The sequence below is a fragment of the Coprobacillus sp. genome (assembly GCF_984815275.1).
This window is the reverse complement of the sequence record NZ_CFJNYH010000009.1, coordinates 1-57671: the sequence shown is the minus strand read 5'-3', so window position 1 is coordinate 57671 and position 57671 is coordinate 1. Positions and strand designations below refer to the sequence as shown.

At 31.3% G+C, this 57671-nt stretch carries 59 protein-coding genes (1 of these 59 running past the window's edge); 17 read left to right on the top strand and 42 right to left on the bottom strand.

The window, feature by feature from the left end; translation table 11 throughout:
- Nucleotides 1–61, bottom strand: partial view of a DUF1934 family protein gene (locus AC5M21_RS05055; protein WP_017143888.1) — the start only. Its footprint begins 335 nt before the window's first position; 61 of the gene's 396 nt are visible here — the first part of the coding sequence; it begins with the start codon at nt 59–61; its stop codon lies beyond the left edge, outside the window.
- Nucleotides 62–113: 52 nt separating this feature from the next.
- On the opposite strand from AC5M21_RS05055, the gene AC5M21_RS05050 reads away from it, so the two are divergent.
- The gene (locus AC5M21_RS05050; protein WP_237713641.1) at nt 114–1991 is read left to right on the top strand and encodes a transglycosylase domain-containing protein; all 1878 of its coding nucleotides are present in this window, start codon (nt 114–116) and stop codon (nt 1989–1991) included.
- Between the two features lie 210 nt (nt 1992–2201).
- Here the strand turns inward: AC5M21_RS05050 and AC5M21_RS05045 are convergent, their stop codons facing one another.
- A complete protein-coding gene (locus tag AC5M21_RS05045) occupies nt 2202–2372 on the bottom strand; it encodes a hypothetical protein (RefSeq protein ID WP_008787589.1) in 171 nt (56 codons plus the stop codon).
- A 641-nt stretch (nt 2373–3013) separates the two neighbouring features.
- Between AC5M21_RS05045 and AC5M21_RS05040 the strand changes: the two genes are divergently transcribed.
- From AC5M21_RS05040 to AC5M21_RS05025, 4 genes are all read left to right on the top strand, one after another.
- Nucleotides 3014–3463 carry a hypothetical protein gene (locus AC5M21_RS05040; RefSeq protein ID WP_008787588.1) on the top strand — a complete coding sequence of 150 codons (450 nt, stop codon included), beginning with the start codon at nt 3014–3016 and terminating at the stop codon, nt 3461–3463.
- Nucleotides 3464–3669: 206 nt separating this feature from the next.
- On the top strand, nt 3670–3972 hold the full coding sequence (locus AC5M21_RS05035) for a transposase (RefSeq protein ID WP_029158194.1): 303 nt from the start codon (nt 3670–3672) through the stop codon (nt 3970–3972).
- 255 nt (nt 3973–4227) lie between these two features.
- Complete coding sequence (locus AC5M21_RS05030) at nt 4228–4452, top strand: hypothetical protein (RefSeq protein WP_008787586.1); 225 nt, start codon at nt 4228–4230, stop codon at nt 4450–4452.
- 112 nt (nt 4453–4564) lie between these two features.
- Complete coding sequence (locus tag AC5M21_RS05025; RefSeq protein ID WP_017143890.1) at nt 4565–4759, top strand: transposase; 195 nt, start codon at nt 4565–4567, stop codon at nt 4757–4759.
- A gap of 414 nt (nt 4760–5173) precedes the next feature.
- Here the strand turns inward: AC5M21_RS05025 and AC5M21_RS05020 are convergent, their stop codons facing one another.
- The 5 genes from AC5M21_RS05020 to AC5M21_RS05000 all read right to left on the bottom strand — a co-directional run bounded on the left by AC5M21_RS05020 (nt 5174) and on the right by AC5M21_RS05000 (nt 8090).
- Complete coding sequence (locus tag AC5M21_RS05020; RefSeq protein ID WP_008787584.1) at nt 5174–5701, bottom strand: cysteine hydrolase family protein; 528 nt, start codon at nt 5699–5701, stop codon at nt 5174–5176.
- A complete protein-coding gene (locus AC5M21_RS05015; RefSeq protein ID WP_008787583.1) occupies nt 5698–6414 on the bottom strand; it encodes an aspartate/glutamate racemase family protein in 717 nt (238 codons plus the stop codon). The genes AC5M21_RS05020 and AC5M21_RS05015 overlap by 4 nt, the downstream gene beginning before the upstream one ends.
- Nucleotides 6411–6944 (bottom strand): GNAT family N-acetyltransferase, encoded by a 534-nt coding sequence (locus AC5M21_RS05010; protein WP_008787582.1) that lies wholly within the window; start codon nt 6942–6944, stop codon nt 6411–6413. The genes AC5M21_RS05015 and AC5M21_RS05010 overlap by 4 nt, the downstream gene beginning before the upstream one ends.
- An 80-nt stretch (nt 6945–7024) precedes the next feature.
- On the bottom strand, nt 7025–7411 hold the full coding sequence (locus AC5M21_RS05005; protein WP_008787581.1) for a hypothetical protein: 387 nt from the start codon (nt 7409–7411) through the stop codon (nt 7025–7027).
- 79 nt (nt 7412–7490) lie between these two features.
- Entirely contained in the window at nt 7491–8090 is a 600-nt protein-coding gene (locus AC5M21_RS05000; RefSeq protein WP_008787580.1) for a DedA family protein, read from the bottom strand.
- Nucleotides 8091–8381: 291 nt separating this feature from the next.
- Here AC5M21_RS05000 and AC5M21_RS04995 point away from each other — a divergent pair, with 291 nt between their 5' ends.
- Nucleotides 8382–10955 (top strand): cation-translocating P-type ATPase, encoded by a 2574-nt coding sequence (locus AC5M21_RS04995; protein ID WP_008787579.1) that lies wholly within the window; start codon nt 8382–8384, stop codon nt 10953–10955.
- Between the two features lie 46 nt (nt 10956–11001).
- On the opposite strand, the gene AC5M21_RS04990 is transcribed toward AC5M21_RS04995, so the two are convergent.
- The 3 genes from AC5M21_RS04990 to AC5M21_RS04980 form a co-directional block, all read right to left on the bottom strand.
- Nucleotides 11002–12096 (bottom strand): putative glycoside hydrolase, encoded by a 1095-nt coding sequence (locus AC5M21_RS04990; protein ID WP_008787578.1) that lies wholly within the window; start codon nt 12094–12096, stop codon nt 11002–11004.
- 118 nt (nt 12097–12214) lie between these two features.
- A complete protein-coding gene (locus AC5M21_RS04985; protein ID WP_008787577.1) occupies nt 12215–12901 on the bottom strand; it encodes a DUF2461 domain-containing protein in 687 nt (228 codons plus the stop codon).
- 9 nt (nt 12902–12910) lie between these two features.
- A complete protein-coding gene (locus tag AC5M21_RS04980) occupies nt 12911–13753 on the bottom strand; it encodes an RNA polymerase sigma factor (RefSeq protein ID WP_008787576.1) in 843 nt (280 codons plus the stop codon).
- 780 nt (nt 13754–14533) lie between these two features.
- On the opposite strand from AC5M21_RS04980, the gene AC5M21_RS04975 reads away from it, so the two are divergent.
- On the top strand, nt 14534–15166 hold the full coding sequence (locus AC5M21_RS04975) for a C39 family peptidase (RefSeq protein WP_278559930.1): 633 nt from the start codon (nt 14534–14536) through the stop codon (nt 15164–15166).
- A 1-nt stretch (nt 15167) separates the two neighbouring features.
- Nucleotides 15168–16223, top strand: a complete 1056-nt coding sequence (locus AC5M21_RS04970; RefSeq protein ID WP_008787574.1) for a hypothetical protein — start codon at nt 15168–15170, stop codon at nt 16221–16223.
- Nucleotides 16224–16443: 220 nt separating this feature from the next.
- On the opposite strand, the gene AC5M21_RS04965 is transcribed toward AC5M21_RS04970, so the two are convergent.
- Both AC5M21_RS04965 and AC5M21_RS04960 read right to left on the bottom strand, forming a co-directional pair.
- Nucleotides 16444–16857, bottom strand: a complete 414-nt coding sequence (locus AC5M21_RS04965; protein WP_054689100.1) for a GNAT family N-acetyltransferase — start codon at nt 16855–16857, stop codon at nt 16444–16446.
- Complete coding sequence (locus tag AC5M21_RS04960) at nt 16838–18100, bottom strand: HD domain-containing protein (RefSeq protein WP_008787572.1); 1263 nt, start codon at nt 18098–18100, stop codon at nt 16838–16840. Before AC5M21_RS04960 ends, AC5M21_RS04965 begins: the two co-directional genes overlap by 20 nt.
- A gap of 125 nt (nt 18101–18225) precedes the next feature.
- Here AC5M21_RS04960 and AC5M21_RS04955 point away from each other — a divergent pair, with 125 nt between their 5' ends.
- Together AC5M21_RS04955 and AC5M21_RS04950 are read left to right on the top strand one after the other, a co-directional pair.
- On the top strand, nt 18226–18744 hold the full coding sequence (locus AC5M21_RS04955) for a ferritin (RefSeq protein ID WP_008787571.1): 519 nt from the start codon (nt 18226–18228) through the stop codon (nt 18742–18744).
- A 61-nt stretch (nt 18745–18805) separates the two neighbouring features.
- A complete protein-coding gene (locus tag AC5M21_RS04950) occupies nt 18806–19618 on the top strand; it encodes a purine-nucleoside phosphorylase (RefSeq protein WP_008787570.1) in 813 nt (270 codons plus the stop codon).
- 72 nt (nt 19619–19690) lie between these two features.
- On the opposite strand, the gene AC5M21_RS04945 is transcribed toward AC5M21_RS04950, so the two are convergent.
- From AC5M21_RS04945 to AC5M21_RS04895, 11 genes are all read right to left on the bottom strand, one after another.
- Entirely contained in the window at nt 19691–20488 is a 798-nt protein-coding gene (locus AC5M21_RS04945; protein WP_017143891.1) for a DUF2705 family protein, read from the bottom strand.
- Nucleotides 20485–21369: an ABC transporter ATP-binding protein gene (locus tag AC5M21_RS04940; protein ID WP_008787568.1), complete on the bottom strand. Its 885-nt coding sequence runs from the start codon at nt 21367–21369 to the stop codon at nt 20485–20487. The genes AC5M21_RS04945 and AC5M21_RS04940 overlap by 4 nt, the downstream gene beginning before the upstream one ends.
- A complete protein-coding gene (locus AC5M21_RS04935) occupies nt 21366–21986 on the bottom strand; it encodes a TetR/AcrR family transcriptional regulator (protein WP_008787567.1) in 621 nt (206 codons plus the stop codon). Before AC5M21_RS04935 ends, AC5M21_RS04940 begins: the two co-directional genes overlap by 4 nt.
- A 114-nt stretch (nt 21987–22100) precedes the next feature.
- The gene (locus AC5M21_RS04930) at nt 22101–22328 is read right to left on the bottom strand and encodes a DUF1653 domain-containing protein (RefSeq protein WP_008787566.1); all 228 of its coding nucleotides are present in this window, start codon (nt 22326–22328) and stop codon (nt 22101–22103) included.
- Between the two features lie 9 nt (nt 22329–22337).
- Nucleotides 22338–22745 (bottom strand): hypothetical protein, encoded by a 408-nt coding sequence (locus AC5M21_RS04925; RefSeq protein ID WP_017143892.1) that lies wholly within the window; start codon nt 22743–22745, stop codon nt 22338–22340.
- Nucleotides 22746–22769: 24 nt separating this feature from the next.
- Nucleotides 22770–23876 carry a metallophosphoesterase gene (locus AC5M21_RS04920; protein WP_017143893.1) on the bottom strand — a complete coding sequence of 369 codons (1107 nt, stop codon included), beginning with the start codon at nt 23874–23876 and terminating at the stop codon, nt 22770–22772.
- A 57-nt stretch (nt 23877–23933) separates the two neighbouring features.
- The gene (gene murQ, locus AC5M21_RS04915) at nt 23934–24836 is read right to left on the bottom strand and encodes an N-acetylmuramic acid 6-phosphate etherase (protein ID WP_008787563.1); all 903 of its coding nucleotides are present in this window, start codon (nt 24834–24836) and stop codon (nt 23934–23936) included.
- Nucleotides 24820–25896: a MupG family TIM beta-alpha barrel fold protein gene (locus AC5M21_RS04910; RefSeq protein WP_008787562.1), complete on the bottom strand. Its 1077-nt coding sequence runs from the start codon at nt 25894–25896 to the stop codon at nt 24820–24822. Before AC5M21_RS04910 ends, murQ begins: the two co-directional genes overlap by 17 nt.
- 18 nt (nt 25897–25914) lie before the next feature.
- Nucleotides 25915–26586, bottom strand: coding sequence for a PIG-L deacetylase family protein (locus AC5M21_RS04905; protein ID WP_008787561.1), 672 nt, complete (start codon nt 26584–26586; stop codon nt 25915–25917).
- Complete coding sequence (locus tag AC5M21_RS04900; RefSeq protein ID WP_008787560.1) at nt 26576–27529, bottom strand: GNAT family N-acetyltransferase; 954 nt, start codon at nt 27527–27529, stop codon at nt 26576–26578. Before AC5M21_RS04900 ends, AC5M21_RS04905 begins: the two co-directional genes overlap by 11 nt.
- Before the next feature lie 15 nt (nt 27530–27544).
- A complete protein-coding gene (locus tag AC5M21_RS04895; RefSeq protein WP_008787559.1) occupies nt 27545–28894 on the bottom strand; it encodes a PTS sugar transporter subunit IIC in 1350 nt (449 codons plus the stop codon).
- Nucleotides 28895–29122: 228 nt separating this feature from the next.
- Between AC5M21_RS04895 and AC5M21_RS04890 the strand changes: the two genes are divergently transcribed.
- Nucleotides 29123–29905 carry a MurR/RpiR family transcriptional regulator gene (locus tag AC5M21_RS04890; protein ID WP_008787558.1) on the top strand — a complete coding sequence of 261 codons (783 nt, stop codon included), beginning with the start codon at nt 29123–29125 and terminating at the stop codon, nt 29903–29905.
- A 103-nt stretch (nt 29906–30008) separates the two neighbouring features.
- On the opposite strand, the gene AC5M21_RS04885 is transcribed toward AC5M21_RS04890, so the two are convergent.
- Both AC5M21_RS04885 and AC5M21_RS04880 read right to left on the bottom strand, forming a co-directional pair.
- Nucleotides 30009–30320, bottom strand: a complete 312-nt coding sequence (locus AC5M21_RS04885; protein ID WP_008787557.1) for an ATP-binding protein — start codon at nt 30318–30320, stop codon at nt 30009–30011.
- A 147-nt stretch (nt 30321–30467) separates the two neighbouring features.
- Nucleotides 30468–31868, bottom strand: a complete 1401-nt coding sequence (locus tag AC5M21_RS04880; protein ID WP_008787556.1) for a 6-phospho-beta-glucosidase — start codon at nt 31866–31868, stop codon at nt 30468–30470.
- An 859-nt stretch (nt 31869–32727) separates the two neighbouring features.
- Between AC5M21_RS04880 and AC5M21_RS04875 the strand changes: the two genes are divergently transcribed.
- Entirely contained in the window at nt 32728–32922 is a 195-nt protein-coding gene (locus AC5M21_RS04875; protein ID WP_017143894.1) for a hypothetical protein, read from the top strand.
- Between the two features lie 406 nt (nt 32923–33328).
- On the opposite strand, the gene AC5M21_RS04870 is transcribed toward AC5M21_RS04875, so the two are convergent.
- From AC5M21_RS04870 to AC5M21_RS04855, 4 genes are read right to left on the bottom strand one after another with little or no spacing between them, the layout of a single operon-like run.
- The gene (locus AC5M21_RS04870; RefSeq protein WP_017143895.1) at nt 33329–34321 is read right to left on the bottom strand and encodes a sugar kinase; all 993 of its coding nucleotides are present in this window, start codon (nt 34319–34321) and stop codon (nt 33329–33331) included.
- Nucleotides 34322–34330: 9 nt separating this feature from the next.
- Nucleotides 34331–35065, bottom strand: a complete 735-nt coding sequence (gene dagF, locus AC5M21_RS04865) for a 2-dehydro-3-deoxy-phosphogluconate aldolase (protein ID WP_008787554.1) — start codon at nt 35063–35065, stop codon at nt 34331–34333.
- Complete coding sequence (locus tag AC5M21_RS04860) at nt 35058–36176, bottom strand: DgaE family pyridoxal phosphate-dependent ammonia lyase (RefSeq protein ID WP_008787553.1); 1119 nt, start codon at nt 36174–36176, stop codon at nt 35058–35060. Before AC5M21_RS04860 ends, dagF begins: the two co-directional genes overlap by 8 nt.
- Nucleotides 36176–37288, bottom strand: a complete 1113-nt coding sequence (locus tag AC5M21_RS04855) for an amidohydrolase/deacetylase family metallohydrolase (RefSeq protein WP_008787552.1) — start codon at nt 37286–37288, stop codon at nt 36176–36178. The genes AC5M21_RS04860 and AC5M21_RS04855 overlap by 1 nt, the downstream gene beginning before the upstream one ends.
- 252 nt (nt 37289–37540) lie before the next feature.
- Between AC5M21_RS04855 and AC5M21_RS04850 the strand changes: the two genes are divergently transcribed.
- The gene (locus tag AC5M21_RS04850) at nt 37541–38242 is read left to right on the top strand and encodes a GntR family transcriptional regulator (RefSeq protein WP_008787551.1); all 702 of its coding nucleotides are present in this window, start codon (nt 37541–37543) and stop codon (nt 38240–38242) included.
- A 19-nt stretch (nt 38243–38261) separates the two neighbouring features.
- Here AC5M21_RS04850 and AC5M21_RS04845 read toward each other — a convergent pair whose 3' ends face one another.
- The 7 genes from AC5M21_RS04845 to AC5M21_RS04815 form a co-directional block, all read right to left on the bottom strand.
- Nucleotides 38262–38834 carry a chromate transporter gene (locus AC5M21_RS04845; RefSeq protein WP_008787550.1) on the bottom strand — a complete coding sequence of 191 codons (573 nt, stop codon included), beginning with the start codon at nt 38832–38834 and terminating at the stop codon, nt 38262–38264.
- Nucleotides 38831–39376: a chromate transporter gene (locus tag AC5M21_RS04840; protein ID WP_008787549.1), complete on the bottom strand. Its 546-nt coding sequence runs from the start codon at nt 39374–39376 to the stop codon at nt 38831–38833. Before AC5M21_RS04840 ends, AC5M21_RS04845 begins: the two co-directional genes overlap by 4 nt.
- 22 nt (nt 39377–39398) lie before the next feature.
- Complete coding sequence (ggt, locus tag AC5M21_RS04835) at nt 39399–41009, bottom strand: gamma-glutamyltransferase (protein WP_008787548.1); 1611 nt, start codon at nt 41007–41009, stop codon at nt 39399–39401.
- Nucleotides 41010–41080: 71 nt separating this feature from the next.
- On the bottom strand, nt 41081–42328 hold the full coding sequence (locus tag AC5M21_RS04830) for a PTS sugar transporter subunit IIC (protein ID WP_008787547.1): 1248 nt from the start codon (nt 42326–42328) through the stop codon (nt 41081–41083).
- A gap of 391 nt (nt 42329–42719) precedes the next feature.
- The gene (locus tag AC5M21_RS04825) at nt 42720–43397 is read right to left on the bottom strand and encodes a GntR family transcriptional regulator (RefSeq protein ID WP_008787546.1); all 678 of its coding nucleotides are present in this window, start codon (nt 43395–43397) and stop codon (nt 42720–42722) included.
- A gap of 12 nt (nt 43398–43409) precedes the next feature.
- Nucleotides 43410–44402 (bottom strand): isocitrate/isopropylmalate dehydrogenase family protein, encoded by a 993-nt coding sequence (locus tag AC5M21_RS04820; protein WP_008787545.1) that lies wholly within the window; start codon nt 44400–44402, stop codon nt 43410–43412.
- A complete protein-coding gene (locus AC5M21_RS04815; RefSeq protein ID WP_008787544.1) occupies nt 44402–46321 on the bottom strand; it encodes an aconitate hydratase in 1920 nt (639 codons plus the stop codon). Before AC5M21_RS04815 ends, AC5M21_RS04820 begins: the two co-directional genes overlap by 1 nt.
- Nucleotides 46322–46471: 150 nt before the next feature.
- Here AC5M21_RS04815 and AC5M21_RS04810 point away from each other — a divergent pair, with 150 nt between their 5' ends.
- Entirely contained in the window at nt 46472–48331 is a 1860-nt protein-coding gene (locus AC5M21_RS04810; RefSeq protein WP_017143896.1) for an ABC-F family ATP-binding cassette domain-containing protein, read from the top strand.
- 184 nt (nt 48332–48515) lie between these two features.
- Here AC5M21_RS04810 and AC5M21_RS04805 read toward each other — a convergent pair whose 3' ends face one another.
- Nucleotides 48516–49028, bottom strand: coding sequence for an HD domain-containing protein (locus tag AC5M21_RS04805; RefSeq protein ID WP_008787542.1), 513 nt, complete (start codon nt 49026–49028; stop codon nt 48516–48518).
- Nucleotides 49029–49198: 170 nt separating this feature from the next.
- Between AC5M21_RS04805 and AC5M21_RS04800 the strand changes: the two genes are divergently transcribed.
- Together AC5M21_RS04800 and AC5M21_RS04795 are read left to right on the top strand one after the other, a co-directional pair.
- Complete coding sequence (locus AC5M21_RS04800; RefSeq protein WP_008787541.1) at nt 49199–50614, top strand: glycoside hydrolase family 1 protein; 1416 nt, start codon at nt 49199–49201, stop codon at nt 50612–50614.
- A gap of 59 nt (nt 50615–50673) precedes the next feature.
- Nucleotides 50674–51096, top strand: a complete 423-nt coding sequence (locus AC5M21_RS04795; protein ID WP_008787540.1) for a VanZ family protein — start codon at nt 50674–50676, stop codon at nt 51094–51096.
- Nucleotides 51097–51100: 4 nt separating this feature from the next.
- Here the strand turns inward: AC5M21_RS04795 and AC5M21_RS04790 are convergent, their stop codons facing one another.
- The 3 genes from AC5M21_RS04790 to AC5M21_RS04780 form a co-directional block, all read right to left on the bottom strand.
- Nucleotides 51101–51748 carry a YczE/YyaS/YitT family protein gene (locus tag AC5M21_RS04790; RefSeq protein ID WP_008787539.1) on the bottom strand — a complete coding sequence of 216 codons (648 nt, stop codon included), beginning with the start codon at nt 51746–51748 and terminating at the stop codon, nt 51101–51103.
- Nucleotides 51749–51847: 99 nt separating this feature from the next.
- Nucleotides 51848–52309, bottom strand: a complete 462-nt coding sequence (locus AC5M21_RS04785) for a GNAT family N-acetyltransferase (protein ID WP_008787538.1) — start codon at nt 52307–52309, stop codon at nt 51848–51850.
- A 78-nt stretch (nt 52310–52387) separates the two neighbouring features.
- Nucleotides 52388–54466: a glutamine synthetase III family protein gene (locus AC5M21_RS04780; RefSeq protein WP_008787537.1), complete on the bottom strand. Its 2079-nt coding sequence runs from the start codon at nt 54464–54466 to the stop codon at nt 52388–52390.
- Between the two features lie 206 nt (nt 54467–54672).
- Between AC5M21_RS04780 and AC5M21_RS04775 the strand changes: the two genes are divergently transcribed.
- Nucleotides 54673–55353, top strand: coding sequence for a response regulator transcription factor (locus AC5M21_RS04775; protein ID WP_008787536.1), 681 nt, complete (start codon nt 54673–54675; stop codon nt 55351–55353).
- Nucleotides 55354–55367: 14 nt separating this feature from the next.
- Here the strand turns inward: AC5M21_RS04775 and AC5M21_RS04770 are convergent, their stop codons facing one another.
- Both AC5M21_RS04770 and AC5M21_RS04765 read right to left on the bottom strand, forming a co-directional pair.
- On the bottom strand, nt 55368–55883 hold the full coding sequence (locus AC5M21_RS04770) for a PH domain-containing protein (RefSeq protein WP_008787535.1): 516 nt from the start codon (nt 55881–55883) through the stop codon (nt 55368–55370).
- Between the two features lie 158 nt (nt 55884–56041).
- On the bottom strand, nt 56042–57439 hold the full coding sequence (locus tag AC5M21_RS04765) for a PTS sugar transporter subunit IIC (protein ID WP_008787534.1): 1398 nt from the start codon (nt 57437–57439) through the stop codon (nt 56042–56044).
- Nucleotides 57440–57671 lie beyond the last annotated feature (232 nt).

Sequence of the window (57671 nt, the reverse complement as noted above, 5' to 3'; positions counted from 1 at the left end):
TTTCACTTTGCCCATCTTGTTTAAAAATAGACTTATAGTGGATATTTTTTGTTTGATACATTTTCCATCACCGTGAATATTATACCACACTTTCGGTAAAAATGAGAGATGAGGTGATAGAGTTGAAAACTTTTGTCAAATGGGTTCGTAGAGTTATCATTACTGGAATGGTTTTTGTAATGGTTATATATGGTGTAAGTTATATGATGGCTGCCCCACAACTTGGACAAGGTCATTATATTAAATTATATGATCAAAGCGAGAAATTATTTTATCAATCTAATCAGCAGAGTAATGATATTGCATTAAAAGATGTTTCCAAAGACTTTTTAGCAAGTATTGTAGCAATTGAAGATCATCGTTTTTATTCTCATAGAGGTTTTGACCCAATTGGTATTTTACGTGCAGTTAAGGCGAATGTTCTTGAAGGTGGAAAATCAGAAGGTGCAAGTACGATTACACAACAATATGCTCGATTGATGTTTTTAACTAATGAAAAAACATGGTCAAGAAAAATTACAGAAGCTTTTTTAACAACCAGATTAGAAGCTCATTATGATAAAGATACAATTCTACAAGGTTATATAAATACAGTTTATTTTGGTCATGGGATTTATGGGATTAAAAATGCATCCCGTTATTATTTTAATAAAGATCCTAAAAATTTAGATTTAAATGAAGCAACAATGTTAGCTGGTGTTGTGAATGGACCAGAATATTTTTCTCCATTTAAAAATATGACAAGAGCCAAAGAACGCCAAAAACTTGTTTTAGATCAATTGGTTAATGAAAAATATATAACTCAAGATAAGGCCAATCAGATTTATAAAACACCATTTCAACTAAATAAAGATCCTTCATCTGCACTTACTCTTTCTTACCCTTATTATAAAGATGCTGTTATTAAAGAATTGGAAGAATTAGGATTTTATAAAGAAAGTTATATTAATCAAGGATTAAATGTACAAACAACATTAAATCCAACTGTTCAAGATAAACTTAATCAAACAGTAGATAATCAAATGAAAGATAAAGAGGAATTAGAAATCTCAAGTATGATCGTAGACAGTCATGATGCTGGAGTGCTGGCATTAGTTGGGGGTAAAGATTATGCAACTTCTCAATTTAATCGTGCAACAAGTGCAAAACGCCAAATCGGTTCAACTATGAAGCCACTTCTTTATTATATTGCCTTAGAAAATGGATTTACTCCAACAACAAAATTTAAAAGTGAGCCAACAACTTTTCAATTAGATAGTGGTAAAACATACGCTCCAACCAATTTTAATAAGAAATATGCCAATAGTGATATTACACTAGCTCAAGCAATTGCTGTCAGTGATAATATTTACGCTGTAAAAACACATATGTTTTTAGGAGAGCAGGCTCTTGTAAATGCTCTGTCAAAATTTGGATTTACACATGTTTCTCCACATCCATCTTTGGCTTTAGGAACTTTAAATACAAATATCTATTCATTAGCAAATATCTATACAACCTTTGCTAATGAGGGAACATATAATGATGTTCATACAATTACAAAAATAACAAATGATCATGGAGATATCTTGTATGAACGTAAAAATAAAGATGAACAGTTATTGAACAAAGAGACTTGTTTAATTCTCAATCAACTTTTGACTGCACCATTCAATAAAGCATTTAATACTTATACTTCTGCAACAATGTCTGCTTATCCAACCAAAACAACCTTTGCAGTCAAAACAGGTTCTACATCATATGATTCACTTTGCGCAGGCTTTAATCCTAATTACACTATTCTCAGTTGGGTTGGCTATGATGATAATCGTGAAATGACTATGGCTACAGATTCTAAAATTCCAAAAGTTATCTTTCAAACAATGGCTAATGAACTTCAAAAAGATGAATCTTGGTATAAACCTACAGAAAAACTTCAACAGATTCCTATCAATCCCATCAGTGGTGAATATCAGGAAAATGGTGTTGTTTACTGGTTCAAAAATAATTAAAGGAGCTGTAACGAATAAATAGTTTTTTAGCTATTTAGAACGTTCAGCTTCTTTTTCTTATATATGGAGGTTGTTATTTTTTGTTGTAAATAACTTTTTGTGTTTTTTGATGTACTTAAAAACATGTATTACTTTTTACAAATAAACTGCTTCTTTTTGTTTTCTTTTCCTTTTCTTTATAATATCTTGAATATTTCATATCCATAAATGTTACATCATGATTTGTTTTAGAACAGCTGTTTCTCTCTCCCCCAGCGTATCCAAATGAATGGCATATTCCCACAGTTTAAGAGCATTCTTTTTTAATTCATCATATAATTTTTGTATTTCACTTTTTCTTTTCCCTTTGCTATAAACAAATTCAATCTCATTGTCATTCATATATGTTTCCAGTTTATCGCTTATACTTAAAAGATAATCAATACTTGGTTCTTTTAAAAGAAAATATTTAGCATAGTCAGATCATCTTTAATAAATCTGGCAAAACTGAGCGATTTTGCATACTTAGAAACAATATACAAGCTATTTACTCGTTACAGTTCCATATGATATAATTGTTCAAAAGGATAAATAATATATGGAAAGTAGGCGAAAATTTATTATATATATATCTATACTTAATTAAAAGAAGGGATAAATAAAAAGAGAATAGTATTGATATTAATATTTATGTTAACTATAGCATCTAGCAGTATTGGTGTAAATGCTGCAGAAAATTATATTATTATAGATTATGTAAAGTATTATCTAGTGAATAATAAAATTATTTATAATGAGCTTGAATATGAATGAATTGATGGTATCCTAGTAGGTTATGATGCTGAGTATTGGACTAAGGACCTTAGTTCAATAAACTATCTAAAAGTCTTAAATTATACTACAACGGCTTATGGTAAGTTTTTTATAACTTGCTTATATGGTGAACTAGGATTTACATACAAAATAACTAAGTCAAATATTTAATCAATAATTTTACCAATTAGGTCGTTCTTTTTAAAGAATAAGAAAGGATAGTCAAAAACATGAAAGAATATATGGAGTTTAAGATAAAGACAAGAAATTTAGTCATATTTGCAGTTATTGTATTTATGGTTTGTAGTGTTGGAACATATTATTTTTGGTGTTCATATCACCCTGAGGTTACTATTAAAATTAGTGATGGTCCTACAGGAAAAGAAGGCATTATAATTGAAGCACCTCATATTAGTATTGAACCAACTGGAATCGCTGAACCTTCTGCATCTATAGAGTTGAAAACCAATAGTATTATTATGCAGCATGAATTCTTTTGTGCATATATAAGGGATAACTATGACAAATCCGATATCAAACTAGATATAGAAGTCCAAGATAATGAAACTACCCTTAAATATTCTGGAACAGCAACCACCAATGATGGAAACATTGATAATATTGAAAAAAATTTTGATTGTGGATTTGCCCTGAATGCAAATATAATTAATAGCAAATAGAAAAAGTATATTTAATATAGAGAGAGGCTGTAGCGCATTAGAAAAGTGATATAGTCTTAATAAACAAAATAACACGTAAGCTCATGTAGAGTTTATGTGTTATTTTAGTATAATTAAATTATGAATACTATTGAAATATTGAATCTAATTACCCATTACTTAATGGTAAGTATAACGCATTTCAACTCAAACTTCCACTAGATTTTTTGACTGTTATTCCTGTTGATGATCCTGTGACATCATTCTTAGAAGTTATGAAAGGAATCAATACAAATAGGTATTTTAATCGATTACCTCATCGTGGTAATCAGGGCTACGACCCTCATATGATATTAAGTGTTGTGTTGTTTGCATTTATGAATAAAGTTCCTAGTCTTAAAGAACTTGAAGCGTTATGTAAATATGATATTGAATACATGTACTTGGCGAATAATGAGACTTCATCTTTTTATGGCGTTCCAACGCTTTATCTCTTCACTTGGAGAATTTATAGAAGATATTTTTTATGATATCACTAAATATTAATAGAACTAGATACTATTGATACTTCTATCTTATATATTAATGGAACTAAATTAGAAGCTAACGCCAAGAAGAATAGTTTTATATGAAAGAAAGCAGTGCTGAATTATCAAAGGAAACAGTTTGAAAAAAATAACTACCCATATTCCATTAATCAATGATATGTCACATACAAATTATCAAACTCATGGAAAGTATACTCTGATTATATCGGAGTAATTACAAACTACTTAATGGAAATAATGCTAGCTAGAGATATTACTATTGTATATGGTATCAGAACAAGAAAAACGGATATTCAAAGACCATATGATACTATATTAGTCAGTTATATCAAGTTGTTACAATATGAAACATCACTAGACATATGTGGGGATAAAAATAGTTATTTTAAGAATGATTATGATACCACATTTATACAAATGAAATATGATGACTATAATCAAACTGGTGTCTTTAAACCATGATATAATCTCCAAATAAGAGTTAGTGATGAATACGTTATGCATACAGGAATCTTCACAAATCCAACGGATACTAAAAACTTTATCCCTTTTATGAATAGATATAAAGAAGTATATGAAACATATGCAACATAGCCAATCAAAGATGCAGAATAAAATAGATGAAAACTTATCTACACCACAAGGAAAAGAAATGAAAAGACAAAGAAGTATCCAATTAGAAGGAGTGTTTGGATTACTAAAACAGGATATTGAATATACTCAGATACGAAGAAGAGGAATCCAAAATGTAAAAAAGAGATATATCTAGTACGCATTGGATTCAATGTAAGGAAATACCACAATAAGAAACAATAGGCAATCGACTTATTGCCATTGCAAAATCTCGAATTTTTAAACATAAAATACAGATATATTTTATTGTGTTAAAAAAGTTATTCACAATTAAAATGTTTGTACTATTACTAAAACTATCCAATCTTCATTTATCATAAAGAAAAAAGCATAATGTCTAAGATTTAAAAATCTTATTCGTTACAGCCCATTTATTATTTATAAATCATTTAATAACTGCATAACATCATCATTGGTCTTTATATCAAAAATATAAATTGTCAGTTCATGAAGTTATTCCATTGAACTCTTCTCTAGAATGCTCTCTATATCTTTTGATAACAACAAGAAAAGAAAAAACTCAATTCTTTTTAAGAACTGAGTTGAAAAACTACATAGTATCTCTTATTTCATCGATTGATAATACATTTGCATATCTATGATTCCAAATTTTTTCTTCATAATAACGAGCTAATTTCTCACCACTTGTAAAATCATTATCAAAAGTTGTTGTGGTATCTTTAGGAATTGTCACTTCATATCCATATTCAAATGCAACCTTGCAAGAAACATCAAAACAATATTCTGTTTGCATACCACACATGATAATTTTTTTAGCATTTAAATTTTCTAAATATTCACGTAAAACTGTTTGTCTAAAAGCACTGTTATATTTTTTATCAATAATACAATCCTCTTGACTAGGAGCAAGGGCTTTATGTATTTCCCAACCTTCAGTCCCTTTCTCTAATTCATCACCAGTTCCTCCATCATGACGAATATAGATAAGAGGAATATTCTGCATTCTACACAGAGAGATAAGTTCCTGAATATTTGAAATCACCTTTCTTTCATTAAATGGATGTTCATTGATTAAAGCTGTCTGCATATCAATAATAATCATAGCATCATAATTCATTTGTTTTTCTCCTTTACATATGAGTTTTCGATAGCCATTATAGCTGCTTTTTGAGCATGAATTTGAGTCGTATCAAAAACAGGAATACTCATATCCTCTTGATGAATTAATAATCCTATTTCTGTACAACCTAAAATAACCCCCTGTGCTCCTTGTAATACGAGATCTTTAATAATTTTTATATACTTTTCTTTTGAATCATTGGAGATAACACCTAGACACAACTCATTATAGATAATATTATTAACAATCTCAATATCAGATTCACTAGGAACAAGAACATCAATTTTTGCATCAATAAGTTTTTGTTTATAAAACATTTGTGTCATTGTATACTTTGTTCCTAACAAAGCGACTTTTTGAATATGCTCCTGTTGAAGTTTTTGAGCAGTTGCCTCTGCAATATGGATAATTGGAATATGTATTCCTTGTTGAATAAGCGTAACAACTTTATGCATAGTATTTGTACAAATACAAATATAATCAGCCCCTGCTTTTTCTAAACTCTGAGCAGCTTCAGTTAAAATTCTGGCACTTTTACACCAGTCCCCTTCTGCTTGACATTTTTCAATTTCTGCAAAATCTACACTATATAAAACAACCTTTGCGGAATGTAATCCACCTAATTGTTTTTTTATTTCTTCATTAATAATTCGATAATATGAAACTGTACTTTCCCAACTCATACCTCCAATTAAACCAATCGTTTTCATGATAACCTTTCCTCCTCAATTTTATTTTCACACGAAAAAAGATAATGCAACATATCACCATGATAATACTGAGTTATGAATTCATCCTCTTTTTTCATACCTAAGCGTTTTGCAACTTGAATAGATGGTTCATTATCAGCCTTTATAATAGCGTAAACCTTGTTTTGATTCAAAGTATGAAATGCATATTGTATACATTCATGAACTGCTTCTAAAGCATAACCATTATGCCAAAACCTCTTTTTTAATAAATAGCCTACCTCTAATATGTCTTGGTTTTGATAAGGCTGCATTGTTAATCCAGCTTGACCAATCATTTCTCCAGTCGTCTGTAAAACAATGGCCCATAATCCATATCCATATTTGGCATATCTCATGAATTGCCGATCAAGCCATTCCTGTACATCATTATCAGAAAAATGATGTTCATAAGCATAAACAACTTCTGGATCTTGTAATATTTCAGCAAGATCTCTAAAATCATCTTGCTCAAGTTCTCGTAAATATAAACGCTTTGTTTTGCAAATCATGATTCTTCTCCTTCACTTTGACTATTATAACATAATTCTTTACTGAAAGAAAAAAAGCATCATAAAGATGCTCATTCATTTTATAACTCTTCTTCTGTTTTTGTTTCTTCTAAGATATCATTGACTTCTTCATTATCATCTTCAACAACTTCTTCTACATTATCTTCAATGACTTCTTTTACCGTTTTCACACTTTTTCCTTTGATATAAGCAATAACATATCCCATTCCAAATAGAAGTGCACTTAATGCTAGATATATGGCTGTATTATTGACATAATATAAAACAACATCCATCCAATTTGCAGTTAAAGAAATAGAACCAGCTGATAGAAGACTTTGAATATAAACAGTTACATTATAAACTGTTAGTAAAAAGCCAATCATTAATAAAGCTGATAAAACATAAAAAGCAATTGCTGTTTTAGAAACCTTTGCTCCACTTACCTTTTTCTTATTTATACTCATGTTTATTTCCTCCTCGTGTAATATACTTGTATCAGTCTAACTAGGAAATATGTGATAAATATGTGAAAAGCAATAAATATTAACGTAATTTTTTTCTCACAAACCAAAAAATAACCAAACCAATAAGAATAACCTTCCAAACCAAATCATATTCACTCATAAATGTCGAAATAAGGGTCCATTGTTGACCTAAATATGTTCCAGCCAAAACAAGTAAAGTATCCCATAAAAGTGTTCCTAAAAGTGTATATAGTGAATAACTCATAAAAGGCATTTGGGCCATCCCAGCAGGAATCGAAATAAGACTTCTAATCATTGGAACAAGACGCCCAAAAAAAACTGCTTTTTTACCATGTTTTAAAAACCAATTCTGAGTTTTCTCAACATCCTGTTTGTGGAAATGTAACCATTTAGCCCATCGACTTTCTAAAAGCCTTTCTAATCTTTCTGGTGTCAATAAACGACCTAAATAATAAAGAATAAATCCACCTAAAAATGAACCACATGACCCTACAATAATAACCCCTGGAATCGATAAATAAGTCATTGATGTCATAAAACCAGCAAATGTTAATATAACTTCAGAAGGAATAGGTGGAAACACATTTTCGATAATCATCAACAAAAACAGACTGATATAACCATACTCCTCCATGACAAACATAATCCAATCCTGCATCTATTAACCCCCTCCATAATATTACATAATTCCTCATACTTTTATGTTAAAATAAAAGTGCTTATTATTATATAGACAAAACAAAAATAAATATTCGCTATTTACATATTTTATCGAGTATGTTAATATAATTGCAATGAGGGAGTAGTCTCACAATAGTGTGATGTAATCAACAAACGCGGATAGTTAACTATTCTGGTGCATCTTAAAGACAAGACTCGTTAAAGAAATTATGATCTTTAGCGAGCTTGTCTTTTTTGTTTGCTAGAGAGAAGTATGAGGAGGAAATGTATGTTTTATCAAAAAGAAGTCAGTCAGGTTTTTAAAGAATGTCAGTCAAATCAAAATGGTTTAACTGATCAAGAGGTTGAACAACGTCATCAGCAATTTGGCTATAATGTGCTTGATGAAAAGAAAAAAGAAAGTCCTTTTGTGATTTTCTTGAAACAATTTCAAGATTTATTAGTTATTATTTTAATTATTGCCGCTATTATTTCAGGTGTTAGTGGGCAATTAGAAAGTACACTTGTTATTGTGGCAGTTATTATTGTGAATGCTATTTTAGGAACAGTGCAAACTCTAAAAGCAGAGAAATCACTAGAAAGTTTAAAGAAACTTTCAGTTCCTAAAGCCAAGGTCATTCGTAATGGCAGCATTCAAGAAATTGATTCTACTGAATTGACAATTGGTGATATCGTTCAGATTGAAGCTGGAGATATTATCAGTGGTGATGGCCGTATTATTCAATGTTCTTCATTACAAATTAATGAAAGTGCATTAACTGGAGAAGTGGAAAGTGTTGATAAGATCACTGATGTCATTCATGAAAAAGTCGTTGTTGGTGATCAAAAGAATATGGCCTTTTCTGGAAGTTTGGTGACAAATGGAACGGGACGTTATATTGTCACAAGTATTGGAATGCAAACAGAAATTGGGAAAATTGCTTCTATGCTTAATGAAGCTAAAGAAAGAAAAACACCACTACAAAAAAGTTTAGATGAATTTAGTGGTAAACTCTCTATTGGGATTATGATCATTTGTGTGATTGTATTATGTCTAAATCTTTTTTTAGCAAAACAGTCTTTACTTGATTCTTTAATGATTGCTGTTGCATTAGCAGTTGCAGCAATTCCTGAAGCATTAAGTTCTATTGTTACAATTGTATTGTCTATGAGTACACAAAAAATGGTCAAAGAAAATGCTATTATTAAAAATTTAAACTCAGTTGAGAGTTTAGGTTGTGTCTCTGTTATTTGTAGTGATAAAACAGGAACACTTACACAAAATAAGATGACTCCACAAACAATTTATTTTTATGATCAATTGATGAATATTTCTGATTTAGATAGTCGTCATCATGATCATAGTGTCTTATTAAAATCATGTATTCTTTGTAATAATGCAGTTATCAATGATGAACAAAGAATCGGTGATCCAACTGAATTAGCATTAATTGATTTAGTTAATGAATATACCCAAAATGATGCAGAATTTAAAAATACCGCAGTTAGAAAATATGAGTTACCTTTTGATTCTGATCGAAAACTTATGAGTGTTTCTTCACTCAATCATATTTACACAAAAGGTGCTCCTGATGTCATTATTAAAAGATGTACATCTATCTTGATTAATGGTCGAAAAGAAGTTCTTTCTAAAAGACATATCGATGCTATTCACAAAGAAAACCAGCGATGTGCTCATAATGGTTTACGTGTTTTAGGTTTTGCATATAAAGATTTTAATGGATCTCAAATCAAACTCGATGATGAACATGATTTAACATTTATTGGTTTAATTTCCTTAATGGATCCTCCAAGAGTAGAAAGTGCGTCAGCCGTTGAAAAATGTAAATTGGCTGGAATTAAACCAATTATGATTACTGGTGATCATGTTGTTACAGCAAGAAGTATTGCTAAAAAAATTGGTATTTATGAAGATGGGGACTTATCAATTGATGGTCAAGAACTTGACCATATGACTGAAAATGAACTAGATGAAAAGTTAACACATATCAGTGTTTACGCTCGAGTTGCTCCAGAACATAAAATTAGAATTGTGAAAGCATGGCAAAAACGTGGTGATATTGTTGCAATGACTGGTGATGGTGTCAATGATGCTCCTGCTTTAAAGCAAAGTGATATTGGTGTGGCAATGGGAATTACAGGAACAGAGGTTTCAAAAGATGCTGCGAGTATGATCTTAACTGATGATAACTTCTCAACAATCGTTAAAGCTGTTATCACTGGACGAAATGTTTATCGCAATATTAAGAATTCTATTAATTATTTGTTATCTGGGAATTTTGCTGGTATCCTCTGTGTTTTAATTGCATCATTGCTCTTATTACCTACTCCTTTCTTTCCAGTGCATCTCTTGTTTATGAACTTGATTACTGACTCTTTACCTGCTATTGCTATTGGTATGGAAGCGAGTCGTAATGATGTATTAAAAGAAAAACCAAGAAACTCTCAAGATTCTATTTTGAATAAGAATACAATTTCTCAGATTACTTATGAAGGTATTGTTATTGCGATTTGTACAATGTGTGCTTACTTAATGGGTTTAAAAGGTGATCCTTTAACAGCTTCAACAATGGCTTTTGCGACAATTTGTTTAGCTCGTTTACTACATGGTTTCAACTGTCGTAGTGACCAGCCATTAACAAAGATTGGACTCTTATCAAATAAATCTAGTGTTTATGCTTTCTTAATTGGATTTGCATTACTTCATGTGATTTTATTTGTTCCAGTTATGCATAGTTTATTCATGATTCATAGTATTTCAATTATTCAACTCTTATGCATTTATGGTTTTGCACTCATTCCTACATTCATCATTCAAGCTAAGAAAATGTTTGTAAAATAGTGAAAAGCACATCATAACCTTATTTGGTTTATCGATGTGCTTTCTTTTATAATATATTTAAAAATGTTTCATCCATCTGCATAAGATCCCAACATAATGAGATTATTGAATAATCTTTAAAAAGTTCAAGATTTTGTTTCAGTTTTGATTGGTCAGTTGAACATATCCCATCAATCGGATTGATTTCAATACCAGGAAAAACATGAGTTGGTAAATTAGATAAGAATTCTAACTGTTTTTTTATACTTTCATCACTAGCAGGATCATCATCCCAGTAATCTCTAAAACATTTGGAATCATCAAAATGCTGAACATATGCTTGATATTCATAACGCATACCTGCTGGAGCTTCTGTATATCGATACATCATGGGTTTAATAAAATCCACGACTTCACTTATCTTCTTTGTATTTTGTCCCACATGATAAGCTAAAAATGGAGCATAGATATCAGCACCAACAATCAAATGACGAGATGAAAAATAAGTTGTTAAAGCAATTATATAATCAGTAATAATATTGGCACGTTGCTTATAAAATGCGTCAACTTCTTGATGATCAAAATGATATATGCCTTCTTTATCATATTGACCAGCTAAAAGTGAATGGTCATGATTATGAATTAATAATTTTATTTCATCTAAATCAACTCCAGTCAGTTTCTCTTGACATGATTGACAAAAACAGCCAAAACCTTCTTCATATCCATTTGCAAAAGATGGGAAGCGTATTTTATCAATAAATACTCCATCAAAAGGAATATCAGAAAAATACTCTTCATAAATGCTAATGACATGATCAATATTTTGTTGAGTTCCTGGACAAGAAAAAGAAAAACTTTCATGTTCAATAACATTAACCCTTTCACCTTGCGTTCCATTCACTGTTGTTATCATTGTTATGTTTTTAAGTTGGTCTGTTTCAGATAAAACAGGTAGCCATAATAAGACTCTTATCCCCTTCTCATGAAAATAAGAAACCAATTGTTGATTCAATTTTTCATCAGTATTCCACCCTAATATGATATCACTGATTTTCAGTTTCTTTATTATCCGTTCAGCCTTTTCTTTGATTTCATCAAACGTATGCATCTGATGAACAAAACTACCTGTATGAAGTTGTAATGTGTAAGTATGACTCATATTTATGATATCCTCCTCTATTTTATATACATAGTATACAATGAAACAAATATCAGTGCCATAAATTCAGAGTGAAAATAAAAAACTATTATCTCTTGACGATAATAGTCCTGCCATTTTATCTTTCTGGCATCTGAAAATCAATCAGTGCCTTATTTAAAAAATCATTAAGAGGCTTCATATATTGAAATTCTTTTGCTGCTAATTTTACAAACGATTGATAATCATGCAATTCTCTATCAGCTATAAACTCTTCAACAAACATACTCTTATATTTTAAATAATCGCCATAAGGATGCTCAGAATCATATCCTCTAGGAACTTTTTTAAGCTTTGCACCTAAAAGTGAAAATCTTGATTGAAAATCAGAATGATTGACAATCTTATCAAGTTCTTCACCATGAATTAAAATATAATCTCTTATCATACTTGTTGCATCTTTAAATGTACTTGCAAATAACCCTCCTCCAAGCATAGTTCCATCATGAGGCTGAAGCGAAATAAAATAGCCTACTGGTATTGGTAATTTTCCTTTCGCAGATATGTGTGCCCGCATGACTGGATTATATGGTGATTTATCGGCACCAAAACGCGTATCTCTTACCATTTTAAAAGTTATATCCTTTGGATTAATATGTAGAATACTTTCATCAAAATTCCCTATTTCAAAAATAAGATCCTGTAAAAAATTTTCAAATTCTTGTAATATTTCTAATCGTTCCTGTTTATGATTATGATACCATTCACGATTATTATTCAATTCTAATTTAGATAAATAATCTAAAATTTTCTTCAAATCAGCCATTTCATTCTCCTAGTATTGTTTCATTTTTTTCATATGTGTTGAATTCATAATATCTTGGATAAATGCTTTCACTACAGATGGACATTGATATTTTGGTAATTCTTCAAAAACTGGCATTTTGTCTTCAAAAACCATCATAGAGTCCATGTAATCCTCTAATAATGATTGTTCTAGTCGTGGTAATTTCTGATATTCTAAATTTTTAGGATCTAAACGATGAGACTCAATAGCATAACATACTCGTTTTTGACAATCACAACAACCCGTTTCACTTAAGCCACAATTTTCACTTAAAAATTTTGCCATTTTCTTTCTTGCACGTGATAATTTCTGGCGATAGTTTTCAGGAGTCATATCTAATATTTCAGCAGCCATACGACTATCTATTTGAAACATCGTTCCTAATATAAATACACATCGTGTTTGTCCATCTAAGCATTGTAACATCACATTTGTACAAGATAATTTTAATTCTTTAGCTAGTTCTTCTTGACTCATACCCATTCTTATTTCTTCATGATCTTCTATATAACCAGCACGTATATCATTCGCATAATAGTCAAAGTCTAAAGGATATTTTGCAAACATTGATTTTTTATAATCAATTAAATAATGGGTTGCTATACGATAAACCCATGTATTAAATTGTGAAGCATAATGAAATGATGATAAATGAGTTATCACTTTTATTAATATATCTTGGGTTGCATCTTGAGCATCAGCAATTGTTCCTAACATTCTTAGTGAAAGGTTAAAAACAAAATCTTGAATATCTGATATAACTATTTCTAATGCTTTTTTATCTCCTTCTACTGCTAATTTAATAATTTCTTCTAATTCTTTATTTGTCATTCTTTTTCTCCTCTCTGTAATTAGACATGAATTTCATATTTTGTGACATTTATATAGTAAAATGGTATGACTTTTTTTAATCATACCATTAAATAACTTCTTTTTTCATATAAATATAGGGATAATACCATATATTATTGTAAATTAATTGATAACATTCTATCAAAATTATAATTGGTATCTTAAGTTAGTAGATTTATGCCAAATTCACCCTTGTATTTAACTATCTCATAATTTGTCAAAGTAATAAAGATAATACTACCAATTCATAACCTGAAAATTATCTTGTCACCATCAATATTTTCAAATGTCGAACTATGTCAATTTACAATCATTGACAGTTTAGAATATTTAATGCTATTCTTAAAGTAGATAAGACTAATCTTTAATAAATAGAAATGCTAATATAATAATCAAACTTCATAATTTATTAAATAATTATAAGAATATACAAAAAAATTCCCAATAACTCCCATTACAATCCCATTGAGATTTGTACAAGGTCTACAAAACTTTATAGAAAGGAGGAAAATGTCCTTGCATTATAATAACTAATGTAAAGTTTTTAAGTTATTCACAATTTTATACAAGGAGGGATTTATTTTGAAAAGAACAATTTCTATTTTTACAATCTTATTCTCGCTTTTCATAGCAATCAATTCTGTTTATGCTACTGATTCAAATACTGGAGTCAGTAATGAAGACGAAGTACAAGACCTTCCCCAAGAAGAGATTGATTCTAAAATAGCAGAAACAGAAAAAGAAGCGCTTAAGACAACTATGGCTACTAATAATCAAATAAGCCCTAGAGCAGCCTACAATGATCGTACTTATAGTATGTATGTAACTAACTTCAAGCAAGAGAAAACAACTTGGTGTGGACCTGCAGTTACTCGTCAGGCATTAAGTTTTCATAGAGCTTACAATCACATGACTATTTCTTTGCCATCTCAATCTACATTAGCTTCTAAATTAGGTACAATATCTGCTGGGGCTACATCTAGTGCTGCAATTGCCAATGTCATGAACAGTTACAAGACAACATTTCGCTTAAAACAGTCTTATACAGCTACAAACGTTTTAGATAAAACAAGTCCAAGTGCATTCTTTTCATCAGCACTTAAGTCTCAAATTAAAGGCGCTTATACTGCACCTATAATCTTAATAGACACTGGTCATGATTCAGGTATCTCTCAGTATAGAGGGGTTCGCTATAGACACTATAACACTATAAAAGCGGTAGTTGATAGAGAAAATTATTCAACTGGCACAAGTATAGTCATTAGTGCAACAAGAGTTGATCCTCATTATGACAATAAATACTATGGTGTATATAGCAATCCAATATCTCAAATCTATCAAGCGGTCACTCAAGCTGAAAGAAACGGATCTAATAAAGTTTTGGTATATTAGAATGATGAAACGAATAATTATTGTATTTCTTTTCATTCTATCAGGATGTACACCAGAAAAGAAGAATCCAGAGTCTCAAAAAGAACCACAAGCTGAAAACGTGAATATAGAATGCATTTATGAGATTCAAACACCATATATTGATATATGGTCTCCCAAGGTTATCGAACCTATGATTTATATGGGAGCATCTGACCGTAGTAAAAATTCAGATATTATTGATACGAGATTGCTAGTTGAATATAATATTGAAACCAAGAAAACAGAAATCCTATATGAAAGCGAGTATGACAGTGCAAATATTCAGGGAATAGAAGTTAACGACAATTGGCTCGTTTGGCAAGATATGGAGATATCTGGGACGCAGGACAATATTTATGTCATGAATAGAAAAACAAGAGAAACGAAAAAAGTGAATTCTATAAAAACCAGTGCTCCATCATTCACAATACCAGCTTTGATTGATGATTCAGTCTATTGGATTGAAGAAGAGGAATTAATAGATAATACAATTAAGGGCAGTATCAAGAGATATGATTGTATCAACGGTAAAGTAGATGTTATTTCTCAATTAAATAGTATAGGAGTTCATAATATTCATCTAGAAAGAAATGCAAACAAATTATTATGGAGTGATGAGAAAGATAACAAGTCATATTATTATATTTATGATACAACAAATGGTAAAAAAGATATAATTCAAGCATCATCAAATGCTGTAATGCATCCTATCTTAGTTGGTGATTATATTATTTCTATGGAGGCTAAAAACCACTCAGAAATTCATGATCTTTATATTTATAACATCAAAACAAAAGAAAGTAGAAAAAACAATCAATACATCAATGGTTATTATCGCTTTAACAATATGATTGTGTGTAATGACGGATTGATAACATCACTATTTTCTATTGATGAAGATTTAAGCATAACACCAAGAAAGGTATTTAGCAATCAGGCAGATAATTATGAAGTAACAAATGGTGAGTACATTATATTTTATAAAGAAAATGAAAAAGGAATTATAATATATATTTATGCTTCAAAAGATAATTAATCTGTATCATGACTAAATTAATACAATCATAAATAATATCTTATGACCTTTTCATTTCAAATAAATGCCCAACATATTCACTTGTGTGTTAGGCATTTTTAAATTATGAGAATGTAACTAGTGTTTTCAATAAGATTTGAGAAAATTTATAAAAATTAAATCATTTTTATTGATATTGTCCAGTAAAAGCTAACAATATCAATATATTTTACAATACATATTAAGCTATTTTTTTCTTCATATAAACATGAGGACAATACTCATCTAGATATTCTTCACCAAAATTAATATACCCATTTTTTTGATAAAAAGATTTTGCTCTGACTTGAGCTGATAAACAAACAGTTTGATAATTCAATTCTTTAGCCTTTAATTCTAATACGTGCAATATATCACTTCCAATGTGTAATGCTCTATATTCTTTTAAAACTGCTATTCTTCCTAAAATCATATTCTCTCTTTCAGGATACATTCTGGCACAGCCAATTGGTTCATTATCTTGATAAACAACGAGGTGTAAACTTCTTTGATCAATATCATCAAATTCATTTTCAAATCCTTGTTCTTCAACAAATACTTTTTGTCTAATCATTTTAGCATCTTCTATTAATTCTTTATAAAACACAAACTTCATCTTTAATCTCCTTTGGAAAAAATACTTTCTTATCTGATTTATACAATTTAGAGTTTAAGATAGCTGAAACAATTTCCGATTTGCTTGGTAATGGTGATAATTCACCACTAGGAGATAATATTTCAATTTCACTTAATTCTCCACTCTCTCCATAATGTAAATATGGTACCTGCTTTTGATTATCACTAATAATATAGTAACGAGGGTCATATCCTAATGAAGATGATATATGTTTGATATCATCAAGTTCTTCTTGATTTCTTAATTGTTTATATTTAAATAATTTTCGATTTAGAAATCTTGCTGATAAATCTTTCAAAATAAAATCATCTTCATTCATAAACTCTCTAAAGTAATACAAAACAACTGCTTCATCTAATCTTGTAAAATCATCAACAGTTAATTCATCATATAAAAAAGGTAATAAATACTTCAAATCTGTTTTGTAAGAATATCCTTCTGAGAATAAATCTTTAACACGCTGAAACACACTTTGTAATAAATGTTCATAGCTTCTTGCAGTTGGATGATAATAAACCTGCCAATACATGTGATATCTCGCTAAAATATAATTTTCTATAGCCTGAACACCAGACTCTTTATAAACTATCTTTCCATCACAGATTCTCATTGTTCTAAGAATACGAGACATATCAAATTGTCCATACGTTGTCCCTGTCATATAAGAATCTCTTAGTAAATAATCCATACGATCAGCATCAAGCTGACTAGATACCATTTGAATAAGAATCTGATTTTTATGTGTATGTTGAATAATAGCTGCAATATCCGTTGGCAAATCTTCATGAACTGTTATCAAGATATTATGAACTTCGCTGTCTTCTAAAATCATTCTCACAGTTATATTTTCATGATCTTCTTTAAATACGCCTTCAAAAGAATGAGAAAACGGACCATGTCCAATATCATGTAACAAACCAGCACACATGACACATAATTTATCATAATCATTTAATTCATTATCTAAACATTCTGTTTCCAACATTCTGCGTACAACTTGATAAACACCTAATGAATGTACAAAGCGGGAATGTTCTGCACTCTGAAAAACCTGATAGGTTCCTCCTAATTGTTTGACTCTTCTTAATCTCTGCATTTCTTGTGAATTGATCAAATGCCAAATAACCAAATGATCAACATGAATGTAATCATGAATAGCATCTCTTAGTACCCTTTTTTCATTCATTTCTATATCTCTTAATGAAAAATTTTCTTTATTCATATTTTCACCTTCTTTACTATATTTTACCAAATCCTAAGTAGCGAAGTCTATTCTTTATTGACAAATCAAAAAGATTGTTTGAGTTTAAAAATAGGCGTATACTATATATATAGGAGGAAAGAATAATGTTAGATAAGAAAGTTGCTGATCTTTTAAATGATCAAATCAACAAAGAAATGTATTCAGCTTATTTGTATTTGGATTTTGCAAATTTTTATACGCATAAAGGTTTAAATGGTTATGCCAACTGGTATAATGTGCAAGCGAAAGAAGAGATGGATCATGCGATGGGGATTTTGCAGTACTTACAAGATAATGATTATGAAGTGACTCTATCAGCAATTGCAAAACCTGATAAAGTCCTTGATAAACTTGATGATGCTCTTAAATATGGTTTAGAACACGAACAATATGTGACAAGTTTAATTCACAACATATATGACGCTGCTCATAGTGTGAAAGATTATCGTACCATGAAATTCCTTGACTGGTATGTGAGTGAACAAGGTGAAGAAGAAAAAAATGCAACTGAACTTATAACTCAATTTGAATTATTTGGTCATGATCCAAAATCTCTTTATTCTTTAAACAATGAACTTATGCAAAGAACTTATACACAAAGCTCTATATTAGTTACTGAATAGACCAAAAGGTCTTTTCTTTTTGGTATAGACTTTGATATAATAATGAGTAAGGAGGATTTATATGTACAATAAAATTAATGAAGCTTATAAGTATATTTTCGAACAATATAGTCAACCTATTGACATTGCAATTATTTTAGGATCAGGTTTAGGACCATTAGCTGATGAAATTGAAAACCCTATTGTTATTGATTACCAGGATATTCCTTTCTTTCCCAAATCAACAATTCCAGGTCATGAAGGAAAACTTTATATTGGGAAAATTGCTGGTAAAACTGTCTGTGCTATGAAAGGTCGTTTCCATTATTATGAAGGGCATGATATGGATATTGTGACTTTACCAATCCGTGTTTTTGCAAAACTAGGTATTCAATATCTGTTTGTAACAAATGCTTGTGGTGGTATCAGAGAAGATTTAAACCCAGGACAAATTACATTGATTACTGATCATATTGGATTTATGGCACCAAGTGCTTTACGTGGTCCAAATTTAGATGAATTCGGTCCTCGTTTTAAAGATATGACAGAAGTTTATTCAAAAGATCTAAGACAGATTGCAAAAAATGCTGCTGAAAAAACAAATGTGAATTTAAAAGAAGGTGTTTATTGTTTCTTTAAAGGACCAATGTTTGAAACACCTGCTGAAATTAGAGCACTGAAAGTGATTGGTGCTGATATGGTTGGAATGTCAACTGTTCCAGAAGCAATCGTTGCTAGACATTCAGGAATGACAACCTTAGGTATTTCTTTAGTGACGAATAAAGCTGCTGGGCTTGGTGCAAATGAATTAGACCATAAAGAAGTTATGGAAGCTGCAAACTTAGCTGAAGTCAATCTTGTCAAATTAACAAAACAAATTATTAAAGATATGTAAAAACAAGGACCTTGCATCTTCAGATGTAAAGTCCTTTTGTTATGTTTACAATTATGTTTTTATTTATAAATCTTATAATGGCAAATCACGTTTTTGAAAAATACGACATGCAATGATAGCCATAAGAATCGCAGCTACAAACAAGATGACTATATTGATAAGTGCCATTGAATCAAAACCAGTTAATCCTGTGGCATCAAACAAGGTTAATGGTGTTAAATATTTTAAGAAATCCATTTTATCTCCAATTTGTGATAACATCTGGATAAGAATAAATACCAATCCAAGTCCTGCACCAATACCAATAGAAAACTTTGTTTCATTAAAACTACAAGCAAATAGAAAACACATAGTCGCAAGAAATGCATGTAAAGCATATAACCCTAAATTCAATGTCAATAACTCTTTTAAAGGAATAAGTTCATCAAACATAATCTGTCCACTCATTAATATAAGCCCAGTGACATAGACAACTAAAATCAATAATCCCCCTAATAAGACAATAAGTTGGGTTATGATAACACTGAATCGACTTCTTGGTGTTGCTAATAAATACGCCATAGAACCTTTGTCAATATAACGTGCAACTAAACGCTGACACATAATAATTGTAAAGACAAAAGGTATTGCAATCAAAATAAATCCATAAAGATAATTCGTAATTAGATCTAAAAGAGTTGTTCCTGGATTTGACATTCCAAAAGCAGAAAAGATTTCTGGCATACTTTTAGCTAACATATTCATACTTTCACCAAGTTTTGGATCATACATAGCCACAATAATAACTGAATACATCGATAATAATGCCATAAAAATTATTAAGATAAGAAGATTAGCCTTGAATTCTTTTTTTAATAATGTCCCAATCATGATTGATTCCCTCCATAATAATGTAAGAATAACTCTTCAAGTGATTGTACCCTTACACTCAAATCATCAATAGTATACTGTGATAACGCTTTGATTAAAGTATCTGCACTTCCTTGAAGAGAAAGTGAGACAACGGTATCTCTGACTTGACTCTCAGGATATTGTTGATGGAATAAAGTTGCTTCTTTCACATCATGGAAACAAATCTCATAATATTTTCGACGACTATGTCTTAAATCTTCCATCTTTTCAGTTGCTACAATTTCACCTTCTTTAATAATGACAACACGATCACAAGTATGCTCTACTTCTTCAAAAATATGTGATGACATTAAAATTGTCTTACCTTCTTTTTTTGCCTTATGAATCAGTTCAACAAATTTATTTTGCATTAATGGATCTAATCCACTTGTAGGCTCATCTAAAATCAAAATGGGTGCATCTTGCATAAATGCAATCACAAGACCAATCTTTTGTTTCATTCCTTTAGACATTTTCTTCATTTTATTTTTAGGATTCAATTCTAAAAATTCTATTAATTCCTTGGCCTTACTCATATCTTGAATATTTTTCATATTTGCTACAAACTCAATAAAATCCATTCCTGTCATATCATCCATAAAGGCAATTTCTCCAGGTAAATAACCTAATTGCGCTTGAACTTCAGGAGCGTTTTTAAAACAATCCATCCCCTGTATATGAACAGTTCCCTGATCTGGTTTAATAAATCCCATTAATTGACGGATTGTTGTTGTCTTCCCAGCCCCATTTGGTCCCAAGAACCCTAAGACTTCACCCTTCTCTACAGTAAAATTCACATCAAAGACACCCTGATGATTGCCATAGTCTTTAGTGATTCCATTGACTTCTATTACACTCATAAATATTCCTCCTTATAACACATCTTTTTAAACATATTTTTCCAACTATTAAAATCAACTAACATATCTTCTACACTAATATCTTGCTGTGTTCTTTGTTTATCCAGCATATATCCATCTATCATCCACAATAACATTTGATAGATTTGCTGTGGATCAATTTCGTCTCTAAATTTACTCCAATCTGTATTTTTAAAATATATATCAAATGTTGTTGAAATTGTTTCTTCAATCATATGATTAATATCTTCAGTGACCGCCTCTTTTTGTGAATAATAAGCCTTCATAACAAAGCTCATTAGATAAGGATAATCTACAATCATTCTCATTTTTAATGCTGCACCACAATCCATAATATCAAAAAAATCTGTAATTTCTTGAATTCTACTACTATTAATATAATCCAGCATCAATTCTGCACAATAATCATATAAATATAAGTAAAAGCTTTTTTTGTTATGGAAGTAATAAAATAACAATCCTTTTGATATTTCTGCTCTTGCTGCAATATCATCAGTACTTGCACTTTTATATCCATACTTACCAAAATATTCCATACCAGCATTAATAATTTTCAATTGTTTTTCTTTTGGTAATTCAAGAAATTTCTCATTCATAAATGATCCCCCCCTTTAACCAAATGAGTCAAACTCTTCTAGTCAATTCTTATTGTACTTCATTGACTATTTTTTACAACCCCATCTCTTCACGAAATAAACAAAAGAGGTACTCTAGAGTACCTCTTGAAAACGATAAATCTGTTGTATATATGGATATTTTTCTTTATCTACTTTTGATATAAACATATCATATGGTCTTGCATATATTTTATCTTGATCATGAAGATCTTGATAAATGACCATTGTTTCATTTGTCTCTGTGTGCATTGCTATACACAAAACCAAATATTGATGACCTTTAAAATGTTTATAAACTTTCCCCACATGAACTTCCTGCATTGGTTTCTCCTATAAAAACTCTTTTAATTCTTCTATATATCTTTTTGAAATATCTTCAAAATCATCAGCAAAAGCTTTGATTTTTGGATCAACATTCTCCTCTTTATTTAAAAGATGAGTCATTGTCATAATAGCTTGATTACTACCTTCTGTTAGCATTTTTGCTATTTTAGCATCATCACTTAAAATAGTTTTCATTTCAATCATTGATTCTAACATAAATTTATTTTTCACTTCATCTTCTGTATGAGGAAATGTCTGCATAATTTTTTCTTTTAAATCATCATAATTTTTTCTTTGATGAACAGCAATTTCTTTCAACTTTCTGTTCTCAATCTTATCAACCAAATGATCAATTGCAATCTTTCCCATATTTAAACCATTAATTAATTCTTCTATACATGTATCATTATTCATATCTATCACCATTTATAGTATGGCTTATATTGCTTTTAAATATTCATACTTTATCCAGCCAACTTGATTTTTATAAATAACATATGCATATTCATCATAGACACCTAAAAGTTTAACATATTCTCCTGATAAAGCAGAAATCATAAAATCCGTATAATCATCTAAACAATATGTTTTATTTTTTTTCTGATATAAAAATTCATTTTTAATAAGTAATCTTTGATGGGTTTCAGCTTGATAACATTCAGAAAATTGTGACCCACTTTTTTCAACCTTGACTTCAAAATGAGGATAACCTATTTTATGAACATATTCCATTGGTTCATAAACATCTTCAATAATCCAATAAATTGGTAATGGCTGAACATGTTCACATGTATACTGAATCTGATTGTTTTGACTTTCAATAATTAAAGCATTCAACTGTGAAACTGCTTTAACTCCTGTTCCACCATCTATACAAATGATCTTTTTCTTTTGATCAATAATAATATCATTACATATATGGTCTGCAAAATAATTGGAAGTTGGCAAATGTCCAACAATAACTGTTTCATCTAATATATGTCCTTCATCATAAAAATACTGCATCTCTAATAAAGAAGATAATGAACTCTCTTGATAATCTTTTCTTTTTTCTACACCAGCATGAACAAATATAAATTGATTGAATTTTAATGTAACTGGTAAATGAGAAATAAATTGAATTTCTTCTTTTAAATACTCTGCGAGTTTCTTTTGAACACCAAGCATTGTTTCACTACCGTCATCTAAATGAAGTAGATGATAGACATCTCGAATACATCCATTTGTAGAAACTCTTTCTAAGTATTGAGGGATTTGCCCTGCCAGTTCTGGAACTGTTAACAATGCATCAAGTGCCCACTCACAATTCCCTGCAAGTACAAAAGTTCTTTTGTTTTGACTTAATTGTTTAACATAATGGATTGTCTCTATAACTTGATCACCTTTTTCTACAAAGTCACCTAAAATAATTAAATAATCATCTGGTGTGTATTTGACTTTTTGTAGAAGTGCTTTGAATCGATCTAAGTGTCCATGAATATCGCTTATAACAATCAAACGATAATCACCTTTTATACTCTTTTTTATATGTTTTGGAGTTATCATCATATCACTTCCTTAGTATTAGTATACACTATTTATGAAAATGATGAATACAATTTTTTATGACTTCTCGTTTATTGCTTTATAAACAAAAGATTTATTTTCTAATAATCTTCTTTTGGCTTCTTCAATATTACAATTTAAAAGTTTCATAACAATAGCATATTTAGGTTTTTGCTCAGATTTTAGAAAAACATCTCTTGCTGATTCATAATCACATTCACATGCTTCCATGATCATTTGTATTGATCTTTCTATGAGTTTTTCATTTGATGCATGTAAATCAACCATTAAGTTTTGATAAGTTTTTCCTATCCCAATCATAGAAACAGTTGATAACATATTTAAAACAAGTTTTTGAGCAGTTCCTGCTTTTAAACGTGTTGAACCTGTAATAACTTCAGGTCCAGTTTCAACCTCAATTGCTATATCGGCAATCTTTCCAATTGCACTTTGATGATTACAAGCCACCGCAACTGTATAGGCTCCTAAATCTTTTGCTTTTGTTAATGCCCCTAATGTATGAGGCGTTCTTCCACTTGCTGCAATCCCCACCACAACATCCTTATCTGTCACATGAGCATGAGCAATATCTTTTTGACCTTGATCAAAACTATCTTCCACACCTTCCTGTGCCTTGACAAATGCAGTCTCACCACCAGCAATCAAACCTTGGACTTCATATGTTGTAGAAAAGGTAGGTGGGCATTCAACTGCATCCAACACCCCTAGTCTTCCACTTGTTCCACTTCCTATATAGATAAGTCTACCTCCTCTTTGTAAGGCGGATATTATATGTTGAATAGCGATTTCAATATGCTCAATTTCTTTTTTTACACATAAAGGAACCTGGCAGTCTTCCTCATTCATAATTTCCAGACATTCCCGAATACTCATCTGGTCCAATGAAAATGTATGAGGATTTCTTTGTTCAGTTGTTAATTGTTTAAGATTCACTTTCATAGTGATTATACCTCTCTTTCATTGTAGATAATGGAACAAGACGAATAGATGTACTTCCATCAATAGACTCTAAAGCTTCTACATACTCAGGATGAACAAACCCAATCACATTGACTCTTGCATCACTTGGCAAATCACATTTTAAGATTTGAACTTCTCCACAATATCTTCCCATAAGATGATTGTCAATGGTGATATCACCTTTTTTCCTTCTATCATTATGATAAATATCAATATCTTTGACTCTTGGCGTCTGAAGTCTAATGACTGCTTCAGACAAATCATCTCGACATGTCAATATTTGGTTATAATAATGTTTATATCTTTCATCAAGATGAACCTTTAATGTCAATATATGATGCTCCATATAATCTTTGATATATTTCAATGTTTCATATTGAATTCGGCTATCACCTATCATAATATCATCTATCTGATATTTTTTCATTAATTCAAGAGAAGCAACATAGGGATGTATATCCCTATGTTTTTCTAATGTAGGTAATCCTTCATATAAAGGAAATCTCTTTAAGTCATCACCACAAACAAAAGCCTGTATTTTTAAACCATATTTATGAAAGAGAGCATTTTTTTCTCGAAATGTCTCTACTGATAAACCCGTATGAGTCTTAGGGTAGAAATTATGTGATAATATGAATTGATGAAGTTGAATACCAGACTTCTCTGCTTCTATTAATAATGATTCATTAACAACACTCGCATTTAATATAATCTCAAAGTCTTTTGATAATTGTTTTATATTCTCTATATCATCAAATCCATAATCTAATCTTAAAGCCTGAATGCCCATCTGCTTCAATGCAGAAAAATCACCTAACTTTAAGTTTAATTTTTCAAAAGTAACAGGAGATACATCAGGAACAATTTTCAATTCTAAATCTTGACAAAGTAAAATAAATTGAGGGAGTTTTTTATCTAATTGACTATAATCTTCTTCAGGTATATGTAAAGATGTAAAGACATATTGAATACCTATTTGGGCACAAGTTTTAATATACTGCTCATCTAAATCTTGAAAATATACTGAAATTCCTAACATATTTATATTCTCCTTTACTTATTCATTATCAAAAAGCGGAGCATGCATATAAGCTTTAACAGGATGAGGACATCCACCTTCTATAGCTCGAACTTTTAACTGAGCCTGATAATATTCCTGATAAGGGACAGTATTCACTTGACCATTAAAAATAGTATAGTTTTTCAAAGCATTAAACCAAGTTTCAACAATAATATCATCTAGTGAAACATAGCATGTAGGAATAAATCCTATCAGATCTTCACAATTTTCACCATACAGCAATTGAATAGAATGACCTTCTTGTCTCAATTGCAAAACAGCTTGCGTAACTGTTTCATATGTATAGTAGTGACGAGGGTGCATCGTTCCACGCCAATGTGTAATTACACAATCAACTTTTTCTTCTCTCATATAGGCTTTTAGAATTTTTATAAATTCATTTTGAGCTGGTACGGTTGCAGATGTGTATCCCATATTATAAATATCACACCCCATCTTTTCAGCCACTAACTGATTCTCTTTTCTTATATTTTCCAGATAGGCTAACTTTTCTTGTTCAGTGACCTGATTGCCTTCTAATCTTCCTTCAGTGACATTAACCATTGTGCAATGAGCACCTTTTTGAGCATATTTAATCATCAGTGGTCCACCCATGAGTTCTGCATCTAAATGATGCCCACCAATACTTATAATCCTATTATATTTCATCTTGAATAACCTTTCTATATAAATGATATGTTCTTAATACTTTCATTTGATGACGATCGTAAAATCTTTGTGCTGCACCACTTGTCCATAAGAAGTACAGATAAGGAATACCTCTAGATTTCATATCATACATCATACATTCAAACAAAACGCCTCCAATACCTTTGGATCTTAATGATTCATGAATTCCTACAGGTCCAAATCGTGCATCATTCCCATCAATCTTTCGCATACAAAAACCTAAAATATGTTCATCTTGATCTATACAAAGGAGAATTGTTTTTTCAGCCTCTTTCTTTTGCATAGCCATTAAGACATTTCTTTTCCAACCAGAGCCAAACTCTTTAAGCACAAAATCCAATAAATTTAACATATATTTCTTTTGATAAGGAATGATGTGAATTCCTTCTGTTTCTAAGTCTTTACGTTTTGTTTTTATATTTTCAGACATTTGAAAATCCCAAAGGTCTCTTTGCATACTTACTGCCTGATTTTGATATTGATAACCATGCTTCTCAAAGAATAACAATCCTTCTTGATAACGTATATCAATACCAGGTGTAAAATAATTTGGACTATAAGCACATAATGTTATTTCTTTAACACCTTGTTTTTCAAATTCTTTCTCAAGGCATTGGACAAGTTTTGAAGCTATGCCTTGATGACGTAAATGAGCATCAACTGCAATCATATTTATCCAGCCACGTGTTGGTTCTAATCCTCTTTCTAGATAAGGAATTTTTCTTTTAATGCCAAAGCAAAATGCTATAATTTTATCTTCAACAATAGCAACTTTTAAAAGTTGAGGATCAAAATTATCATCTAATAAAATCATATCTGTAAATCTTTCTTCATTTATCAAATCATAAATAAGGTTTTCATTCCAACATCTTAATACCTGCTGTAAATATTCCATTTGAAATGATTGAATTTGAACATTCATTATTATCCCACCTTTCTATTCATTTTCTATAAACATTTCTTCTTCATTTGCTTTTTGAATAGCAAGTTCTTGTCTTTCCATAACTTTAAAGAATGGTAAGAAGATAAAGAAGAGAATAATCATATTCATAATACTAATGAGCAACGCCACAAAATTAAATCCTGAGCCAATAAATGCCATAAGTGGCACTGGCATTGTCCATACAACATTAGCAACAATTGGAGGTGCTATGCCAATAACAGTTAAAATTGCATTAAAGATAAATAAAACAGCAAACCCTAATACCCAAGGAACAAACATTAAAGGATTTAAAACAATAGGTAATCCATACATAATTGGTTCAGCAATATTAAATATAGAACCAGCAATAGATAACTTTCCTAAAACTTTAAATCTTTTGACTTTTGAAATAACTAACAAAACAGCAATTGGGAAAACACTCAAACGAACATAACTATTAATCCATAATGAAGAAAACAGATATGTAATATCTTGACCAGCCATAAAATCAGCAAGATTTTGACCCATCATCGTTTCCCAAATTGGTGTCATAATAGACCCAACAATATTAGAGCCATGTAAACCAACAAACCAGAAAATTCTATCTAATACAAAGGCAATAAACTGTGCAATTGGATGACTTCCTCCAACAACCAAATGAGAACTCGCATCATTAATAAGTGTTAAAAAATGAATATTAGGAATATTTCTTCCAACAAAAGCTGAAAGAATAACAATAACACTGACAGGAATAATACTTGTAAATGCATCAGCAACCATTGGTGGAACACCAGCAGGCATTTTGATTGTTATTTTCCTTGCAATAAACCAACGATAAATTTCAACAGAAACAATACTTAAAATAATTGCACTAAATAAACTAGGTGCCCCTAAAATATAAGATGGCCAATCAAAGTTTTCAGATAATGTTGTAAAATCTATAAAACTAAGAAAACTTATTAAACCAACAATACCACAAACTATTGGACTGATTTGACTATCTTTGTCTTTATAGTAATCACCTAAAAAATAACTATTCAAAACAACACATAAGAATGCCATAAGATTAATACTTACAAACACAATCTGTAACAATGCAGGCTGTATATTCGCAATAACTGCATTAATCATATCTGCAACTTCAGGCATATTTAGCCCTGTTCCTTCAGCAAATAAACCACCTAAATTGAGAATGAGTGTTGCGGTTGCACCAAGAATCATATATGGCATCATGACCATAAAGGTTCTTTGAAGAGTCTGTAGATATCTCACTTGAGAAATGCGAATGAGTGGTGGAGCTAACTTATTTTCGATAAAATCTGTTAGTCGCTCTAATAATGTGATTTTCTTTGTTTCAGTACCCATATTTATCCTCCTTTTTCCATATCCAGTATAACGATCGTTTTTGGGACTTTTGTCAATTCCATTGGAACTAATTTTATTATACACACAAAAGAAACCGTTTACAATACTTTTTCTAAAATTTATGGAACTTTTCCCAGAAAAACCAAAAAAGTTCTTAGAATAAAAAATTTCATTAATACTTATCCAAAATATGGTATAATAAAACAAAGTATAAACAAGGAGGTTTATATGACACCTATACAACATATTCAATTACATAAAGATGAATTTACAAAATCAGAATTAATTATCATGGATTACATTCTTTCAAATCTTCATGATATTTCTTCATATCCAATATCAACCATTGCAGAAAAATGTAAAGTATCTAAATCTGCTTTATTGCGTTTCTGCCAAAAATGTGGATTCCAAGGTTATAGTGAATTCAAATATGAAGTCTCTAGATATTTACAATCTATTATACATATTACTGAAGGTGAGATTGCTAAAACACAAACAATTGTTGACTTATATACAGAACAAATGAATAAATTACCTCACTTATTAAGCACTCAATTTTTAGATCAATTTTCTCAACTGATGATAGATGCTAGAAAAATAAAAATATTTGGAGTTCATGAAACAGGCCTTTCAGCACAATACTTTTCATATCGTTTAGCAAGTCTTGGCATTGATTCAGAACCTGTTTTTGATTCAGGAATCTTTACTGAAAAAGCAACGATGTCAACAGATAAGGATTTAAATGTATTCTTAAGCCTTTCAGCTGAAACAACTGTCATTAAAGATTCTATTCATTATGCTAAAGAGAGTCAAAGCCACACTGTATTGATTACACAAAATGATCATTATCGCAATAAAAATAAAATTGATTTGGCATTCATTTTACCAGCATTTCAGCTTGATAAAAAGAATATCTTTGTTGATTCTCAAGCCCTTGTCTTTTTGACAATAGACCTTATTATTAATAACTTAGCATCACATTTAAGAGAACAAGATAGTCATAAGATTTAATTTCAACATAAATATCTATTATAATTAGAAATTTTCTACAAGCAAAAGGATACTTCTGTAATAAAAGTATCCTTATTTATTGTAGAATTTGCAAATATAAACGTTATATTAAAGGAAATAATAAATGAATACTTAAACTTCCCTCCTTATAAGAAGCCGTTATTTTGCCATTCATTTGTTCAGTTAATCCTTTGGCAATCGATAATCCTAAACCAGTAGATTTTTTTGCTGTAGTCACAGTATAGAAACGATTAAATAGTTTTCCAACGAGAACTTCATCTAATTGTACAGCCTGATTTCCTAGAAGGAAATCATTAATAATTTCAAAAACAACTCTTTTACTCCCTCTTAGATAATTATCATTAGGTATTTTCTTATCAGTTTCGAAAACTCTTTCTTCAGTTGAATATTCCAAATTATATATCTCAGGCTCATTTAACCTCCCATTAATATAATTAGCTACAAAAAGACATGAAAAAGCAATAAAATCGTCAAGAAAAATAATAGTAAAAAAAGATACCTCTTAATGAAGTATCTTTCATATCCTATAAATAACTATTTCTTATAGTCCTTTTTCAGTAATTTCTCTTGCAACATCATCTTTAATAGTGACACCTGCTGCTTCTAATTCTGCAATCTTTTCTGCAAATTGTGGTAAGTATTTCTTATGTGCTAATAATAATTCATCTAACACTCGTTTTGCATTTTCACCTGAAGGGATTTGTGGATTTAAGATGAATGCCTGTAATGCCATTCCATAATCTCCTGTCACTGCTGCTGCTTCAACACAGTGTTCCATGTTCTTCATACATTGTAACCATCCTTTTTCAGCTGGTTGTAATTCTCCAAAAGCGATTGCTTTTGCTCCTGTTGATCCAATATATGCAGAGACTTCTACTGCACAGTCTGCTGGTAAATCTGGTACTGCTCCATTATTCTTTGTTGTGACAACAATGTGTCTATTGGCATTTGAATAGATTGATGCAATTGTTTCACATGCTGCATCTGAATAATGAGCTCCTCCACGTTTTGCTAATTGTTCTGGTTTATGATCTAAGTTTGGATCTTTATATAATTCAAACAATTCTGCTTCTGTTTGTTTCACTTGTTGTCCACGTGTTCCCACTTCTGGATCACTGTATTCTTCTAATCCATGTGCTAACATTTCTTGTTGACGATAATAGTATCTATGATATCCACAAGGAATCATTTTCATAGTATCTAATTGTTCTTTGAAGAATGGGATGTCATGAATGTTAGCTGGTAATCCACCATCTTTACCTTCATACATTGCATCAATAATATCTTGAGTCACTTCTTTTCCATTTTCATCATAAACTTTATGCCAATGGAAATGATTTAATCCAGCAAACTTATAAGTCAATTGATCTAATGTTTTTCCAATTGTTTCTGGTTCTTTCATCATTGCACCAACTGGTACATTACATAATCCAATAACTTTATCCCATTTTCCATATTTCATAACTGCTTCTGTAACCATTCCACTAGGATTTGTGAAGTTGATTAACCATGCATCTGGACATAATTCTTTCATATCTTCAACAACACCTAAGATAACTGGAATTGTTCTGAAGGCTTTAAAGATTCCTCCAGCACCATTTGTTTCTTGTCCTAACATTCCATAAGAGAAAGGAATTCTTTCATCTTTGATACGAGCATTCAATAAACCAACACGGAATTGAGTTGTCACAAAGTCAGCACCAGGTAATGCTTCTCTTCTGTCTAAAGTCATATGAACTTTCACATCATAAGGAGATGCATCCCACATACGTTGAGCCATAGCTCCAACGATTTCCATTTTTTCTTTACCGTCCTCAATATCTACTAACCAAATTTCTCTGATTGGAAGTTCATCATATCTTTTGATAAATCCTTCCATTAATTCTGGAGTATAACTACTTCCTCCACCAATTGTAACAATTTTTACAGGTTTCTTTTCCATTATTCGTCCTCCTTGTTTTTACACTTACAGTATAGTCAAAATCACATCACTTTGCACATTATTTTCACTTATTGAAAAAACTTTATCTTTTGATATCTCTTTTTCCGTTTTTCATAAAATCAATAATTTCCTCTTTAGAAACAATTAGATTGTGACTATATGTCACATGAGTAGAAATACTATAGAATCTGAATATATAAATACTTGTATTATTTCATGATAATTAATGAGACATTTTTCTATATCTACCCTTCCACAACAATTACAATCCTTTGTTTTGTTAATCTTTTCTATTTTTACAGTTACATTCAACGCTATTATAACAAAAAGCAAAAATACGTTTAATGAAGTAACATAAATGGAAAATAGATAATAATTGGAGAAATATAGACAATAATGTTATTCAATCCTGAATTCTCTCTACCTATCCACTATATTTTAGCATCTCCTCAAAATTGCCAATAAATATACCTACCATTTTCACTTTTGGCTGTAATTAAAAGAAAGATTCTTAGATTTGATTATAGGACAGATTATTATATTTTTAGAAATCTTCAATAAAATCCCTAAAATCGCAGTATGCTTTTCAAAAATATTTTTTCGAGCATTATCTCAGTTGTTTCACTTCTATATAATTAAAACTTAGTTCGTCAAAATAGAAAAAGTAAGTATTTCATCTATTTATTTTATCACTACTTTATTATACGTTTAACAAAAAACAATTTTGATTTAAATAGATTCAATATTGAACACAACTCATTGCAAATTAGCATTTTTGATGTTAAACTAAAAATAGATAAAGACATTTAAAATAATTGTAATATGCAGCCACATTTAATGTTACAAAGGAGGGATTACCATGAAGAAAATATATTTATTTATTGGCTATATGGCATCTATAATTTTGTTTCCTATTATAGTTTTTATGTTACCTGTTCCAAGTTCTATCTTGCATGATGCAGGGATAATCTATATCACATATTATATTGCAGTCATTTTCTCTTTTACAATAGCTGCATCAGTTGCATATGTAAAATTTTGGGACAGTATCTAATATTTCATATATATTGATATTGAGTTCAAGAGATTACTACTCAGCAATCACTTAAGACCTGTGCCATATCATATACAACAAGTGGGTATGCATACAAATATTATAATGAAGTGTACACTTTGCTTATAAATGAATTAAATATTTTTAGTAACTTCTTAGACTCAATTTCAAAAAAGCCTAATCATTTTGACTAGGCTTTTTTCATATCTACATATTTAAATTGAACAGATAAGGATTTTATACTGAGGAAATTTCTTATATCAACTTCTTCATAACATTAGAATCAGATTACTTCCTTAGCAATCTTTTCTACAAACACTTTGATGTTAGGCAATTGATGCCAAATAATGTGCATACCTACTAAATAAGCCTTGTTTTAACTATTTACATTAAGATTTAATACATTTTATCTTTTGATATCTCTTTTTCCGTTTTTCATAAAATCAATAATCTCCTCTTTAGAAACAACTGGACTGTCCCCATATGTCGTATGAGCTAAAACACCACTTGCTGTTGCATAATGAATTAATTCCTGTGGCTCCATATGTGTTAAATAACCATCGATAGCTCCTGCTGCAAAACCATCACCACCACCAACACGATCGAAAACAGTCAATCTCATTTTTGGACTCATCACCATTTTTGTTGAAGTCACCATATATCCTGTTAACTCTTCATCTTTACGAATGGTTCCAAAAATAAATTCTATATGATAATCCTGACACATTTGCATAAGAATATTTCTAAGTTGTTTATCATAAGGGAGAGATTGATCAACTTGTTTATGTAATAGAAGGGTAGCATCTTTATAGCCAGCAAAAACAATATCTGCTAAATTGAGCATCTCTTCATAAATATGTTTTATTTCATCATGCTCACCTGTCCATAATGATGGTCTAAAATTACAATCAAATATGACCTTAATATGTCTTTTCTTTGCTTCTTTTGCAAATGCAAATGCAACTTCTCTTAGATTTTCACGGAGCGCTAATGAAATGCCACATATATGCAAAGCATCCATTCCATCTAAACAGGAAAAATCATAATCAGAGATTTGACTTTTACCAAAAGAACTATCCAATCGATTAAGATATGTGATTTGACTTGCACGATTACCAATTCCTTGTTCTAAAAAATAAATACCAATATGATTTGTTCCATAACAAACATAGTCATCATGAATACCCAATTTACGAATATGTGCGCTCGCTGCTTGCCCTACAATATTATCAGGTAAACGTGTTGTTAAATATACCTCATGCCCCATTTGATATAATCCTGATAAAACGTTAACTCCTGTTCCAGTATATAAGAATTCCAATGTATCAACTTGAGATAATTTTTTATAATTTGGTGGCATCATACGCATCATGACTTCTCCAAATGCTATTATTTTCATTGTCATCACCTATAATCTTTTCATGATTTCTAATAAAGTTTGAATATCTTCTCTCTTTGTCTCACCAGTTTCTTTATCTACAATAGAAGTATAGACATGAGGAATAATTCTTTTCACCCCTGCCTCAAGCGCAATACGACAAATCTCTTCAAAATTTGTTAAATCAATACCTCCAGTAGGTTCCATCATAAAGTCCTCTGCTGCACAAGCCTCACAAACTACTCGATATTCTTCTTTTGTTGATAGACCTTTCATGGGAAAAAACTTAACCGAACTACAGCCCATATCCTTTAACATATCTATCGCAGTTTTAACAGGCACAAGAGCTGGTTTATCTAAAGAACTTAAAGGTCCTGTAGACACTTTAACCAATCCTGCTGTTCCACTTGGAGAAATTAATCCATTAACAATTGTTTCATCTTGCCCTAGCAATGCACGTGTATATCCAACACCAGTGAACACTTGATTGACATGTTGGGGTTGAATGTCTTTTGAAATTTCAGCAACCATTTTCCATTGATGAGGGTCACCCGCACCCAATCCAACTGAAATAGCATTATCAATAGTTTCAGCATAAGTTTTCATATCTTTTATAGCCGCTTCAACTGTTTCATAATTCTTTGAAAGCAAGCCAACAAGTACATGTCCCTCTGCTGCTTCATAAATTGCTTTGGCATTCTCTAATGAATTTGCCAAAACATTTAAACATATCTTGTCATTTAAATAATGAGGAGTTTTATTCATCTTTTCTACCTCCAATAATCTTCACTATTTTTTCATAAATCATATTTAATTCTTGGTCATTGACATCTCTTATATCAATTTCTATTTTTCCTTCATTGGCACGATAATCACGCGTATAAATATGAAGTTCTCCTTCTTTTAATGCCTGTGCAATCTGCAGTGCATTCTTAGACAATTTCTTCTCATCAAACGTTATTTCACTTCTCATAATCAGACGACCAGCACCATCTTGTATAATCCGTGCCGATATGCCATCATTGGCATTTAGTTTTTGGTTAAATATTTCTAAACGTTGAGATTGTTGTTGTAATGTCAAATGTTCTTTTGATAAATATTTTTCAATCGCATAAGTCAAGCCTAAAATATTCTCTTTGCCTACTTTCATGACACGGCCAATCCCCTGACTTTGTTTTTTCACTTGATCAATAAATACCTTTTTCCCAATCAGTAAACCAGAAGTCGGACCTTCAAAAGCTTTTGTCCCACTATAAACAACAGCATCTGCTCCTAAGTTGTCATAAACCTTTAAATCTTCCTCAGCAGCCGCATCGACAATCACAGGCAAGTGATAACGATGACCTAACTCAATGAATGCTTTCATATCCGGCATACCTTTTTGAACACAATGATGAGACTTCACATAGATAAGTGCAACTGTATTTTCATTGATTTTTGCTTCAATATGTTCTAATGTACATTTATTTGCATAACCAGCTTCAACAACATGTCCTCCACCCATTCCAATCGTCACTTCAATAGGTGTTCCATAATCAACATTATGCCCTTTACAAATAATAACTTCTCTTTTTTTGTTTTCAGGATTATAAATATCTAAGATGTACTGTAGCTTACCTCTTGATACACAGGCAGCAACACTTTGGGCAATAGCGCCAGAAGCACTATTGACAATATAAGCAGATTCTACACCAATAAGCGCTGCTAAATAATTGCCAGTTTTATCCAACAGATCTTTAACTTCAAAGAAATGTGATGCACCAATATTCATCTGCTGACAAATATCTTCACTGACTCGTGAACCACCTAAAATTGTCATTTTCCCAGAAGCATTAATAACTTGTTTAACTTGATATTTTTCATATATATCTTCCATTAACAATCCTCCTCAAGTTGAATATATTCGTTACGTATGATCACTGCAACTGGTTGAATATACTCGGATACAATGATTCTCTTTCCAGTCGAATCAACCAATTCTTTATTTTTATGAATAATCTTAAATATTGTAAACTCACCACAATAGCCTTTTTCAATCCGACCAAGATGTGATAAATTCAACATTTTTGCAGGATGGCTTGTCACACAAGCTATAACTTCCTTCAAATCATATCCTTTCCTATAAAGTTTTGACATTGTCGTCGCAAGATCATAAACAGGCCCATTTTGACGATTACGATAATAAATATCACTGCTAATACTGTGAACTTTTAGATCATTTTGATTCGCCTTATCTAATACATCAAATGAAAAACTATCTGTACCATGACCCAAATCAAAGAACACACCTCTTTGATAAGCATCAAATACACATTCTTTAATGTGACTATCTTGAATAATACCATTCGTTTTCGGATTGAAAATATGAGTGACAATATCCCCGCTTCTGATATTCGCTAAAACTGTCTCCAGTTTTGAAGGTGCAGTTCCAATGTGCACCATCAATGGCAGCTTTGTTTGTTCAGCAATTTTTAACGCTTCAAATAAAGGCAAATCACCACTTTCTTCAACAACACTCTTACTCATTCTGGCCTTCACACCAATAATAAAATGGGGATGTTTTTGATACGCCTGCATAAAAGCATCGCTATCAACATGTCGCATATCTGCCAATTCATTTTGTGCGTATAGCCCTGTTTTAGAGATATTTAATAATGAATATACATGTGTTTTACAATTTTTTACACTATCATAAAACTCATCAACATTATCTGCACCAGATGTTCCTGCATCTATCACAGTTGTTACACCTTTTTTATAGCCAATACTTTCGCAATTATCAGCATAGAGTTCAAACTTATCAAAACAATGCGTATGAGTATCTATCCAGCCAGCACTTACATAACTCTCATTATCTAAATGAATAACCTGAGTCTCATTGTCTACCTTTATAGAAGAAGCAACTTGTTGAATGACACCATTTTGAACAAAAATACTCACAATTCTGCCATCTACAAGTCTTGCATTTTCAATCATAAATTTATTCATGCTCAACCTTCTTTCCTAAAAAAATTTTAACACTTTCATGAATACACTTCAATCAAATCACAGTTATCAAACAAAATGTTCATTCATGAAAATTGAAATTTTTATACTTATCAATTTATAAACATTATATCATTAAATCTTATTCATTATGCACTTTGATTTTTTTATTTGATTATGTTATGATAAATACAATAATGAGTCATTTATCTGTATCAATAGATCTTCAAATAATGACTGAAAGGAGTCTTATATATGAATAAAAAAACACCTTTATATTACTCTATTATGGAAACCATTAAAGATTCAATTATTAATGGTGTCTACCCTATAAATAGTTTATTACCCACTGAGACTGAATTTGAAAAAATCTTTAATGTTAGTAAAATTACAATAAGAAAAGCTATTGACCTTTTAGAAAAAGACGGTTATGTTTCAAAACAAAGTGGTAAAGGCACAACCGTTATAAGCAATAGCATTTTCAATAAATTATCAAATGGTTATTCTTTTGCTAATCTTTTAAAACAGCAAGGATATCAAGTGACAAAGGAAAATACACAATTTGAATATATTTCATTAGATCCTCAACATGAGTTATTTCCTTATTTTGGGAGGAAAAGTCTAGAAATTACTCGCTTTTACTATCTAGATGGACAACCTTATATCCATCTGACACATTATTTACCAGGTGATATTGAAATCCCTGTTATTAAGAATCATAATGATTTTTCATTGTATATGTTCCTTTATAAGAATCACTATTTTATTGCTCATTTTCATGATGACTTTCTTGTTGAGTTTCCTCCAGTTCGTATATTAGAGGGGCTTAATCTAGAAAAAGGACCAGTCCTTGGAAGAAAAAGAATATCACATGATATTAATCAAAAAGTTGTTGAAGTCTCATATGCAAGATACAATACAAGAATTCATAGTTATCAAATTCAGTATGATGTTTAGTCATACTGAATTTTTATATTTATGCACCACCTAAATGCAACACAATTCCGACAACTGCACTTATAGCAACGAGAATAATTGGTGACCAAGTTGTTTTCTTAGATAACGTATAGAGAACGATAGCTAAAATAATTCCAGGAACAACAAATAAATCTAAGAGATGCCCTGTTGACTCAAACAGTGGGATATTCACTAAGGCAATTTTAATGACTCCAATTCCAGCTGATGCTATCATAGCAACAGAGGCTGGCCTTAAACCAAAGAAAACATCTTGAACAAGTTTATTTTCTTTAAACTTTTTTAACAATCGTGCAATCACTAAAATAATAATAACAGATGGTGTAATCAATCCAATTGTGGCAACTATACCACCAAGTATACCATCAACTTGATAGCCTGCATAAGTAGACATATTAATACCAATGGCTCCTGGTGTTGATTCTGCAATAGCAATCATATTGGCAATATCGCCATGTGTAAACCAGCCAAGTGTATTTGAGATATCATATAGAAATGGTAAAGTGGCTAATCCCCCACCAATGGAAAAAAGTCCTACTTTGAAGAATTCAAAAAACAATTGTAATAAAATCATTTTGCTTCTGCTCCTTTCCAGCGGTTTAACAAAGCTCCGACAACAGATGAAGAGAGAACAATGACATATAAAGGAATATCAGTAAACAATGTTAGTCCTAAAACCACAACAAATATAAGCAATGCCTTATGATTAATCATTGATTTTTTCCATAATCGTTCTACAGCATTAAGAATTAAAACACAAACACATACTCTTACACCAGCAAAAGCATTTTTGACAATGGCATAATCTGCAAAGTTATTTAAAAATATGCTAATAACCAGCAATAAGGCAATAGGAATTGTTATAAAGCCTAGACTTGCAACAATCCCACCAATTGTTCCTTTTCGTTTATTGCCAATGAATGTTGAAACATTCAAAGCAATAATTCCAGGTGTACATTGACCAACTGCAAAATAATCTAGAAGATCTTCATCGCTTTCCCATTTTTTATTTTCTACAATTTCTCTTTGAAGAATAGGCAACATAGCATACCCACCTCCAAAAGTTATACTGCCAATCTTGGCAAAGGTTATATAAAGTTCAAATAAATCCTTCATATATCTGTTTCCCCTCCATTTTCTATATTTCAGGCATTGCAGCACCATCTGCTCGTGGATCACTACCTCCTAATCTCAAACCATCTTCCTGAATTTCAATAATTTGACAAGCCCCTGAACAAGTAAATGGTTCAATCACTTTCAAAGTATGTCCCATCTGTCTTAATTTTTCTAGAACTTCTTCACCAACCTGTGATTCAATCTTTAACACATGATGAGATTTCCCTTCTTCATCAAACGTATGCATATCAGCCCATTTTCCATGTTCAACAGAGCTTTGAACATCTAATCCAAAATCTAATAGATTACAAACAACTTGCATATTCCACTGTGGTTGATTATCTCCACCAGGTGTATTTCCAACATATTTTAAACGACCATTGGAATCTGTAATTAAATATGTATTGAGTGTATGCATGGTTTTTTTATAAGGGGCAATAGCATTTGGATGACCAGCTTGTAAATTAAACCCAGTCCCAGCTCGATTGTTTAATAAAATACCTGTTCCATCAACAATCTCTCCTGAACCCCATGTTGCTGAAATACTATGAATAAAAGATACAGCATTGCCTTCTTGATCAACAACTATCATGCTTGTTGTATGTCCATTTTCATGTTCAAAGACATCATCTTCATTGGCGCAAGAATCCATATGGATACAACCTGCAACTTGCGAAGCATACTCTTCACTCAATAGAATTTCAGTTGGATTTTCAACAAATTCAGGATCTCCAAAATACTTCATACGATCTCTAAATGCAATTTTCTTTGCCTCCACCATCAAATGAATAGCTTCAGCACTATCTGGCTCATACTGTGACATATTAAATTGATTAAGAATAGACAATTCTTCTAGATGAATAATACCTTGTGAAACTGGTGGTGTTTGAAAAATACGATAACCTCGATAATCAACAGAGATAGGTTCTAATATTTGACAATGATAATTTTCAAAATCAGACTTTTCAAAAATCCCTCCATGCTCATGTGAATATTCTACAATCTTATCAGCCAGTTTACCTTTATAGAAACCATCTCGCCCATGTTCTTTTAAATAACGTAAACTCTTTGCATAATCCTTATTATAAACAAGTTCACCATAAGGATATGGTTTTCCATCTTTGAGATATAAATTTTTTAAGTTTTTAAACCTGCACATTTTTTGATAATCTGTATGCATGTGTCTGGCAACCTTTTCTGATACAGGTACACCAGTTTCTGATAATTCAATAGCATCTTCACATAGATCAGCAAAACTTAATGTTCCAAATTGTTTTAATGCCTCAAAATAAACATCAACAGCTCCTGGTACGGTCACTGAGAGCATACCATCTTTAGGAACAGATTTAAGTCCCAATGACTGATAATATTCAATCGTTGCCTTTGCTGGAGCTCCACCCGAACCATTCATTGCAGTTATTTTTTGAGTCTTTGCATCATAATAAAGCAAGAATGCATCGCCACCTAACCCACACATATCTGGTAAAACGACACCACTTGTTAAAGCCATTGCAATACAAGCATCCATGGCATTTCCACCTCTGTTTAAAACTTTTAAACCAGATGCTGAAATAAGTGTATGGGCTGATGAAACCATCCCTTTTTTACTCATAACTATGCCTCTATGTTTCATTTTTTATCCTCCAATCTTTCTATAAAAAGAGAAAGTTGAGAGTTTGCCCCAACCATCTCAAGTCTTTTATATTATTCAGTTGCTTCTGTTCCATTTTCTTGAGCAGCTAAACGTTCACGTTCTACAATCTTTACAAATGGATAGTAAACAATACCAGCAATGACGATTCCACAGAGTGCCCAAACGGCAGCAGGAATATTTCCTCCTGTTGCAAGATAAGAACCTATAACTGGAGGCATAATCCAAGGAATCTGCACAACAGGTCGACCAATAATATTAAAGAACATCAAGAAATAAGTTCCAGTAACTAAAATGGCATCAATTAATACAAATGGAATCATCATAACAGGGTTCATAACGATTGGTAATCCAAATGTCACAGGCTCATTAATTTCAAAAATACCTGCTGGTAATGATAAACGTCCTAAAGTACGCAAAGATTTTTCTTTTGAACGGCACATGATGATAACTAAAGCCAATGTTGCACCAGCTCCACCTAAACTCACAAACCAAGGAATGAAACCTAATGCAGTAATATAAGGAATTGGCTGTCCAGCCAAGAATGCTTCAGTATTTGCAGTAATGAATGTTGTAAAAATTGGTGTACCTACCGCATTTAAAACAGATTGACCATGTATACCAACACACCATAATAATTGTGAAACAACCATATAAACCAAAATACCAGGATATGAATTTAAAGCAAAGACTAATGGTGAGAACAATTGTGTAACAAGTTCTGGTATTTGAATTCCCAGTACACAACGTAAAATGAAAAGAATTGATAAAGCTACAATACTTGGAATTAATGCTGAAAAAGATTTAGATACTGCAGGTGGAACACCTTCTGGAAAACGAATAACCCAGTTATGTTCAACAAACAATTGTAAGATTTTAACACAGAATATAGCAACCAAAAGCGCTGTAAATATCCCCTTAGAACCAAAATATGTAGTTGCCATAGCAAATTCTTCATCAACCTGTAAAATCATAAATCCAATAAATGAAATGATACCTCCCATTAATGGGTCTTGTTTAAAAGATTTTGACAAGTTATATCCAACTGAAAAAGCAACAAACAAAGCAATGATACCAATCGTCATTTGATTTGGAACATTCAACATAGCCTTATATGGTTCGACAATTTTCGCCCATGTATCATTTGGAAACTGTGCAATAATAATAAACAAACTACCAAAAATAGTGAAAGGGACAGTTGCAATCATACCATCTTTAATACCTGTTAAATAGGGATTTGTCGCTAATTTAGCAAATATTGGAGCAACTTTATCTTCCATAAATGACATAAATTTCTTCATATTTCTTCATCCTCTCCTCTGAATTTGTTATTCAGATCCTTTCTTAACTCCATATTATCATAATAATGTTTTAAAGTAAAGGATATAATGTTTAATTATTTAGATTATATTGTTAATACATTATTATCATATTTATATTCAACAATATTTTCTATACTGAAAAATTGATGAATTTCTCTTTGAAAAAAAGTTGAATGAGTAATTTATCAAAAAATAAAGAGGAATAGGATAAGTCAAAAGTTTATATTTATTATGCTATATGTTAGAACATTTCCTTTAGCAGTTATACACCATACCAGGATTATTAATTAATGATAGATATCTTTCTATATATTCATTATGAATGCAAAGCAAAGACTCTATCTGATCATTTGACCAAATAGAGCCTTTTTTATTTACCTTTATTTGTATAGTATTTTCTAACCAAAACTTGAGTTTTTCTAATATGTTTTTGAATTGTTTCTTTAGCAAGTTCTTTATCATTAGCAATAATAGCATCTAAAATAGCTTTATGTTCCTTTAATGCTGTTTCTAATCTTTCAGGTTGTGTAATAGAATGACGACTTGTCACAGAAACATAATAATGAACATCTTTTAATAATTGTTCAAAATATTGTGACTGAGTTGCCTGATAGATTGTCTCATGATAAAGAATATTTAAATCATTAATTTTCTCTTGTTCTTTTTTTCCAGTATAGAACTCCATCAATTCAAAAACATCCTTAATCTTAACCAAATGAATTTCATCCATACGATCAATTGCTAATTGAATAGCAAGCCCTTCTAAAGCCAAACGAATTTCAAACATATCATCTATATCCCTTGGTGAAAACCCTTTGACATAAACACCTTTATTAGGAATACTTTCCACCAAACCCTCTAATTCTAATTGTTTTAATGCTTCTCTAATTGGCGTTCTACTGATTTTTAATTCATTCGCTAAAGATAATTCATTGAGTTTTTGTCCATTCTCATATTCTTCATTTAAAATACGATCCCTCAATATATCAAATATCTTATTTCCTAAAGAGCCGTGCGATACCTGATCAAACAAACTGTGTGACGGCATATAATTTTCCTCCTATAATTTTTCAATAATAGCTTGAGTAAATTCAGTCGTTGTTGCAGTTCCTCCAATATCAGGAGTTACGATTTTTCCTTCCTCAACAACTGCTGCTAAAGCATCTCTTAACTGATTCGCTTCTTCTAATTTCCCCATTGCTTCTAACATCAATGCAAAAGCTAACAATAAAGCACTTGGATTTGCAATGTTTTGACCAGCAATATCTGGAGCACTTCCATGAACAGCTTCATAAATACGATATTCGTCTCCTATATTACCACTAGGAGCAAACCCTAATCCCCCAATTAATCCTGCACATAAATCTGAAACGATATCACCATATAGATTAGGTGCAACCAAAACATCAAATGTCTCAGGTCTTAGAACAAGCTGCATACACATATTATCAACAATAACTTCTTGTGCTTCGATATTTGGATAATCTCTTGCAACATCTCTAAATGCTTCCAAAAAAAGTCCATCTGTATATTTCATAATATTTGCTTTATGAATAGCTGTCACTTTGTGTCTATTATTCATTTTAGCATACTCAAAAGCATATCGGCAAATCTTTTCACTCGCTTCACGTGTAATTAATTTAATACCATTCGCCATATTATCATTAATCATATATTCAATACCTTTATATAAATCTTCAGTATTTTCTCTTATCATAACCAAATCAATATTTTCATATTTAGAATCAATTCCCTTAAATGAACGAATTGGTCTTACATTTGCATAGGTTGCAAACTGTTGTCTTAAAGCAACATTAACACTTCTAAATCCAGTACCAATTGGTGTTGCAGTTGGACCTTTTAATGCCCATTTATATTCTTTTATCGCATCAACCAATCCTGGTTCAAAAACTTCTTTTGTCGTTGTGGCATATTCAGCCCCAGCCTGATATGTGATCCATTCAATATCTAATTTCATTGCCTCGGTAATATTTTCGACACTCTTTGCAATTTCTGGTCCAATGCCATCTCCAGGTATTAAAACTGCTTTCATTAAAAATCTCCCCCTAACTCTTTAATTGCATTTAATAATCCACCTTGTAAAATCATTACTTTTTCTCTAGGTGCCAATGATAACTTGGCAACAATAGTTTCTTTTGTATTTATATTTTGAACAGTCACATCTGTCCCATTTTCTACTGCATCTTTGACATCTAATAAAACATATTCATCTTGATCATTGAAGAAATCATATCCTACTTGATCAATTATCAATGGTAAGATTCCATTATTAATTAAGTTTGATCTATGAATTCTCGCAAATGATAAGGCAAAAATAGCTTTGATTTTCAAGTAATTAGGAACTAATGCTGCATGTTCTCTTGAAGAACCTTGACCATAATTGTCTCCTCCAACAATAAATCCTCCACCATTTTCAATTGCACGATGATAGAATTGATCATCAACTTTACAGAAAGAGAATTTAGCCAAATGAGGAACATTTGAACGATAAGGTAATAATTTAGAATCTGAAGGAACAATATGATCTGTTGAAATATTATCTCCAACTTTAAGCACCATCTTTCCTTGAATATTTTTTGCTAATTTTTCTCCTCTTGGAACAGGTTTTATATTTGGTCCCATATAAACCTCTGTATAAGGATCGTAATCATTAATAAAGAAGTTTGCATTCTTAATAAATGGTGTACTTGGAACTTCCTCTAAATACATATCATCTTCAAACATTGATGAAAAACATCCTTTCACAGCTGAAAGTGCAGCAACTTCTGGTGAAACCAAATAAACACCTGCATCATTTGTTCCAGAACGTCCTTTAAAATTACGATTAATCGTTCTTAATGAGACACCCTTTGATAATGGTGCCTGCCCCATACCAATGCAAGGTCCACATCCACATTCAAGAATTCTTGCGCCAGCCTGAATCATATCAGCCAAAGCTCCATTCTCTGATAGCATTGCTAGAATACTTGAAGAACCAGGTGCAATAACAAGTGAAACATGCTCTGCAACTTTTCGCCCTTTTAAGATTTTAGCAGCTCTCATCATATCAGCAAATGATGAATTCGTACATGATCCAATAACAACTTGATTGATAGCCATTCCTTCTAATTCTCTAGCTGGAACAACAGCATCTGGACTATGTGGCTTTGCAACCATAGGCTCTAATGTAGACATATCAATTTCTAATACCTGATCATAAGTTGCATCAGCATCAGCTTTCATTTCAACATAATCATTCTCTCTACCCTGTTGTTTTAAATATTCAAGAGTTCTTTTATCAGTTGGAAAAACTGAAGTTGTTGCACCAAGTTCTGCTCCCATATTACAAATTGTTGCACGATCAGTTAAAGACAGTGTTGCAATTCCTTCACCTGTATATTCAACAATTTTATTAACGCCACCTTTAACGCTTAATTCTTGTAAAACTTTTAAAATAATATCTTTCGCACTAACCCATGGTGCTTTTTGACCAGTTAAATTGACTTGAATCACTGATGGACATTGTAAGTAATATTTTCCTGTTGCCATTGCTACAGCAACATCTAATCCCCCTGCTCCAATCGCAATCATTCCCATTGCTCCACAAGTTGGTGTATGTGAATCACTTCCCACTAATGTTTCTCCAGGTTTAGAAAAGTTTTCTAATTGAAGTTGGTGACATACACCATTTCCTGGCTTAGAAAATGTAATTCCATGTTTTTTAGCCACACTACGAATAAACTCATGATCATCCATATTTTCAAATCCAGTCTGTAACATATTGTGATCAATATACGCCACTGCTTTATCCACCGCTACATGTCCCACTTCCATAGCTTCTAACTGTAAGTATGCCATCGTTCCAGTTGAATCCTGTGTAAGTGTTTGATCAATCTGTATACAAATTTGTTCTCCCGGAACAAGTTTCCCCTCTTTTAAATGTGAACTTAAAATCTTATATGCTAAATTCATATAACCCCACCTTTCTTTATTGTATACAATTATACATTATAGAGTATATACAATCAATATTATTATTTTATTTTTTAGCAGATTTTGATAACAACAAATATTTATTTTAAATATAGGGTGTAATATGTTACAATAGTTGCGGTGATAAAAATGATATTAGCTTGCTCATCTTTAAAGAAATCATTCCAAGGGATTGATTTGCTTAAAGATATAACTTTTAAAATTGAAGAACATGATAAATTAGCTATCATTGGTGTTAATGGTGCTGGAAAAACAACACTTCTTAAAATTCTTTGTGAAGAAGAATCTTATGATAGTGGTGATATTTTTAAGTCCAAAGAATCAACGATTGGCTATTTATCTCAACATAATACAATTGATCCTCAATTAACAGTCTATGACGCCTTACTCAATGTATTTCAACCACTTATCAAAAAAGAAGAACGTCTCCGCGTTTTAGAACAACTCATGACAACAACTCAAGATTTAGATTCTATTATGAAAGAATATGACCAACTCTCTTATGAGTTTGAAAGAGATGGTGGATATACATATCAAAGTCAAATTAAAGGTGTCTTAAAGGGGCTTGGCTTTGAAGAAGAGACTTGGAATATGACAATGAGTATTTTATCTGGTGGTCAAAAAACCAGAATTGCATTAGGAAGATTATTGTTGTTAAAACCAAGTTTACTTTTACTTGATGAACCAACCAATCATTTAGATGTTGAATCTATTGAATGGTTAGAAGCTTATCTTAAAAGTTATCCTCATGCGATTATTATGGTTTCTCATGATAGATACTTTATTGATCAAGTCACGAATCAAATTATTGAAATAGAAAACGGAAAATCAACCTTATATAAATGCTCATATCAAGAATATGCTATTATAAAAAAGCATAATCGTGAAGTTGATTTAAAACATTATATAGATAATCAAAAAGAAATCAAAAGAATGCAGGAAAGTATTGATCTTTTAAAATCATATAATCGTGAAAAACAAGTTAAACGTGCTGAAAGTAAAGAAAAAGCCTTAGAAAAAATGGAAAAAGTAGAAAGACCTGATGCCTTACCTCAATCCATGAAGATTCAGTTTCAGCCTGTTGTAGAATCAGGTTATGATGTTTTAAAAGTCAAAGATTTAGCTATGGCTTTTGATCAGCCACTGTTTGAAAATATTCATTTTGAAGTGAAGAAACAAGAAAGAGTCGCTTTAATTGGACCTAATGGGATTGGGAAGACAACACTTTTTCAAATTCTATTAGGGCGCCTTTCTCAAAAAAGTGGAAAAATCAAATTAGGTAGTAAAGTCATGATTGGGTACTATGACCAAGAACATACATCACTCTCTTTCAACAAAACAATATTTCAAGAGATTAGTGATACATATCCTCAAATGAATAACACTGAAATTAGAAGTGCCTGTGCTTCATTTCAATTCAAAGGCGATGACGCTTTTAAAACCATTGATGTTTTATCTGGTGGCGAACGTGGTCGTGTTGTTTTAATGAAGTTACTGTTATCAAGATGTAATTTCCTTGTCCTTGATGAACCTACCAATCATCTAGACATTGAATCAAAAGAAGTTTTAGAAGATGCTTTAATGTCTTTTCAAGGAACAATTCTTTTTATTAGTCATGATCGTTATTTTATTAATAAGCTCTCTACAAAAGTGGTTGAAATGACTGCTCATGGCTCACATACATATTCTGGTAACTATACAACTTATCTAGATCATAAAAATGAAGTTAAGGTTGAAAAAGAAAAAAACACTTCATATCTTGAACAAAAGAAAAGTCAGTCAGAGACTCGTAAACAACAAAATCAAATCAAAAAGATTGAAAAACAAATTTCTGAACTTGAATTAAAAATAAGTCAATATAATGAATCTCTTCATAATGAAGAGATATTAAATGACTATCAAAAATATAATGAAACTATAAAATGTATAGATGATTCTCAATATCAATTAGAACAATTATTAGAAACATGGGAAGAGTTACAGTCTTAGTTGGATATTATTATCCAACTTTTTATTTTCTCTTGTTCAAAGCAAGATTTTTTATATCTGAAATATAGCATAAGTTAAACGGATGACAATCCAAAAAAGATATGAAACTGATAAATTGCCTTGATTTATAACAAGATAGTTTGTTAAGAGCCATAAAATGAACAAAAAAAGCATCTTATGATGCTTAAGAAATGATTGTCTGCTTGCCTAAATAATCTTCTAAAAAAGATAATTTCCTCTTTGTCCGCTTCCATGCTAATGTTTCATAAATAGCGCAGTATTTATCAGCTAATAAAACAATATAACTCTCACGATATTTTGGCAGTTTTAATGTGAGCGGAAACATATGCTTCAAAATAATGTCTTTCTCACATTCAGTTAATTCAAAATCTTGACTCGCATTTTCCCATGCACGACGAGGATGATCAAACGCATGACGTCTATTTTCAGTTGATGGTATATGCCAATCATAGAGAAAATAATCATGAAGAAGTGCTCCACGGACAAGACTCCGCTCATTAATTTTGATACGAAGTTTTCCAGCTATACAAAGACTCATATAAGCAACAAACAAAGAGTGATTATATGTGCTTAACCTACCATGTTGTATAAATGTTTTTTCTAATTGCATATTCTTGGAGTTTAAGATATCAAAACCATGTTCATTTAATTGTATGATTGCATATATATTTTTCACAGTTTTCACCTCTTTGTATATCTATTGTACAAATATATGTTCTTATTTGCAAATAAATTCATGATTATTTTCATATCTTAAAAACTTTTTTCACAAAATGAAAGAACGTTATTCAAACCATCTTTTTATGTATAATGACAATGTAAATAAAATGCAAAGGAGAATGAATAATGTTACACAAAAACTTAAAACCATTTCCTCAAGATTTTCTTTGGGGAGCAAGTACTTCTGCATATCAAGTAGAAGGTGCAAATTTAGAAGACGGAAAAGGACCTTCTTGTCAAGATGTTAAAGAAGTACCAGAAGGAACATCTGATTTAACAGTTTGTGCAGATCAATATCATAGATATAAAGAAGATATTGCTTTAATGGCTGAAATGGGATTCAAAACTTATCGTTTTTCTATTTCTTGGTCAAGAATTATCCCTGAAGGAACAGGAGCAGTCAATCCAAAAGGAATTGAGTATTATAACAATCTGATTGATGAATGTTTAAAATATGGTATTGAACCATTAGTCACAATGTTCCATTTCGATATGCCTGCTGCATTAGATGAACGTGGTTCTTGGTCTAATAGAGAATCAGTTGATTGGTTCTTAAACTTTGCAAAAGTTATGTATGAAAACTTTGGTGACAGAGTGAAATACTGGTTAACAATCAATGAACAAAATATGTTAACATTAGTTGGACCAGTTATTGGTACATTAACTATACCTGAAGGTTGTACAAATGAATTAAAAGAAATCTATCAGCAAAACCATCATATGTTAGTTGCTCAGGCGAAAGCAATGGCATTATGTCATGAGATGTTACCAGGAGCGAAAATTGGACCCGCACCAAATATCTCATTAGTTTATCCAGCAAGCTGTAAACCAGAAGATAACTTAGCTGCACAAAACTATAATGCTGTGAGAAACTGGTTATATTTAGATATGGCAGTTTATGGTGTATATAACAATTTAGTATGGGCTTGGTTAGAAGAACATGATGCTACTCCTGATTTTGCTGAAGGTGATGCAGAAGCTTTAAAGAGTGGACATCCTGACTTTATTGGTTTTAACTACTATAATACAGCAACTTGTGAATGGGAAGATGGTTCTGTTGAATGTGATGGTGCAGCTGATCAACAAACAGCTCGTGGTGAAAAAGGAATGTTCAAAGGATTTAGAAACCCTCACTTACCAACAACTGAATTTGGATGGGAAATTGATCCTATGGGATTTAGAGCAACTATTCGTGAAATGTATTCTAGATATCGTTTACCAATGATTGTTACTGAAAATGGATTAGGTGCTTATGATAAATTAGAAGACGGAAAAGTACATGATCCATATAGAATTGAATATCTAAGAAAACATATTGAACAAGTTCAATTAGCAATTAGTGATGGTTGTGAAATGATGGGATATTGTCCTTGGTCTGCAATTGACTTAATTTCTACTCATGAGGGTATGGTAAAACGTTATGGTTTTATTTATGTAGATAGAGAAGAATTTGATTTAAAAACATTAGATAGATATAGAAAAGACTCTTTCTATTGGTATAAAAAAGTTATTGCTACAAATGGTGAAGATTTAACAGATTAATAAGATGAGAACTTGTCAGTTATGACAAGTTCTTTTATAATATATCAAGAGGTGCTACCATGAAAAAAATAAAATATTTTATCCCATCTATACTATTTATGATTATTATCTTTTGGTTTTCACATCAAACAGGAACTGAATCATCTGGTTTGAGTACATATATTGTCAATTGGCTTGAGAATCATTTACATATTATTGTTCCAGAACTGATTATAAGAAAGATGGCTCATATGGGCGAATATGCCTTACTCACATTCACTTTTATTTATGGGTTTTCTAAGAATAAATTCATATTGCAAAAAGTTCTCCTTTTCTCTTTGTCTGCAACGTTTCTATATGCTTGTAGTGATGAGTTTCATCAATTATTTATTGTTGGGAGGTCTGGTCAATTGGCTGATGTCATGATTGATACGACAGGTGGAATAATCGCCATTATTCTCTTTTATTTCATTAAAAAGAAAAAGTGTTATTCGCAAGAATAGCACTTTATTCATAAGTTAATAAACCTTGTTTCTTTAGAATGGGTTTAAATATTTTCATAAAGATACCAAGTGTAGGACCAAAAGTCAACATTCCTAAAATTGTTCCTATCCCAATAGACCATGAAATATTAAATATAAGTGTTAATATCACAACAATTAAGACACTGATAACATCTGCTGCCTGTCTGACAACATGAAACTTAACTGGAATGATATCTGTTAAAGCCATACAAAATCCTTCTAATGCAAATGTAACTTCATCTAATAACATAACAATGGAAACTCCAAATGCACAAACAGTACTTGCTATGATATACATAATAATCCCACCTGCAAATGATTGAAATTCAAAAATTAAAAGTTCATAAAACACAAAATTAATAACCATCCCTAATAAAACACTCAGAGGAATCTGTAATAATTGAATCCATCTAAATTTCTTTCTTAAGATAATAATCTGACCAACAACACAAGTACAATTAAAGATCATCCCCATTGTTCCAACCTCAATACCAATTAAATCTGATACTGATTTTGCCATTGCATCCCAAGCTCCAACTCCAATTCCTGATTTCAGTGTAAATGCACAGCCTGTTCCAACAATCATAAATGCCAAAACAATCAATATATATCTTTTACTTTTTACATTCATACTTCTTCCTCCACAGTGTTATCTATTATATAGAATCTCATGAAATTGTCTCAATTATTTCACAAAATGAAAAAAGTTTTCAAAATAGAAAAAAAGAAACTAAAGTTTCTTTTCCATTAAGTAACGTCTTAATCTGACACCTCTTCTTTCAACAGTTTGTTCTGATAATTCAATAAATCCCTTCGCTTCAAAAAAGGGTTTAGATGTAATAGAAGCAGCAGTATTTATAAAAGCAATTCCCTTTGCCCTCACATACTTTTCTAACTGCTCCAAAATAAGCGAAGCAACACCTTGATGTAAATATTCATGACTTACATAGAGTCTGTCTAAATATCCAGTTTCCCCTACATTACCAAAGCCTATAATTTTCCCATCTTCTTCAACAACTAAAGTATGATTCTTATTTAAGGATGCCTCCCAACGATAAATATCTGGATCTTGAGGCGCCCAAGCATCTAATTGTTCCTTAGCATAATCATTTATACATACAGAATGTACATTATCATAAAATAACTTCAGAACAACTTCTAAATCAGTTGGCATATAAAGTCTTGTTTTCATTTTACCCACTCCTTCCTTTGAAAAATATTATACCACAAAATCATGAATTAAAAAAGGAGTTCATTAACTCCTTATCAGTTAGATTCCAAATAACAAATCCATATATGTTGGCATTGGCCAATATTTTTCATCAACTTTTGTTTCAATAATATCTACTGTTTCACGCAGTGCATTCATTGCTGCAAATACACCATCTCTCCAAATAATAGATTGATCCATGATATCAGCATCGCAGGCCTGCGCTCTGATAATTTCAGTATCTAAATTTTCCATTTTTATCTTCATATCTGAAATTAATTCTGATAGCACTTTAACATCATCTACTAAGAAGCCGTTATCAACACCAGTTTGTTTTACTTTTAATGCTGTTGATGCTAACTCTTTTAAATAAGCAAGAGCAGCAGGATAAATCTCATTTCTCGCCATCTTACTTGCAGTTAGAGCTTCTACCTGTATTGCTTTATTATAATTATCTAATAATATTTCATAACGTGATGCTAACTCAATTCTAGAATAAACACCTTGTCTATCTAGCATTTCAATATTTTTTTCTTCTTTCAAACATTTCATAGCATCTACTGTATTTTTATGATTAGCTAATCCACGTCTTACTGCTTCAGCTTCCCATTCTGCAGAATATCCATCGCCATTAAAAATAATACGTCGATGCTCTGAAAGGAATTCCTTAATGACTTCCATTGGTGTTTTTCCACCTTTAATTTCTTTAGCCATAATTCCCATTTCTTCAGCCAAAATCGTATTAAGAATTGTATTTGGTCCTGCAATAGATTGTGATGAACCAACTGCACGAAATTCAAATTTATTCCCTGTAAAAGCAAATGGAGATGTTCTGTTGCGATCAGTATTATCTTTAGAAAAATCTGGAACAACTGATACACCTGTCTGGAAACGTCCAGTATTGATGTCCTCTAATTCTTTTCCATCAACAATTGCATCAATTAATTTATCTAGTTCTTCTCCTAAAAACATTGAAATAATTGCAGGGGGAGCTTCATTAGCACCTAATCTATGATCATTACCAGCACTAGCAATAGACATACGTAATAAATCTGCATATTCATCTACTGCCTTAATTGTACAAGCTAATGCAGCAATAAAAGGTAAGTTATTCGCTGGATTATCTCCTGGATTAAATAAATTCACACCTGTATTTGTGATAACTGACCAGTTATCATGTTTACCAGAACCATTGACTCCTTCAAATGGTTTTTCATGCAATAGACATCTTAAACCATGCTTTTTTGCAATATCTTGCATTAATTGCATGAGAAGATGATTATTATCTGTTGTAATATTTACATTTCGATAAACACATGCAACTTCATGCTGAGCAGGAGCAACCTCATTATGTTTTGTTTTTGATGGAATCCCATACTTCCACAATTCTTTATCTAATTCTTTCATAAAAGCTGAAACTTTACGTTTAATACTTCCAAAATAATGATCCTCTAACTCCTGACCTTTTGGTGCCATAGCTCCAAATAAAGTTCTACCAGTTAATTTTAAATCCATTCGCTTTTGATAATATTCATCAGCAACCAAGAAATATTCTTGCTCGCTTCCTACAGATGCACTAACTTGTGTAACACCTTCCAAACCTAATAAAGGCAACAATTCACATGATGCTTTTGACAAAGCATCAACTGCTTTTAATAAAGGTGTTTTTTTATCTAACGCCTCTCCTGTATATGAACAAAATAATGTTGGGATATACAACGAACCATCTTTTACAAATGCTGGAGATGTACAATCCCAAGCAGTATATCCTCTTGCTTCGAAAGTTGCACGTAATCCTCCTGATGGGAAAGAAGATGCATCTGGCTCCCCTTTTCTTAACGTTTTTCCACTAAATTCAAGTAAAGCTTTATTCCCATCTGGTTCTAAAAAAGCATCATGTTTTTCTGCTGTTAAACCAGTCATTGGTGTAAACCAATGCGTAAAATGAGTTGCACCATTCTCAACAGCCCAGATTTTCATTGCATTAGCAATAACTGTTGCAGTTTCTTTAGGTAAAGGTTCTCCATTATCTAGAGCCTCATGAAAAGCTTTATAAGTAGATTTAGGAATACGTTCTTTCATAACATCATCACTAAATGTTAAACAGCCATAATCTTCTAGTAATTCATTCATATCCATTGATTAGTTCCCCCTTGTCATCACCCATTGTATCAATTTATGTCGACTCTGTCTACACAAAATAATCAATGTTTTTGAGGCTATTATATAGCCTTTGTGTAGGCATGTCAACATCGTTATAATATTGAAATATTGATATAAATATATTTATATTCCTATTGTATTTTTAAAAAGAAAGATTATACTTATATGCAGAGGTGAAAATTATGTTTAGTCAATTTAAAGCATTAATCATTCATAGCCATAAGGAAGCGAATGATCAAATAAAAGCATTTCTGGAAGATAAAGGATATCTTTGTAATCAGGTTATTCAATTCAAGGAACTTGAAGAATATTATGAAAATCATAGTTATGATTGTATTATTATTGAAGATGAGTTCCCTAGATTAAAAACGAATGAATTTCTTGTTCAGACCAAATTACGTGGACAGCCAATTCTCATTGTTATTAGTGATACATTATCATCAGATTATTTAGAGTCATTACTAAATGCAGGAGCAGATGATTATGTCACGATCCCATATAAACTCAAGGATATAGAATCAAAAATACAATCAGTCTATAAAAATGGGATTTTGAAACCAAGACGTATTTATAGATTTAAAGATATTGTTGTAGATACAACAGCAAGAACTTGTTCATGTGCAAACAAACCGCTTAATCTTACTAAAAACGAATTTAAACTATTAACAATTCTTATTTCTCACCCATATCAGCCTTTTTCTATTTCTTATCTATTTGAAGAAGTGTGGGGTTCATCTATTTATGAAGATGGAACTTCAATTCCTGGACTGATGAGTAATCTTATCATGAAATTAAGACTCATTAATAATGATCAAGAATATATTAAACGTTTTGGTAAAGATAGCTACAAAATGGCATTTTAAAAGGAATCGGATGATTAATCTGATTCCTTTTGCTTTTCTCTAGCAGCTTTTTTTTCTGCTTTTCTTTTTTCTTTACGTTGTTGTTTTTCTAATTGTCTATGAACATCAGTATATGCTTTCACTGTACAGTGAATTCTTTTATTTTCTTTCATAACAGCTGCTACGAACTCTACACGTTGTTTAGGGAAGCAGCAATAACGTTTTTTTGTATTTGTATATATTTCAATAGCATGTGGTCTTGTTGCAATATCAGCCCAACGAGAAACTGGATCACAAATTGTTTCACATTCCATCAAATCAACTTGACGTTTTCTCCATAAACGATAATGTATAGATAAACTCTTCTTTCCTATGATATATTTATATGGTCTAAATCCTAAGAAGAAAATACAACATAGTACACCAAATATTGCTATTGTTATGAATGTATTCATATCCTTAGTCACGGCAACATAGATTGTATATAATGCATATGCACATAAGAATATGATCGTTGCAACGTTCATTCTGACTTTAAATTCTTTTTCCATAAAAGCCTCACTTTCTTTTCTATTATACATGATTTATTACCAAATAACAACGCTTATTCATTACAAACATTATCCTATTGGTCAGATAGAAAAGAGATATTTTTTATTAAAAAAGGACGGTGTGTACCGTCCCTTTAATTTTTACTATCTTACAAATCTTATTCTGCAGCAGCAGCTTGTTTGTTTTGATATTTTTCGTAAGCAATTAAGAATGGGATATAAATTACTGTTGCAAAAGCAATTGCAATAATTTGGCTTACAGCTCCCATAATGTTTCCACCTGTTGCTAAGAATCCTAACAAGATTGGTGGCATTGTCCAAGGTACTTCAAGTACAACTGGTGGACAGAATTTCATAGTTACTAACAAGTATCCAAGACCGATACAAAGTGCTGGAGCTAAGATAAATGGAATACCTAAGATTGGGTTTAATACTAATGGAATACCGAATGTTACAGTTTCATTAATGTTGAATAAACCAGGAACGATAGATAATGTAGCGATTGCACGGTTATCTTCACGTTTAGAGAAGATAAAGATTGCAATAACTAAACCTAAAGTTACCCCAGAACCTCCCCATTCAGCAAACATTTGCATCATACCAAGGTTGAATGTATAGTATCCATGAGCTTTAATTTCTGGAGTTAAAGGAACTGATTTACCATCTGTAAATAATGCAGTATTTGCATATAACATAGGTTTGAAGATTGGTTCTTTAACAGCAGCTAACATGTTGTTACCATGAATACCTACTAACCAGAATAAAGAGATAAGTACATACATGAACATAACAGCGATTACATTGTCACCGATGATATTCATTAATGGTTCTTGAACAGAAGTTTTAATTAAGTCATTCAAGTATGAACCTGAAGCTAATTTCACTAACCATCCAATAGTACCTACAACTAATAAAGTTAAGAAAGTTGGAATTAAAACTTCGAATGCACGAGCAACACCAGGTGGTACTTGTTCAGGCATTTTAATTTTTAATGCGTCCATCTTACGGAATAAGTTATAGATTTCAAGAGCGATGATACCTACTAATAATGCAGTAAATAACCCAGTTGCTCCTAAATAACTACCTTCGAAACCACCTACAGTAGTGATAGCTTCAGTTCCAGCTGGTAATACAGCACCAGATGCTAAAGCATCAGTACCTTGCCAGATGTTTGTTGTAGTTGGAGTAACAACAGCCCATGACATGAATCCAAGAACTGCAGGGAAAGCACCAGTTTCACCATTAGCTTCTCCGATTTCTTGAGCTACTAACATTACGATACCAATTGAAATACATGAGATTGTACAAAAAGAAATTGCAGCAAATACGTCATTGATAGGTTTTAAAGCCATAATTGGTTCAAAAATTCCACCAAGACCTTGTGCGTTACCTTCGACAACGTTATCATTAACTAAAACGTTTGTCCAAAGTACACCGATAGCACCAGCGATAGTTGCTGGCATGAAGTTTTGGAATGCGTTCTTGATTGCGCCTAAATATTTATTTTGACCACACCAAGCACCAACGCGTCCAAGCTTATCAGCAAAAGCGTCCATATTTTTTTCCTCCCTTAAAATATTTTTGACACTAATAGTATAAGATTTATTTTATAAAAAGTCAATGCTTTTAAAACAAAAGTATGGTACTTTTCAAAAAAAGTACCATTTTAGGCTATAATTTGTTTTGATTTTTTTTCGACATTTTATGCGTAATCATAACCACGCCTAAAAGAAGTGGTATGTACAGACCCTATAAGGGTCTTTTGTTGCGGAGGTCTTCACCTATCGA

Excerpts from the sequence above, each read along its gene's own strand:
- AC5M21_RS05045 (WP_008787589.1), bottom strand. The coding sequence starts at position 2,372 with ATGAATGACAATGAGATTGAATTTGTTTATAGCAAAGGGAAAAGAAAA.
- AC5M21_RS05040 (WP_008787588.1), top strand. The coding sequence starts at position 3,014 with ATGAAAGAATATATGGAGTTTAAGATAAAGACAAGAAATTTAGTCATA.
- AC5M21_RS05030 (WP_008787586.1), top strand. The coding sequence starts at position 4,228 with ATGCTAGCTAGAGATATTACTATTGTATATGGTATCAGAACAAGAAAA.
- AC5M21_RS05025 (WP_017143890.1), top strand. The coding sequence starts at position 4,565 with ATGAAACATATGCAACATAGCCAATCAAAGATGCAGAATAAAATAGAT.
- AC5M21_RS05020 (WP_008787584.1), bottom strand. The coding sequence starts at position 5,701 with ATGAATTATGATGCTATGATTATTATTGATATGCAGACAGCTTTAATC.
- AC5M21_RS05015 (WP_008787583.1), bottom strand. The coding sequence starts at position 6,414 with ATGAAAACGATTGGTTTAATTGGAGGTATGAGTTGGGAAAGTACAGTT.
- AC5M21_RS05010 (WP_008787582.1), bottom strand. The coding sequence starts at position 6,944 with ATGATTTGCAAAACAAAGCGTTTATATTTACGAGAACTTGAGCAAGAT.
- AC5M21_RS05005 (WP_008787581.1), bottom strand. The coding sequence starts at position 7,411 with ATGAGTATAAATAAGAAAAAGGTAAGTGGAGCAAAGGTTTCTAAAACA.
- AC5M21_RS05000 (WP_008787580.1), bottom strand. The coding sequence starts at position 8,090 with ATGCAGGATTGGATTATGTTTGTCATGGAGGAGTATGGTTATATCAGT.
- AC5M21_RS04995 (WP_008787579.1), top strand. The coding sequence starts at position 8,382 with ATGTTTTATCAAAAAGAAGTCAGTCAGGTTTTTAAAGAATGTCAGTCA.
- AC5M21_RS04990 (WP_008787578.1), bottom strand. The coding sequence starts at position 12,096 with ATGAGTCATACTTACACATTACAACTTCATACAGGTAGTTTTGTTCAT.
- AC5M21_RS04985 (WP_008787577.1), bottom strand. The coding sequence starts at position 12,901 with ATGGCTGATTTGAAGAAAATTTTAGATTATTTATCTAAATTAGAATTG.
- AC5M21_RS04980 (WP_008787576.1), bottom strand. The coding sequence starts at position 13,753 with ATGACAAATAAAGAATTAGAAGAAATTATTAAATTAGCAGTAGAAGGA.
- AC5M21_RS04975 (WP_278559930.1), top strand. The coding sequence starts at position 14,534 with ATGGCTACTAATAATCAAATAAGCCCTAGAGCAGCCTACAATGATCGT.
- AC5M21_RS04970 (WP_008787574.1), top strand. The coding sequence starts at position 15,168 with ATGATGAAACGAATAATTATTGTATTTCTTTTCATTCTATCAGGATGT.
- AC5M21_RS04965 (WP_054689100.1), bottom strand. The coding sequence starts at position 16,857 with ATGAAGTTTGTGTTTTATAAAGAATTAATAGAAGATGCTAAAATGATT.
- AC5M21_RS04960 (WP_008787572.1), bottom strand. The coding sequence starts at position 18,100 with ATGAATAAAGAAAATTTTTCATTAAGAGATATAGAAATGAATGAAAAA.
- AC5M21_RS04955 (WP_008787571.1), top strand. The coding sequence starts at position 18,226 with ATGTTAGATAAGAAAGTTGCTGATCTTTTAAATGATCAAATCAACAAA.
- AC5M21_RS04950 (WP_008787570.1), top strand. The coding sequence starts at position 18,806 with ATGTACAATAAAATTAATGAAGCTTATAAGTATATTTTCGAACAATAT.
- AC5M21_RS04945 (WP_017143891.1), bottom strand. The coding sequence starts at position 20,488 with ATGATTGGGACATTATTAAAAAAAGAATTCAAGGCTAATCTTCTTATC.
- AC5M21_RS04940 (WP_008787568.1), bottom strand. The coding sequence starts at position 21,369 with ATGAGTGTAATAGAAGTCAATGGAATCACTAAAGACTATGGCAATCAT.
- AC5M21_RS04935 (WP_008787567.1), bottom strand. The coding sequence starts at position 21,986 with ATGAATGAGAAATTTCTTGAATTACCAAAAGAAAAACAATTGAAAATT.
- AC5M21_RS04930 (WP_008787566.1), bottom strand. The coding sequence starts at position 22,328 with ATGCAGGAAGTTCATGTGGGGAAAGTTTATAAACATTTTAAAGGTCAT.
- AC5M21_RS04925 (WP_017143892.1), bottom strand. The coding sequence starts at position 22,745 with ATGAATAATGATACATGTATAGAAGAATTAATTAATGGTTTAAATATG.
- AC5M21_RS04920 (WP_017143893.1), bottom strand. The coding sequence starts at position 23,876 with ATGATAACTCCAAAACATATAAAAAAGAGTATAAAAGGTGATTATCGT.
- murQ (WP_008787563.1), bottom strand. The coding sequence starts at position 24,836 with ATGAAAGTGAATCTTAAACAATTAACAACTGAACAAAGAAATCCTCAT.
- AC5M21_RS04910 (WP_008787562.1), bottom strand. The coding sequence starts at position 25,896 with ATGTTAGGAATTTCAGTATATTTTCAAGATTTAGATGAGCAGTATATT.
- AC5M21_RS04905 (WP_008787561.1), bottom strand. The coding sequence starts at position 26,586 with ATGAAATATAATAGGATTATAAGTATTGGTGGGCATCATTTAGATGCA.
- AC5M21_RS04900 (WP_008787560.1), bottom strand. The coding sequence starts at position 27,529 with ATGAATGTTCAAATTCAATCATTTCAAATGGAATATTTACAGCAGGTA.
- AC5M21_RS04895 (WP_008787559.1), bottom strand. The coding sequence starts at position 28,894 with ATGGGTACTGAAACAAAGAAAATCACATTATTAGAGCGACTAACAGAT.
- AC5M21_RS04890 (WP_008787558.1), top strand. The coding sequence starts at position 29,123 with ATGACACCTATACAACATATTCAATTACATAAAGATGAATTTACAAAA.
- AC5M21_RS04880 (WP_008787556.1), bottom strand. The coding sequence starts at position 31,868 with ATGGAAAAGAAACCTGTAAAAATTGTTACAATTGGTGGAGGAAGTAGT.
- AC5M21_RS04875 (WP_017143894.1), top strand. The coding sequence starts at position 32,728 with ATGAAGAAAATATATTTATTTATTGGCTATATGGCATCTATAATTTTG.
- AC5M21_RS04870 (WP_017143895.1), bottom strand. The coding sequence starts at position 34,321 with ATGAAAATAATAGCATTTGGAGAAGTCATGATGCGTATGATGCCACCA.
- dagF (WP_008787554.1), bottom strand. The coding sequence starts at position 35,065 with ATGAATAAAACTCCTCATTATTTAAATGACAAGATATGTTTAAATGTT.
- AC5M21_RS04860 (WP_008787553.1), bottom strand. The coding sequence starts at position 36,176 with ATGGAAGATATATATGAAAAATATCAAGTTAAACAAGTTATTAATGCT.
- AC5M21_RS04855 (WP_008787552.1), bottom strand. The coding sequence starts at position 37,288 with ATGAATAAATTTATGATTGAAAATGCAAGACTTGTAGATGGCAGAATT.
- AC5M21_RS04850 (WP_008787551.1), top strand. The coding sequence starts at position 37,541 with ATGAATAAAAAAACACCTTTATATTACTCTATTATGGAAACCATTAAA.
- AC5M21_RS04845 (WP_008787550.1), bottom strand. The coding sequence starts at position 38,834 with ATGATTTTATTACAATTGTTTTTTGAATTCTTCAAAGTAGGACTTTTT.
- AC5M21_RS04840 (WP_008787549.1), bottom strand. The coding sequence starts at position 39,376 with ATGAAGGATTTATTTGAACTTTATATAACCTTTGCCAAGATTGGCAGT.
- ggt (WP_008787548.1), bottom strand. The coding sequence starts at position 41,009 with ATGAAACATAGAGGCATAGTTATGAGTAAAAAAGGGATGGTTTCATCA.
- AC5M21_RS04830 (WP_008787547.1), bottom strand. The coding sequence starts at position 42,328 with ATGAAGAAATTTATGTCATTTATGGAAGATAAAGTTGCTCCAATATTT.
- AC5M21_RS04825 (WP_008787546.1), bottom strand. The coding sequence starts at position 43,397 with ATGCCGTCACACAGTTTGTTTGATCAGGTATCGCACGGCTCTTTAGGA.
- AC5M21_RS04820 (WP_008787545.1), bottom strand. The coding sequence starts at position 44,402 with ATGAAAGCAGTTTTAATACCTGGAGATGGCATTGGACCAGAAATTGCA.
- AC5M21_RS04815 (WP_008787544.1), bottom strand. The coding sequence starts at position 46,321 with ATGAATTTAGCATATAAGATTTTAAGTTCACATTTAAAAGAGGGGAAA.
- AC5M21_RS04810 (WP_017143896.1), top strand. The coding sequence starts at position 46,472 with ATGATATTAGCTTGCTCATCTTTAAAGAAATCATTCCAAGGGATTGAT.
- AC5M21_RS04800 (WP_008787541.1), top strand. The coding sequence starts at position 49,199 with ATGTTACACAAAAACTTAAAACCATTTCCTCAAGATTTTCTTTGGGGA.
- AC5M21_RS04795 (WP_008787540.1), top strand. The coding sequence starts at position 50,674 with ATGAAAAAAATAAAATATTTTATCCCATCTATACTATTTATGATTATT.
- AC5M21_RS04790 (WP_008787539.1), bottom strand. The coding sequence starts at position 51,748 with ATGAATGTAAAAAGTAAAAGATATATATTGATTGTTTTGGCATTTATG.
- AC5M21_RS04785 (WP_008787538.1), bottom strand. The coding sequence starts at position 52,309 with ATGAAAACAAGACTTTATATGCCAACTGATTTAGAAGTTGTTCTGAAG.
- AC5M21_RS04780 (WP_008787537.1), bottom strand. The coding sequence starts at position 54,466 with ATGGATATGAATGAATTACTAGAAGATTATGGCTGTTTAACATTTAGT.
- AC5M21_RS04775 (WP_008787536.1), top strand. The coding sequence starts at position 54,673 with ATGTTTAGTCAATTTAAAGCATTAATCATTCATAGCCATAAGGAAGCG.
- AC5M21_RS04770 (WP_008787535.1), bottom strand. The coding sequence starts at position 55,883 with ATGGAAAAAGAATTTAAAGTCAGAATGAACGTTGCAACGATCATATTC.
- AC5M21_RS04765 (WP_008787534.1), bottom strand. The coding sequence starts at position 57,439 with ATGGACGCTTTTGCTGATAAGCTTGGACGCGTTGGTGCTTGGTGTGGT.